Source organism: Pirellulaceae bacterium (genome assembly GCA_029243025.1).
Lineage (GTDB): Bacteria > Planctomycetota > Planctomycetia > Pirellulales > Pirellulaceae.
Genome location: JAQWSU010000017.1, coordinates 115,343 through 173,013, shown reverse-complemented (window position 1 = coordinate 173,013; position 57,671 = coordinate 115,343). Strand labels below are relative to the sequence as shown.

General features: G+C 52.1%; 41 protein-coding genes (2 of these 41 running past the window's edge). 13 read left to right on the top strand and 28 right to left on the bottom strand.

All coding sequences use genetic code 11. From position 1 onward, the window contains the following. Window positions 1-1,257: the 3' portion of a hypothetical protein gene (locus tag P8N76_07635; protein ID MDG2381529.1), read on the top strand. 777 nt of this gene lie to the left of the window's left edge; only the last 1,257 of its 2,034 coding nucleotides appear in the window; its start codon lies beyond the left edge, outside the window; it ends in the stop codon at window positions 1,255-1,257. A gap of 126 nt (window positions 1,258-1,383) precedes the next feature. Continuing rightward, window positions 1,384-2,547 (top strand): SAM-dependent methyltransferase, encoded by a 1,164-nt coding sequence (locus P8N76_07630; protein ID MDG2381528.1) that lies wholly within the window; start codon window positions 1,384-1,386, stop codon window positions 2,545-2,547. On the opposite strand, the gene P8N76_07625 is transcribed toward P8N76_07630, so the two are convergent. The 10 genes from P8N76_07625 to P8N76_07580 all read right to left on the bottom strand — a co-directional run bounded on the left by P8N76_07625 (window position 2,544) and on the right by P8N76_07580 (window position 13,165). Then, window positions 2,544-3,404, bottom strand: a complete 861-nt coding sequence (locus tag P8N76_07625) for a hypothetical protein (GenBank protein MDG2381527.1) — start codon at window positions 3,402-3,404, stop codon at window positions 2,544-2,546. The two genes, P8N76_07630 and P8N76_07625, sit on opposite strands and share 4 nt — an antisense overlap. A gap of 158 nt (window positions 3,405-3,562) precedes the next feature. Continuing rightward, complete coding sequence (locus tag P8N76_07620; protein MDG2381526.1) at window positions 3,563-5,500, bottom strand: ABC transporter ATP-binding protein; 1,938 nt, start codon at window positions 5,498-5,500, stop codon at window positions 3,563-3,565. A 52-nt stretch (window positions 5,501-5,552) separates the two neighbouring features. After that, window positions 5,553-6,197, bottom strand: a complete 645-nt coding sequence (locus tag P8N76_07615; GenBank protein MDG2381525.1) for an acetyltransferase — start codon at window positions 6,195-6,197, stop codon at window positions 5,553-5,555. A 54-nt stretch (window positions 6,198-6,251) separates the two neighbouring features. After that, entirely contained in the window at window positions 6,252-6,851 is a 600-nt protein-coding gene (locus P8N76_07610) for a hypothetical protein (GenBank protein MDG2381524.1), read from the bottom strand. Between the two features lie 28 nt (window positions 6,852-6,879). Further along, window positions 6,880-8,229, bottom strand: a complete 1,350-nt coding sequence (locus P8N76_07605) for a glycosyltransferase family 4 protein (GenBank protein MDG2381523.1) — start codon at window positions 8,227-8,229, stop codon at window positions 6,880-6,882. Beyond that, a complete protein-coding gene (locus tag P8N76_07600; GenBank protein ID MDG2381522.1) occupies window positions 8,226-9,260 on the bottom strand; it encodes a glycosyltransferase family 4 protein in 1,035 nt (344 codons plus the stop codon). Before P8N76_07600 ends, P8N76_07605 begins: the two co-directional genes overlap by 4 nt. Beyond that, the gene (locus P8N76_07595; protein ID MDG2381521.1) at window positions 9,257-10,297 is read right to left on the bottom strand and encodes a glycosyltransferase family 4 protein; all 1,041 of its coding nucleotides are present in this window, start codon (window positions 10,295-10,297) and stop codon (window positions 9,257-9,259) included. The genes P8N76_07600 and P8N76_07595 overlap by 4 nt, the downstream gene beginning before the upstream one ends. Before the next feature lie 32 nt (window positions 10,298-10,329). Beyond that, window positions 10,330-11,478, bottom strand: a complete 1,149-nt coding sequence (locus P8N76_07590) for a DegT/DnrJ/EryC1/StrS family aminotransferase (protein MDG2381520.1) — start codon at window positions 11,476-11,478, stop codon at window positions 10,330-10,332. Between the two features lie 88 nt (window positions 11,479-11,566). Next, window positions 11,567-12,577 (bottom strand): GDP-mannose 4,6-dehydratase, encoded by a 1,011-nt coding sequence (gene gmd / locus P8N76_07585; protein ID MDG2381519.1) that lies wholly within the window; start codon window positions 12,575-12,577, stop codon window positions 11,567-11,569. Window positions 12,578-12,742: 165 nt separating this feature from the next. Then, window positions 12,743-13,165: a hypothetical protein gene (locus tag P8N76_07580; protein ID MDG2381518.1), complete on the bottom strand. Its 423-nt coding sequence runs from the start codon at window positions 13,163-13,165 to the stop codon at window positions 12,743-12,745. A 215-nt stretch (window positions 13,166-13,380) separates the two neighbouring features. On the opposite strand from P8N76_07580, the gene P8N76_07575 reads away from it, so the two are divergent. Next, entirely contained in the window at window positions 13,381-15,321 is a 1,941-nt protein-coding gene (locus P8N76_07575; protein ID MDG2381517.1) for a chloride channel protein, read from the top strand. 7 nt (window positions 15,322-15,328) lie between these two features. Here P8N76_07575 and P8N76_07570 read toward each other — a convergent pair whose 3' ends face one another. Both P8N76_07570 and P8N76_07565 read right to left on the bottom strand, forming a co-directional pair. Then, on the bottom strand, window positions 15,329-16,507 hold the full coding sequence (locus tag P8N76_07570; protein ID MDG2381516.1) for a protein-L-isoaspartate(D-aspartate) O-methyltransferase: 1,179 nt from the start codon (window positions 16,505-16,507) through the stop codon (window positions 15,329-15,331). 143 nt (window positions 16,508-16,650) lie between these two features. Then, window positions 16,651-17,976: a PQQ-like beta-propeller repeat protein gene (locus tag P8N76_07565; protein MDG2381515.1), complete on the bottom strand. Its 1,326-nt coding sequence runs from the start codon at window positions 17,974-17,976 to the stop codon at window positions 16,651-16,653. Window positions 17,977-18,128: 152 nt separating this feature from the next. On the opposite strand from P8N76_07565, the gene hrpA reads away from it, so the two are divergent. Continuing rightward, window positions 18,129-22,025, top strand: coding sequence for an ATP-dependent RNA helicase HrpA (gene hrpA, locus P8N76_07560; protein ID MDG2381514.1), 3,897 nt, complete (start codon window positions 18,129-18,131; stop codon window positions 22,023-22,025). 494 nt (window positions 22,026-22,519) lie between these two features. On the opposite strand, the gene P8N76_07555 is transcribed toward hrpA, so the two are convergent. After that, window positions 22,520-23,422 carry an SMP-30/gluconolactonase/LRE family protein gene (locus tag P8N76_07555; GenBank protein ID MDG2381513.1) on the bottom strand — a complete coding sequence of 301 codons (903 nt, stop codon included), beginning with the start codon at window positions 23,420-23,422 and terminating at the stop codon, window positions 22,520-22,522. A gap of 100 nt (window positions 23,423-23,522) precedes the next feature. Between P8N76_07555 and P8N76_07550 the strand changes: the two genes are divergently transcribed. After that, window positions 23,523-25,343, top strand: coding sequence for a cytochrome c peroxidase (locus tag P8N76_07550; protein ID MDG2381512.1), 1,821 nt, complete (start codon window positions 23,523-23,525; stop codon window positions 25,341-25,343). Between the two features lie 49 nt (window positions 25,344-25,392). Here the strand turns inward: P8N76_07550 and P8N76_07545 are convergent, their stop codons facing one another. The 4 genes from P8N76_07545 to P8N76_07530 all read right to left on the bottom strand — a co-directional run bounded on the left by P8N76_07545 (window position 25,393) and on the right by P8N76_07530 (window position 35,152). Next, the gene (locus tag P8N76_07545) at window positions 25,393-26,730 is read right to left on the bottom strand and encodes a DUF1501 domain-containing protein (GenBank protein ID MDG2381511.1); all 1,338 of its coding nucleotides are present in this window, start codon (window positions 26,728-26,730) and stop codon (window positions 25,393-25,395) included. Window positions 26,731-27,028: 298 nt separating this feature from the next. Continuing rightward, complete coding sequence (locus P8N76_07540; GenBank protein ID MDG2381510.1) at window positions 27,029-29,452, bottom strand: pentapeptide repeat-containing protein; 2,424 nt, start codon at window positions 29,450-29,452, stop codon at window positions 27,029-27,031. 847 nt (window positions 29,453-30,299) lie between these two features. Then, window positions 30,300-32,711 (bottom strand): non-ribosomal peptide synthetase, encoded by a 2,412-nt coding sequence (locus tag P8N76_07535; GenBank protein MDG2381509.1) that lies wholly within the window; start codon window positions 32,709-32,711, stop codon window positions 30,300-30,302. Between the two features lie 926 nt (window positions 32,712-33,637). Next, complete coding sequence (locus P8N76_07530) at window positions 33,638-35,152, bottom strand: peptidase S10 (GenBank protein MDG2381508.1); 1,515 nt, start codon at window positions 35,150-35,152, stop codon at window positions 33,638-33,640. A 359-nt stretch (window positions 35,153-35,511) separates the two neighbouring features. On the opposite strand from P8N76_07530, the gene P8N76_07525 reads away from it, so the two are divergent. Next, on the top strand, window positions 35,512-36,429 hold the full coding sequence (locus P8N76_07525) for an alpha/beta hydrolase (protein ID MDG2381507.1): 918 nt from the start codon (window positions 35,512-35,514) through the stop codon (window positions 36,427-36,429). 15 nt (window positions 36,430-36,444) lie between these two features. Here P8N76_07525 and P8N76_07520 read toward each other — a convergent pair whose 3' ends face one another. Then, window positions 36,445-37,707, bottom strand: a complete 1,263-nt coding sequence (locus P8N76_07520; protein MDG2381506.1) for a hypothetical protein — start codon at window positions 37,705-37,707, stop codon at window positions 36,445-36,447. 341 nt (window positions 37,708-38,048) lie between these two features. Between P8N76_07520 and P8N76_07515 the strand changes: the two genes are divergently transcribed. The 3 genes from P8N76_07515 to P8N76_07505 are packed head-to-tail and all read left to right on the top strand — an operon-like array spanning window position 38,049 to window position 42,202. Continuing rightward, the gene (locus P8N76_07515; GenBank protein ID MDG2381505.1) at window positions 38,049-39,902 is read left to right on the top strand and encodes a hypothetical protein; all 1,854 of its coding nucleotides are present in this window, start codon (window positions 38,049-38,051) and stop codon (window positions 39,900-39,902) included. Window positions 39,903-39,956: 54 nt separating this feature from the next. Next, window positions 39,957-41,234 (top strand): CNNM domain-containing protein, encoded by a 1,278-nt coding sequence (locus P8N76_07510; GenBank protein MDG2381504.1) that lies wholly within the window; start codon window positions 39,957-39,959, stop codon window positions 41,232-41,234. Then, window positions 41,231-42,202 carry a CNNM domain-containing protein gene (locus tag P8N76_07505; GenBank protein MDG2381503.1) on the top strand — a complete coding sequence of 324 codons (972 nt, stop codon included), beginning with the start codon at window positions 41,231-41,233 and terminating at the stop codon, window positions 42,200-42,202. Before P8N76_07510 ends, P8N76_07505 begins: the two co-directional genes overlap by 4 nt. A 40-nt stretch (window positions 42,203-42,242) precedes the next feature. On the opposite strand, the gene P8N76_07500 is transcribed toward P8N76_07505, so the two are convergent. Then, window positions 42,243-42,503, bottom strand: coding sequence for a hypothetical protein (locus P8N76_07500; GenBank protein MDG2381502.1), 261 nt, complete (start codon window positions 42,501-42,503; stop codon window positions 42,243-42,245). Window positions 42,504-42,652: 149 nt separating this feature from the next. After that, entirely contained in the window at window positions 42,653-43,585 is a 933-nt protein-coding gene (locus P8N76_07495; GenBank protein ID MDG2381501.1) for a tetratricopeptide repeat protein, read from the bottom strand. A 322-nt stretch (window positions 43,586-43,907) separates the two neighbouring features. Here P8N76_07495 and P8N76_07490 point away from each other — a divergent pair, with 322 nt between their 5' ends. Beyond that, window positions 43,908-44,354: a hypothetical protein gene (locus tag P8N76_07490; protein ID MDG2381500.1), complete on the top strand. Its 447-nt coding sequence runs from the start codon at window positions 43,908-43,910 to the stop codon at window positions 44,352-44,354. 200 nt (window positions 44,355-44,554) lie between these two features. Further along, on the top strand, window positions 44,555-44,809 hold the full coding sequence (locus tag P8N76_07485; GenBank protein ID MDG2381499.1) for a winged helix-turn-helix domain-containing protein: 255 nt from the start codon (window positions 44,555-44,557) through the stop codon (window positions 44,807-44,809). Here the strand turns inward: P8N76_07485 and P8N76_07480 are convergent. From P8N76_07480 to P8N76_07465, 4 genes are all read right to left on the bottom strand, one after another. Continuing rightward, window positions 44,782-45,426: a hypothetical protein gene (locus P8N76_07480; GenBank protein ID MDG2381498.1), complete on the bottom strand. Its 645-nt coding sequence runs from the start codon at window positions 45,424-45,426 to the stop codon at window positions 44,782-44,784. The genes P8N76_07485 and P8N76_07480 overlap by 28 nt on opposite strands. A 14-nt stretch (window positions 45,427-45,440) precedes the next feature. Continuing rightward, complete coding sequence (locus P8N76_07475; GenBank protein ID MDG2381497.1) at window positions 45,441-46,793, bottom strand: hypothetical protein; 1,353 nt, start codon at window positions 46,791-46,793, stop codon at window positions 45,441-45,443. After that, window positions 46,786-47,874, bottom strand: coding sequence for a glycosyltransferase family 2 protein (locus P8N76_07470; protein MDG2381496.1), 1,089 nt, complete (start codon window positions 47,872-47,874; stop codon window positions 46,786-46,788). Before P8N76_07470 ends, P8N76_07475 begins: the two co-directional genes overlap by 8 nt. 120 nt (window positions 47,875-47,994) lie before the next feature. Beyond that, window positions 47,995-48,936, bottom strand: coding sequence for a lysylphosphatidylglycerol synthase domain-containing protein (locus tag P8N76_07465; protein ID MDG2381495.1), 942 nt, complete (start codon window positions 48,934-48,936; stop codon window positions 47,995-47,997). A gap of 236 nt (window positions 48,937-49,172) precedes the next feature. Between P8N76_07465 and P8N76_07460 the strand changes: the two genes are divergently transcribed. Both P8N76_07460 and P8N76_07455 read left to right on the top strand, forming a co-directional pair. After that, on the top strand, window positions 49,173-50,759 hold the full coding sequence (locus tag P8N76_07460) for an AI-2E family transporter (GenBank protein MDG2381494.1): 1,587 nt from the start codon (window positions 49,173-49,175) through the stop codon (window positions 50,757-50,759). 197 nt (window positions 50,760-50,956) lie between these two features. Continuing rightward, complete coding sequence (locus P8N76_07455; protein ID MDG2381493.1) at window positions 50,957-52,015, top strand: hypothetical protein; 1,059 nt, start codon at window positions 50,957-50,959, stop codon at window positions 52,013-52,015. Window positions 52,016-52,438: 423 nt separating this feature from the next. Here P8N76_07455 and P8N76_07450 read toward each other — a convergent pair whose 3' ends face one another. The 4 genes from P8N76_07450 to P8N76_07435 all read right to left on the bottom strand — a co-directional run. Next, on the bottom strand, window positions 52,439-52,801 hold the full coding sequence (locus tag P8N76_07450) for a hypothetical protein (protein ID MDG2381492.1): 363 nt from the start codon (window positions 52,799-52,801) through the stop codon (window positions 52,439-52,441). A 246-nt stretch (window positions 52,802-53,047) separates the two neighbouring features. Then, complete coding sequence (locus P8N76_07445; GenBank protein ID MDG2381491.1) at window positions 53,048-53,530, bottom strand: PEP-CTERM sorting domain-containing protein; 483 nt, start codon at window positions 53,528-53,530, stop codon at window positions 53,048-53,050. 1,546 nt (window positions 53,531-55,076) lie between these two features. Further along, entirely contained in the window at window positions 55,077-56,126 is a 1,050-nt protein-coding gene (locus P8N76_07440; GenBank protein MDG2381490.1) for a hypothetical protein, read from the bottom strand. A gap of 116 nt (window positions 56,127-56,242) precedes the next feature. After that, window positions 56,243-57,671: the 3' portion of a matrixin family metalloprotease gene (locus P8N76_07435; protein MDG2381489.1), read on the bottom strand. 1,493 nt of this gene lie beyond the right edge of the window; only the last 1,429 of its 2,922 coding nucleotides appear in the window; its start codon lies beyond the right edge, outside the window — the gene reads right to left on this strand; it ends in the stop codon at window positions 56,243-56,245.

Sequence of the window (57,671 nt, the reverse complement as noted above, 5' to 3'; positions counted from 1 at the left end):
AAAGTAAATGCAGATTATGTGATGCAGTTGGAGTCGCAGATGGCGTTGACGAACGACCTTTCCGGAAAGGTCTCAGCCGCTTTGACCGACCTGAGTCGTTTCGAGCAGAAAGCTGCGGACGCATGTGACTTGAAAGCAGAACGAGAACGATTAATCAACGAGCTTGAGTTCAGCCAGAATGAAATGATTCGATTGACCGCAGAGCTTGATTCGACGCGAACCGTCAATCAACAAGCTCAGGCCGAAATAGAGCGTCTCGGGGTTAGGAGTCAGGAAGTGGAGCAAGAATTTGCGATGCTTAATGCTTGTCAGCAAAATTCGGATGCGAAACTGAACGAGCAGGATCGGCGACGTGAATCTTTGGAGCGAGCCTTGGCCGCGGCGAGTGAAGAGTTGGCTCAGTTGCAAGTAGAGCGCGAACGTTTGGAAGGTGTTGAGGATGAGATTGTTGAATTGGACGCGAAATTACGGCAGGCCTTAGCCGATCTGAAGCTCGCTCGCACCGAACGCGAAGAAGCATTGATTGCGGAATCCTCCACGCGAGAAATTGTTGTGACGTTACGTGATGAGCTTGGCGATCGACTCGAATCCCTGCAAGCGTTAGAGGAGGAAAAGGATTTGGCGTTGGCAACGCTCGAAGTGGAAATGGAAAATCGCCAACAGATCGGTGACGAGCTGCAGCTTCGGAACTCGGACTGCGACCGATTGGCGGATGAAGTGGAATTGATCAAGCAGCGAGAAATTGATCGAGCAGAAGAAGCGACTCACGTTTCTCAAAATCTCGACCAGTTGCAGGCTCGCTACGAACAGGCGATTGCGGAAGTGAAATTGTACAAACAGCGCCTCAGCGATGTTGAGACAATCCGAAATGCTGGCCGTGAACAACCCAAACGCCCCTCTCTTTTTGGGCAAGCAACGACTGCCAAGGCAGCCTTTTCTTTCCGGCAGGTGCGGCGCAAAGAGGATGTGGTTCGAGCTGAAGACAAAACGAAGGTGCGTCATGATAGTCGGTTGGGAACCGTGTTCGTCGAGCGTCCGTTTCGATCAGACGATCTCACTCAAATACGCGGTATTTCCGAAAAACTCAATCAAGAATTGAACGCTTTAGGAATCTTTACCTTCAAACAGGTTATGGAATGGGATGGGGTCGTGACGGCCGAATTCGCTCGACGGTTGGAATGTGATCGGATTGTCGAACAGGACTGGGGCGGTCAGGCACGCCGCTTGTATCATCTTCAGTATCGTGCTGCTGCCTAGCCGGTCACTCACCGATTTCTGCTAAAGGGGGCTGTCGGACGCGAACGATGCATCGCTATGATACGAGGCTGACCGGCAGCGGCCGCGTCGCTGATCGAATCTGGCCCCAATGTCGATGTCTCGCCTATGACTGCCGAATCTGTCCGTTCGCCGATGCCGTTTCTATTTGTCTGCTGCCAGGCGGGCGCGGAGGCAACGGTTAAATCCGATCTAGTACGAGAATCGTCCCAGTGGCGACTGGCGTTTTCGCGTCCGGGCTTTGTTACGTTCAAATTGCCACCCAACGAATTCCACAATAATCCACAATTGAAGTCCGCGTTTGCGCGAACCTACGGCTGGTCGATTGGCCGCACGGAAGCCGGGGATATTTCAGCTGCTTGTGACTTGTTGCTGGGGCAACGTGTCCATCATATTCACGTCTGGCCACGTGACATCTGTTTGCCCGGAGATCGTGGCTTTCAGCCGGGGCCAACCGAAGAGTGCAATGAAATTGGCGCTCGGTTGTTGGCGGCGGCTAGAAGTCGAGGTATTGCCAACGCCAAAGTCACTGTGAATCGACAGGCAAAAATTGGCCAAACGGTTCTCGACTGTGTGGTTGTCGATCAAAATCAATGGTGGATTGGACATCATACGGTGTCTTGTTTTGGTCAGCAGTGGCCTGGTGGTGTGCCGGCCATTAACAGGCCTGAATCAATCGTGTCGAGAGCCTACATGAAGATGGATGAGGCCTTACAATGGTCGCGGCTCCCGATTCAAAAAGGAGACGCGGTTGTTGAAATCGGTAGTGCTCCTGGAGGAGCTTGTCAGCGATTGCTCGAAGCTGGACTTAGAGTCACGGGTGTCGACCCTTCTGAAATGGACGCTTCGATTCTAAAACACCCTAATTTTACCCATTTTAGGAAACGGGGAAGCGATGTTCGTCGCCGTGACTACCGCGACTTTAAATGGCTGATGGCCGACTCCAATGTGGCGCCGAATCACACGCTTGATACGGTCGAGGCGATTGTTACTCACGAGCTAACGAACTTACGAGGGTTTTTGCTGACGCTCAAGCTGCTTGAATGGAAGCTCGTGGATGAAGTCCCCGAATTCTTGCAGCGGGTGCGATCCTGGGGTTACGAATACGTCCGCTGCCGTCAATTGGCATTTCAACGACAAGAAATTTGCGTGGCGGCACTGAAGACGCGATCAATGCGACGTCCACGTCGTACAAGCGTTGTGAGGCAAAAGCGAAAAACGGATAGTTCTGCTTTGCATCGATCGCGGGATGAGTCGGATGCGCCCAGTTAGGCAGCTCGTTGGGTGTCGCTGTCCGATTCGTCTTTCTTCGGGAAATTCCACTCGGTGGCAACCCGCCCGGGAATTGCGTCCACGACGCGAAGCATACGGGCCGCCACATGATCGAGAGTCCGATGCTTACGACCATAGATCGTTATTTGACTCGGATTCAAGTAAGTTCGTCGATATCCTCGGTCACGCATTTGACGGTGGAAAGTCACGTGCTCCACGTCAGTCCCGTCATAGCGTCCTTCCAGATAAGCTGGCATTCGGTAGATGCCCAATCCGCCAAAGCAGGAGGTAACCGCCTGGAGCGGATCTCCGCGGCGAAACAGGATTGAATTGACTTCTTTCGTGGTCATCGGGGTGTATGCTTCGTCGACTCGATAAGCCCAGGCATCGTAGTGGGTGACGCAGTTTGGCGCGAGCAACTGTCGGCGAAAAATGATGCCAAAAGCACCGACGAAATCCCAGTCCGAATGACCAAACGTGTTAGCGATCCCATCAGCGCTCCATCCTCCCTCCAAGTCCATGTCAACGAGGATGACATTGTCGAAATGCGAGTACTGCTGCGTTATTTGTTGTTGGCACTGAGTTCGATAGTAGGCCATTCGCGCGGCCCGAGAAAGACAGCGTTCCGCTTGATTGACAGGATCATTTCGGACTTCACTACAGATGGTCACACGTGGATTGGAACTCGCCCACGCCTGGAGCAGCTCTAAGGTGTGATCGGCGGAATCATTTTCGTACACAATTACGTGATATTCTTCGAACAACTTACCCAAGGCCTCGATCCGACTGATGGTCAACGGCAAGATTGCGTCCAAGTCGCGAGCGAGCCCTGCGATCACGACTCGACGAGACTTCATCAGTGAATATCCGTGATTTACCAACTTTCGATAATGGTGACGTGATGCCAGAGGTGGGTTGAAAACCGGACCCATGAGTGCTTTTCTGATCGGTACTATAAAGTGACTGTCACTTGAAGGTTGATTGCTCATTCTTCTCATTACCCCACGAGACTGCCTTATGCCGACCTACGAAATTGGGTTTGGCAAAGAGATTGATAGACGATGCATCGCTGTATCAATTCATCATGAGTTCCAATGTCTACGATTTGCCCCAGATCCATCACCATGATTCGATCTGCCAATTCCAAGGTTGACATGCGATGTGTGATAATCACCGTGGTACGATTGCAAACAAATGAACGAAGAGATTCTCGGATTAATCGTTCGCTGTTAGGGTCGATTTGACTTGCTGCTTCGTCGAGGATCAAAACGTCCGGATCTCGAATGATCGCTCGTGCAAGGGTGAGTCGTTGTTGCTGTCCACCGGACAGCCGCTTTCCTCCATCCCCGCAGTTAGTTTCATACTCTTTGACGAGTTGTTTTTGGATGAACTGGTGCGCGTGCGCTTTCTTCGCTGCGGCGACGACTTGTGCGGGTGTAGCGGAACGGGTCCCGTAGCGGATATTATCCCGGACCGATTCGTTGAATAGAATTGGCTTTTGTGTCACCAGCGAAATTCGTCGGCGGAAATCTTTGGTGCGAATCTTGTTTAGATCAGTCGCACCAAGCAAAATTCGACCTTCTGAAGGATGCACGAAACCGAGTAACAGATTTACCAGGGTTGATTTACCACAGCCATTTGGACCGACAATCGCCAGTGTTTCCCCGCATTGGATCTGAAATGACACACCTCGGAGCACGGGTTTCTGTTCGGAGTAATAAAAGTGTACGTTTTCGAAGGTGATGGGTTTTCGTGCATCGCTGATCCTGATCGAATTGGTTTCGCCCAGTTGGATTTGACTTGATTCAATAAAAGGCATGATTCGATCAGCCGCGGCGGCACCGCCTTGAAGGCTACCATAGACGTCGGCAATCTTTCGAAGTGGATCGGTGCAGCCAATCAAGAAAGCAAAGAACAGCATGATCTGTCCGAAGTCGGGCGGCCGTGTTGCAAGAGGTATTCCCATTAAGGAGGTTTGTTTGTTTAGCACAAGCCAGCCGCCTGCGATGGCCGAAACGCAAAGAATGGCAATGCCGAGGATTTCATTGTTAGCGCGAAGTAGCGCATTGAAGAACGAAATCTTTTGCTGTTCCCGATAGACTTGCAAAGTATGGTCCCTGAACCGGCGTCGTTCATGGTTTTCCATGTTGTAGGCTTTGACGATATGCAGACCTTGAAAGGTTTGCATCATATGCCCCATCAACCGTCGGGTTTGATCCCACGCTCGCAAGCTCGCGCCTCGGATCGATCGCGCCAGCGTAAGTAACAGAATGATTGCGAATGGAGTGGTTAAGAGTGAGAAAGCCAATAATCGCCAGTTCAGCACTGCTGCGCCAGTTAGACAAGCGACCATCTTTAAGGGTTCTTGAATACTTCGGCCGAACAGGATTTGCACCGCCGTTCCAATGGAATTCATGTCACCGCCAATACGAACGGCCGCGTCACTGGTTGAATCACACGAGTTTACCTGATCGGAGAGCAGCGTCTTTAAAAAAGCCCCGCGCAAATCGGCGGTCGTTCTGCCGGCCACCCGCGATATCAGAACTTGACTCGCGATGCGAAAGAGGCATTTGATAATTGTGCCGACTAATAGAAAAACTACGATACAGATCAGTGTCTGGAATGCGTCTCGCGGCGCGTATTGATCTGCGTACTTTTTTAAGGTGTGTAATCGATTGAGCTGTTTCTCGATGACGACACGATTCACCGGTGCGACCGTGGGATTGGCTGCATCGGATCCAATTGTCGGCTCGCTCAGTTTTTCGAGTTCCGATCGTGCCGTTTCGATTTCTTCATCGACCCAACTGTGTAGGGTTTGATCTTGGAAAACAATTTGTACGAAGGGATAGACAGCGGTGATGTTGGCGCCCCAAAAGATTGCCACCATCGCCGAACAAGCGATCGATGCGATCAGCGAATATTTGTAGCGGAGGGCCAAACGAATGGCTCGCATGAGATTATTCATGGAATGATGCGGCTTTCATCGGTACCCGGCAAAAGTATTTCTATGGTTCATCATTGTTAGAAACGGTTTGTTGGTGGTGTGCTGGCACACCAAAAGTCGTTGTTCTGTCTGGTACGTTTCGGATCACAACGGAACCGGCTCCCACGACGGAATGATCGCCAATGCTGATGTAGGGAATCACGGATACACCGGTGCCGAGAAAAGTTTCTATTCCGACGGTCACTCCTCCCGCCAAAGCCGATCCCGGGGCGATGTGGCAAAACGGTTTGAGGATGCAATCGTGATCGATCGTGGCATTAGAATTGACGATCGAGCCGGAGTGAACTTCCGCATCGGTACCGATCAGAGCACCCGGCATAATTACGGCCCCTTCTGCAATGGTGGAAGAGGTTGCCACGATTGCTTGGGGACTAATCACGCAGGCGAGGTGGAACCCCATCTGTTTTACCTGCTTGACCAATTGCGCGCGTAAGCGATTATTTCCAATTGCCACGAATGCGTAGTCGATACCTTGATTTAACAGTTCTGGAAGGCAGCGATCATCACCGACGACTGGTACGCCGAGTATCTCCGTTGGACCCTGCGAAGAAACGCAAGCGGCGAGTTCGTAGTTATGCTGTTGTCGCATGACTTCGATGACGACCTTCGAGTGGCCTCCCGCGCCGAGAATGACGGTTTTCTTCATCGTGATGCTCGTTCCGGCAAACTAACTGACGGTTTCGGGTGATTTTCGCACGCACTATGCGGCGCGACCAAAAATAGAGTTCCAGGCTTTCAATGCCTTGTGCGATAATGGTTTTTTGAAACACATTCCCGGCGAGTAACGATGACGTCGTTTGGCAAAAGCCAGGCCGCGAATTGCAATGCCGAGCGTCCTGTGGTCGTCGCTTTGTGGGTCAATATCACAGGGCGTAAAGGTGTTGGTCACAATTCTAAGGGACAAGCCGTCAGTGGGAGTTGACTCTGGGTGACTCAAGCGAAGAGTTGAACGCCCTTGGAGCTTCTTTTGTTTTGTCAACAACATGCCATCCAGATAGACGTCAACGTGCGAGCCGGTCGGCGACGTTCCTGCGACTTCGAGCCAAATATGGCGAATGCTGGTCATGACATAAAAGTCGCAGCGGATGGTTGATTCCGCACCACTCCAGGCCAAATATTGCTCTTTGACGAGTTCTGGTTCGTGGAATCCCTGGAATTTATAGGTTGCCAGACGACGTTGCTCCGGATACCGCTTCAGCGAAGCGAAGACCGGAATCGATTGCACCTCAAATTCATCTTTGAAATTGTTTCCCGTCCGGCTGATTTGGGAACGAATTCGTCGGCTGGGTATGAAATCCATGATTCACCTACGTCAATTTAGGATCGGTTCAGGCTGCGTCGGGGAGCCGCTCAGGAGTGGAAAAAAGGTCGCGCATTCCCTGGTCAACTCGCGAAATGAGTGGTGAATCGGGTTGGATATTCCAACGATTCAGTTGATCTGCGATATGGTCAGTAACACGGAGTGCGGTCTGGTTGTAGAGCACGTTATCGATGAAAGTGAGCAAGGAATTTGCGTAAGCGTGAGGAGCATGATTTGTTTCTGCCCAAAGATTCGCTTGATTGGCTCGCGCTTTCGCTTTCTCGTAATTGTTAACGACACTTTCCAGGTGAGCTACCAAATCTTGCTGCTCTTTCTCGGGGTTGACCTTCAATACCAACTCGTGTGGAATCTCAGCGTAACAGCCCGTGTCGGAAACAATGACGGGGCGACGGGAGCGGAGTCCCTCGATCACGCTTGCTGATGCGCCTTCGAAAGTGGGAGAACGAAGGCAACTGATGATATGTGCATTGGAGACTTCTCGCTCTAATGTGGCACGATCGACTCGTCCGGTAAAAGTCACGTCCAGGTTGGCGGAAAGACTATCGATCGTTTGTTGAATCTTTTCGACTTGTCCTTCTTCTGCTCCTCCGACAATGCGATAACGACAACGGTCCCTCAGCAAAGGGGATGAGTGAATTGCACGTATCACTGCGTCGTACCGCTTGTTGGGATTGAGCGATCCGATGGTGACGATCGTAAAGAGTTCCCCATTGCCCGGCTTGGGCGGTGGGTCGGCTTGGGTGATTGCGTCGTAGGCCAGCGGAATGGTGGAAGTGGGGCAGCCGATGTGTTCAGCAACGAGCGAACGATAATGGTTCGCGTGAGTGACGGTGCCCAGCGTCTCGGCCATTGCCCAACGCAAAAGTGGAAATCGAGCAATTTCTTGGTTCCACCATTCGTCTTGTTTGCCTTGCGCATATTTGTCATCCATGACGGACAACGCCTCACCACCCCGTTCGGAGAACAAGTATCCTCGATAGTTGCTGCCCTGGTCTTCCGTCCTCAGGACAAATCCATTCAAGGCGTTGTGGATAATATAGTCGTGCAGGATGGTAATTCCGGGAACACGCTTCTGGTGATAAACGGAATAGGCGTGGTAGTCAAACTGATCGCCCAGGTTGTAAATCACGACGTCGAAAGGTTGGAGTTTCTTGGCCGTATTTCGGTTCAAGTCCTCTGCCCAGATTGTGGGCACGGCGTCTTCCAAGGAGGGCAGTGCGCGGATTTCCGGAGTGCGCCGTTCACAGCGCACGACGGTCACATCTGCCTCGCGCTCTCGCAGTGCTGCCACAGCCAGTTGGCTGAAGTGTCCGATGGCAGAATGTTCTGAAAACGGCGTGTACCAAGCGATTTTCATGCGACGAGCCTCTGTACCGTGGAAGGCCAATTGATATTTCGATCGTGGATGTCGTCTCGAGCTGCCTCTCCAAGGGATTGAGTTGATTGCCGATTCTCGGCGAATTCGTCGATCATAGAGGCCAACGATTCGGGCGTTGGGTCGGCAATGCGTCCGGTCAATTGGTCGGTCACAAAGTCTAATACGCCGCCCGAATCATGGGTGGTGATGACTGGTTTGCCTGCGTAGAAGGCTTCGAGTGTGACATAACCATAGTCTTCGTCGTAGGGAATATACGCACAGGCGAGCGAGTGATTGACCAAACCCACCAACCGTTCCCGTTTTAAGAATCCAAGTTCGAGTGTGACTCGATCATGCAGCTTGTGCTTTTCGACAATTCTTTCGAGTTGTTTGCCGTCTTCAGGGCTGTCCGGAGGACCGGCCACCACAAGTTTGATCTTGGACTTTGTATATCGCATCGCTTGCACGAGCAAGTTTTGGCGTTTGAAACTATTGATGCGGCCACCGCAGAAAATATAGTTTTCGCTCGCTATCGGTTTGAAGTCCTCTGCATCATCAACCGGTGGATGCAACACGTGGCTCGGCACGTTGTTGAATCGTAGCATTCGGTCACTGACAACTCGGGAAATGGTAGAGATTCTTTGAGACTCGCCCAAGCATTCATTGTCTGCTGCCGTGATGCTGCGGCATAGATCTTGGCCGGTTGGGTCGTTTCCCAAGTGGGAATGCCCTGATTCCAACAGATCATAGGCTTGGCGGAATTGATGAACGACCCAGAGTGTCTTGTGTGGATGCGGGATCAAGTAGGCGGGAAACTTTAAGCCGATGATCCGATCGACGTTGTTGACACGTAGCATTCGACAAGCAAGCATTTCGTCGAGGATCCGATTTGCGGGTTCCCAGCGGAAAGGGACACGCAACAGATCGGCGTCGTGGCCATATCGGCGTAAGTGACGCACCAAGTTGGTGGCCAGGCTTTCCGCCCCACCTCGAAGAAAGGGGACCATGTTGTTAACGATCAGTATTTTCATGCGGCCATCAACCTGTCGATCACGTGATTCCATTCAATGCCGAGCTCAGCGATGCGACCGGGTCCGGCTTCGCCAAGCTGTTTGGCCAGACCTGGATTATCGATTGCTCGGTCAATTGCCTCTGCGATTGCCTCTGGATCTGGATCCGTGATCAATCCGTTTTGACCATCGATGACGAGTTCCAGGACACCACCACTGTCGGTGGTGGATAAGACTCCCTTGCGGGCGTGTTGAGCCTCTAAGGACGGATATCCGTACGAGTCTTCATCGAAGGGCAAGTAGGCAGCTAAGCTACAACTCGCTAGTAGTTGACTCTTTTCATCTTCCGAGATCCATCGATCCATAATTTGAACTTTATTCTGCAAGCGATGCTTGAGGACCGCGAGTTTCAGCTTGCGCGGATAGCTGGGGGAATGGCTTTTTCCCGCCAAAATCAACCTCGCTTTGCTGCGGGTGTAACGCATTGCTTCCACCAACAAATGTTGACGTTTGTGCTTTTCCATCCGGCAGATGCAAACTACGGTTGGTTCGTAGGACTCGCAATAAAATCTTTCCGGTTGAAGGACCGGTGGATACAAAACTTCGCTGTCGATTTGATTGAATCGCTGGAGCCGATCCGAAACGATTTGAGAGTTTGTGAAGATGTGTTTGGATTCCCTCAGCCCAACGGCATCCGTATCCATCAATCGGGCTCGAAATGCGTGGTTTTCAGCCGTTCGTTCGTGACCCGAATAGCCCGACTCCCACAAATCGTAGAAAGCGCGAAAATGATGAATAAACCAGAGGATCTTATGGGGATGTTTCAACAGGTAGGCAGGCGGGCGAAAAGCGATCATCCGATCAGCCGATTCGGTCATGTCGAGTAGGCGATAGCTAAGCATTTGATCGAACATGTTGTCCATCGATTCGACGAATGGCAACAGGACCGTTTCCACTTCGTGGCCGTGTTCGATCAGTTTCGTTTCCAACCATTCCACGATGGCCGTACCACCACCTTTGATGAATGGAACGTAGCTCGATGTAATCAGGATTTTCACGTTTATCGTCTCAAAGGGGGCATGTGTGAGGTTCAAGCGGCTTGGCGTTTGGGACCCGCGAATTCGTGAAGCTCGGATTTGACAACCTCGATCAATTGATCGCAAACCTGTTTGACTTGTTCTTCCCGCAGCCGCCCGTGCGTCGGCAGGCTAATACCATTTGGTGCGAGTTCTTCTGCGACTGGAAAATGTCCGCTCGCATCCTGGTAAGGCGGCATCCAATGAACGGGATAAAAAATTGGGCGAGTCTCAATGCCATGTTGATTCAATCGTTGGATTACATTATCCCGTGAGATATTCAGATTTTGACGTAACAAAATCGTGAACATCCAATAGGAATGATGAGTATCCGTTTGCGGAACTGGTAAGTCGAAGAGGTCGCCAGCGGACTGCAGGTGCTGGTGATACCAGCAGGCAACGTCTTGTCGCCGTTGTAGATGCGTGTCGATATTCTCCATTTGTGCACAACCGATTGCCGCTGCGATATTTGTCATGCGATAATTAAAACCAACATCCGTGTGCCAGTAGCTGCGATGGGGTGAAACAGCTTGGCCACGGAGAAATCTCAATCGTTCGGCAAGAGTTCGATTGCGCGTCACCACCATGCCACCTTCGCCTGTGGTGATGATCTTGTTTCCGAAGAAGCTGAAGGTCGCGCAACTGCCCAATGATCCGACGCGTTCTTCGTGATAGCGAGCGCCCAAAGCTTCGGCCGCATCATCAACCACGAATAGACCGTGTTTGTTCGCCAATCGGATCAACGGGGTATAGTCCACCGGTTGACCATAAAGTGAGACAGCGACAATACCACGCGTCCGAGGTGTGATCTTTTCCTCGATTTGCTCCACGTTCATGGTCAGCGATGGATAAGTTGAATCCACAAATACAGGACGAGCGCCGCAATAGCGGATCGCATTGACCGATGCGATGTAAGTCAACGTCGGTACGATCACTTCGTCTTCAGGGCCCAGATTGTGGGCCGCGAGAGCCAAGTGGAGCGCGGTGGTGCCGTTATTCGTGGCGATGGCGTGAGGAACGCCGCAAAACTCCGCGAGTTTTGCTTCGAATTGTTCGATGTACTTTCCACGAGACGAAATCCAGCTGCTCTCTAGGCAGTCCATCACGTAACGGCACTCATTACCGTCTAATACGGGCTCCGCGACTCGAATCGAAGGGGCCATCCTGTTCCTCGCATTTTAAAGCGTACTCGTGTGGGAAACCGTGATTCTTGTCGAGACAAGTTCGAGTCGGAGCTGTTGGCGATGAATTTTACGCCGCTCGCTGGTTATGTCTGGAACGGATCTGGGGCATTGCCAATTCTTGCTGAGTCAACTCCAAGTCGTGGTCGACCATCATTTCAACCAGCTCACGAAGTTGCGTTTTGGGTTCCCAATTTAAGTTTTCCTTCGCTTTGGAAGGGTTGGCCAGTAGGAGATTTACCTCCGCGGGACGATAGAATTTTGGATCGATCACTACGTATTGTTCGGGATCCAGATCAAGGTAATCAAAGGCTTGATTCACAAAATCGCCGACGCGCGTTGTCTTACCTGTACCGATCACATAATCGTCAGCAGTCTCTTGCTGCAGCATTCGCCACATCGCTTCCACGTAGTCGCCGGCAAAGCCCCAGTCACGACACGCATCGAGGTTCCCAAGTCGTAATTCATCTTGCAAGCCAAGTTTGATGCGGGCCGCCGCGTGGGTAATCTTCCGCGTGACAAAGTCCAGACCTCGACGCGGTGATTCATGGTTAAACAAAATACCGCTACAGGCATACATGTCATAGCTTTCGCGATAGTTGACCGTCATATGGTGGGCAAATACTTTCGCGACCGCGTAGGGGCTTCGTGGATAGAAACGGGTGATTTCACTTTGAGGAGTCTCGACGACGTGACCATACATCTCACTACTGCTGGCTTGATAGAAGCGAATACTAGGATCAACGCTCCGAATTGCTTCGAGTGCCCTTAACGCACCCAAGCCGGTTACTTCAGCAGTTAACGTGGGCTGCTGCCAGCTGACCGGTACAAAGCTCATGGCCGCCAAGTTATAGAATTCAGTGGGTCGGATGTGGTTAATCAGATTGGCCAATGACCGTTCATCGAGTAAGTCTGCGGTATGCAGACCGATTCGATCTTGCAAATGTTCGATCCGATCAAAATTGCCGACGCTCGTGTGTCGAACGATTCCGTGAACTTCATAGTCTTTGTCGAGTAGGTATTCGGCCAAGTATGATCCATCTTGGCCAGTGATACCCGTGATCAGTGCAACCTTCGTCATGAAACGAGTCCCTTCGAGTCTAGTCAACAGGCTTGTTGAGGTGTCGACCATCTGAGGCTGTGCACTTTTCTAAAATGTTAAAATACTCTGATTAAATTGATTTTTGGGCCGATGTCGCAGCACCGCTGTCACGATGGGGGTGCTGCAGCCGAGCAAAAATGGCAGCTAGCGTTTCTTGCTTGTTCGCTTCGGTCTTTCTAGTTTTTTCAGCGTGCGTCTTTGGTCGGTTCGAAGCAGTTTGGACAGATCTTTTTTGAGTTGGGACTCCAACTTGTCTATTTGTCGTTGCAGATTGGCCTGTTGTTGCCCGCATTTTGCTTGGAGCGCCCGGATCTTGGCGCGTTGTTGTGGGTCCAGATCGAGTTGGCCAAAGAATCTTGGCAATCGTTTGACCCTGTCAGAGGCGGAACGTGGCGTTGATCGTTTTTGAGTCGAAGAGGCGTCTGGCGCCGTTGTCTTGGAGGACGCCGTCTTGGAGGACGCCGTCTTGGAGGGCAGCGTCTTTTTGGCCGCAGCGGCGACGTTGGGCCCGATTTGTGGCGAAAAAGCGAGAGTCGACAGGACCGCCAACATGGTTGTTCCAAACATGATTTGCTCCTCAAGGGGACTAAAAAGTAAAACGTGCACTCGTTTATTCGTTTCACCACGTGATGCGAGCGATGCGAAACGTAATCCTCTGCATTCATTCGTGTCAAACTCTCGTGGCGATTGGTTGATAGCGGGGGTTGTGCAAAACGGGTAACACGTTTACGGTGACGGTTTAACCCTAGGGAGCCTTCCAGCGGTTCAGAATCGATTCTCCGATGTTGTTTCAATCTGTGGCCGACAAGCTTTGTTCGGCACTTTCCGGGTTAATCTCGCGGGTTCCACGAGGTTCGGTCCCGGCACTTCCGTTGACCATTGTTCTTGCCGGAGTGATTGGACTGCTTGCTGGCTTGGGGGCGACAGCATTCACTCTGTTGATCGAATTCGTCGCGGCTAACACGATTGAACGGTTCGTTTTTCTTGCGGAAGGCAATTCTCGCTACTGGTTTCTTGTTTGTGTGACACCTGCTGTCGGTTTGTTGGTGGTCTCGTGGTGGACACGTCGCTTCGCACCTGAAGCGCAGGGGCACGGAGTACCCGAGGTAATTACGGCAGTAGCTCGGCACGACGGGGTGATTCGACCACGTGTGTCATTTGTGAAGATCATCGCCAGCGCGTTGTGTATCGGGACAGGAGGATCGGTGGGACGTGAGGGACCGATCGTCCAAATAGGATCTTCGCTGGGAAGCGTTTTCGGCCAATGGTTCAAGCTATCGGCACCCAATATCAAAGTGCTGGTGGCATCGGGTGCTGCGGCCGGCATCAGCGCTACTTTCAACGCTCCTATTGCGGGTGTGATCTTTGCGAGCGAGATCATCTTGGGTAGTTTTGCCGTTGAGAGCATGACGCCGATTGTGATTTCTAGCGTGCTGGCAAATGTTGTACAGAAGCATGTGGGTGAGTACGAATTGAATGCAGCGTTTCCACATGTTTATTATCGCTATGTAGGTTCTTGGGCTCAGCTACCCTCCTATTTAGTCTTGGGACTTTGCTGCGGTTTGGCGGCTGTGTTTTTTGTCAAGTTGTTGTATTGGATCGAAGACCAAAGCGCTTTACGGTTTCCCAACTACAAGGTTCGTGCATTGGTGATGGGGTTGATTGTAGGACTAGTCGGGTTGCTTTATCCGATGCATCCTCCCAGCGCCGATGTGACGGGTCAAAGTCCACATGCCGTTCCGCCTTTGTTCGGCGTTGGTTATTCCGTTGTCGAGCATGCTTTACATCTTGACCGCCCAAGTACGGATCCGCAGGCTACGAGCATTTTCGAAGAAACGAGTTCCGCTGGCTCTCCACCGGTGGATCGAGGTATTTATCTGAACCGGAGCCAAATGGTCAGTGAACTGTTTTGGCTGCTCCCGTTGGCTTTTTTGAAACCCATTTTGACAAGCATCACGCTTGGGGGTGGAGGTTCAGGGGGTGTGTTCGCGCCATCGTTATTTCTGGGAGCGACGCTAGGTGCATCCTTTGGCCTGCTTTGCAATCTGCTGGTGCCTGGCATGTCCGCCAGTCCGGGGGTTTATGCGATTGTCGGTATGGGGGCTGTGGTAGCCGGCACGACACAGGGGATATTGAGCGCGATCCTGATCGTCTATGAATTGACCAACGACTATCACATTATCCTGCCGATTATGGCAGCTGCGGGAATTGCCAGTATCTTGGCGCAAACCATTGATCCTGAAAGCATCTATCAGAAAAAGCTCAGTCGTCGCGGTGAATTGATTGCGCGGGGGCACGATATGCATCGGGTTGAACACATTATGGTTCGGGACGTGATGATCAGGAGTTTTCCCACGCTTAAGAATACCGACAATTTGATCAAAATAGTCCAAGTCGCCCGTTTGCATTCTCACATTGAAAGTCTGCCGGTGATGGATGATCAGGGCGTGCTGGTTGGGATCATTCGACCGGAGGATTTGCACCGAATTTTGGATACAGATACTCAACCGCATTTAGTGAACGCGGACGATATTGCGCTCAGAACCACGACGGCTGTTTCTCCGCAAAACAACCTGCTTGAGGCATTACGTGAATTTGGATCACGTGATATCGAAACGTTACCTGTGGAAGAAGAAGATCAGGGGCAGCGCAAATTGGTGGGCTTATTGGCTCGAGCGGATGTGATGCGTCGTTATCGGGTGGAAATGTTAAAGCGACGTTGAGCCGTTGTTAATTTTTGACGGCTCGAATCGAAATAGAATCCACAGATAATTCACCCGTGGCACCAAACAACCCGATGCCGATGACTGCCAATCGAGCTGCGGGTGGGATCTTAACCACTTGGCTGACATGTCGCCATGCGAACGTTCCGGTCCAGGGACCCAGGGAAACGTGGCCCACAGGGGCCCGATTGGTTCCATAAAATTCGATGACTGCATGGGCTCGTTCAAGACGGCCTTGGCCCGATTTGATGTTGTTTCCTCGAGTCCAGACGTTGATGGCCAGTTTGTTCACCAGCAAACCGTCGGCACCGAAGGCTTGCAACGCATGAGCACTGCGCCCTTCGTCATCATTTCGGAATTGCAGGACGTGTTTTCCATGAGGAGCGGTTGGATCCGTCTCGACTCGAGCCTGCCGCAAGTAATACCATCCAGTCGGTTTTTCTGGTGATTCGTTCTTTGCTTCGAAGCTGCCGTGCATCAAACGCGGACGAGTGGGATCGTCGATCACCTCCCGATTCTCTTCCGCTTGGCCGGTCATCGGAACGAAGAATGTTCCCTCCAGATTCTCCCGTTGTAGTTGGTTGCCCTTTTTGGTGAAACGACAGAGCGTTTGTTGGAAGCGCTCGCCAACCGGAATCACAATCTGGCCGCCCTCCGCAAGTTGATCAATCAAGGGCTGCGGAATGTTTTCGGGAGAACAAGTAACAATGATTTTGTCGAACGGAGCGTGCTCTTCCCATCCGGCGAAACCGTCACCAATCTTGGTGTGAACATTGTCATACCCCAGTCGCTTCAACACCTTTGCGGCGCGACGGCCCAGAGGTTCGACAATTTCAATTGTATAAACGTCTCGCACGAGGGGGCTGAGAACGGCTGCCTGGTAGCCGCTGCCCGTTCCAATCTCCAAGATCCGATCAGTCGATTTCGGATCAAGTTGATCAGTCATGTAGGCGACGATGTAGGGTGGCGATATGGTTTGACCGTAATCGATCGGGATGGCCATATCGTAATAGGCAAGTCGCCGTTTGTCCGGTTTGACAAATTCATGACGCGGCGTACTTCGCATCGATCGGAGAACACGACGGTCGTTAATGCCGGCGTTGGCGATGTGTTCATCGACCATTTGGTTCCGCAAGTCCTCGTTGCGATCGCCTTGAGCAGGATCCGGCAGCAGAAGCAAAAACACCAACAAGATTCCGCTGCTCCGGAAAATTGATTTGAAAAGGGGAACGGACCGAAGAGAGTAGACGATCATTTCAATTGTCCGAAGGTTGCGCGGTGGATGATGGATTGGGGTCGTCGTGATGAGAATGGTGGAGGATAAGAGCGTCATTCATCTCGGGCAGAGAGGGAGATACAGATCAATTCTTTGTCGTTCCTCGCGAAAATACAGCGGTTGGCGAAGGCCGGGTGGCTCCACCAAACTTTGCGGCCAAAGCCATCGCCCGTTGGTTCCAAGATTTTGGCACGGTCAAGTTCTTTGAAAGCCTCGGGGGTGAGACGGGCAATAATGAGATCGCCGGAATCGGTGCAGAGAAAGAAGCGGTCCTCGTGCTTGATCAGAAATAGGGTTCCGGAATGGGCACGCCGGTCGTCTGGCATGAGTTCAAACGTATCCCAGAGTATTTCCCCTGTGCTCATTTTGACACAGGAAAGCTGGCCGTCACGTGTGACTCCGTAAAGAAACCCATTCTCGATGTAAGGTGTGGCATTGACTGGATCGATTCCTTTTCCTTTTTGGCCGTACCACTCAACGAATGCGGTGGGTGCATTGGTATCCAAGCGTAGGAGCATCGATTTGTCACGAATGGCGCCCACGAACAGCAGATTGTCGTGAACTCGTGGCGTCATGATGGCCATGCCGTAATTTGGTTCCAGCGGTTCGGACCAGTAAACGTCACCTGTTTCCGGGTTAAGACTGTTGAGTGCTTCCGCGTGCCAGATCAATAGTTGACGTTTGCCGCCGGCATCAATGAGTGTGGGGGCGCTATAGCCCGGGCCGCTCGCATCCAACGCTTGCCAGATCAATTTGCCGCTTTTCTTATCGAGTGCGATGGCGAGTGCTTCGGGGCCGCCAGCGATACAAATCAACTTGTCTCCGTCGACCAATGGATGGCCGCAGAAACCCCAGAGGGGTGTTTCTGCCTCGAAATCTTGTTTGAAATTCACTTTCCAGACGAGTCGGCCGCTTTCGATGTCGAGGCAACGTAAATCTCCCTCCGCGCCTAAAGTGTAGACTCGATTTTCGTCGACCGTTGGTGTACAGCGAGGTCCCGCGGGATAAGAGATTTGGTAGGGGCAGTCGTATTCGTGCTTCCAAAGCTGTTTGCCGGTGTTCGCGTCGAAGCAGAGCACTCGTTCGGTGCCGGCCAGCTGATTCCGTTTATTGGGGTCAGGGCTCTGATCCCCACTCGTTACATAATCCATCAAAAAAACGCGATCATCCGCGACTGCCGGTCCCGAGTATCCACCTGCAATCGGGACTCGCCACTTGACGACAGGCCCCCCCTCGGGAAACTGTCTAAGGATACCTTGCTCGCGCCAATGACTTTCGCGACCTGGCCCGAGCCATTGGGGCCAGTCATCCGCTCGTATTTCCTGGTAGCACAACAGGCTTGTGAGGCAGGTGAGCGCGAGTATAAGTGTTCGTGTCATCGTGAAATCCAGCGCAAAGAGGATTGCTCATGGAGCGACGGTGGCGGTTTCTATCACAAACTTAACGGAGAGCTGATGACGATGCCAGAGCGGCGACCAAGATCGACCGTGTTCGTGCCGCTGAATCGTTGGCTTTTTTTGCTTTAAATCCCATGAATCTGCCCGGTGATATTGACCAACGCTTGCACGAAGCGATGCTTCGTGACCGTTTTCGCCTGCGCCAACGCTTGCGAAAACTGCGTCATGAAGCAGGGAATAAGCCTGACGCGGTGCAACGCTGGATGCAAGACTTCGAATCGTCGATCGAAATCAAGAAACAGCGAGGACGGGATTTGCCAGCCCTCGTGTTTGATAGCGAATTGCCGATCGAGACAAAACGCGAAGAAATTCAACAGTTACTCGCGGAACGGCAGGTCTTGGTGGTTGCCGGTGAAACGGGTTCCGGCAAGTCGACTCAATTGCCAAAGATCGCACTTGCTGCCGGATTCGGAGTGGCCGGGATGGTTGGTCACACCCAGCCCCGACGAATTGCGGCTCGCAGCATTGCAGCTCGCGTGGCCGATGAGATGCAGGTTCCACTGGGTGAGCAGGTAGGGTTCAAGATTCGCTTCAACGATCGTTCCAATCCCAAGACCTATGTCAAGTTAATGACCGATGGGATTCTCTTGGCCGAGAGTCAAAGTGATCGCTTTTTCGAACAATACGAGGTGATCATTCTTGATGAAGCGCACGAACGTTCGTTGAACATAGATTTCTTGATGGGGTATCTGCGCGGCATCTTACCGAAGCGCCCGGATCTGAAGCTGATTATCACTTCGGCGACGATTGATGCCGAGCGATTCAGCGAACATTTTTCGGATGATCAGGGGCCGGCGCCCGTCGTGCAGGTGTCGGGGCGTTCATACCCTGTGGAATTGCGGTACCGACCTCTATCGGATGAGGAGGGAGAGGAACGCGAAGTCACCGAAGGAATTGTGGCAGCAGCCCATGAACTTGCGGCGATTGACCGGGGCAATATGTTAATCTTTCTACCAACCGAACGCGACATTCGGGAGGTTGCTCAACGCTTGCGAGGTGAGCAGTTTGCTGGTGACGGATCCCGCAAAACAGAGGTTTTGCCGCTTTACGCTCGGCTTTCGACAGCAGAACAGAATCGAATTTTTCAACCTTCCGACTATCGCCGCATTGTCTTGGCAACCAACGTGGCCGAGTCCTCATTGACGGTTCCAGATATTCGTTATGTCATCGATACGGGAACGGCGCGTATCAGCCGCTATTCTCCACGTTCGAAAGTACAGCGACTGCCGGTCGAGGCAGTGTCACGTGCTTCGGCAGATCAGCGGAAGGGGCGATGTGGGCGCGTTGCACCAGGCATTTGTCTTCGACTTTTTGATGTCGAAGACTTTGAACGACGTGACGAATATACGACTCCGGAAATTCGGCGAACCAATCTTGCGGCCGTCATATTACAGGCGAAGTCGTTGAGATTGGGTGATGTTGAGCAAATCCCTTTTCTCGATCCGCCGAGACCAGAAGCGATTCGAGATGGTTACAAAACACTTTTTGAGATTGGTGCGGTGGATGCCCATCGGAATTTGACTCCCATCGGACGTGAATTGTCCAAGATGCCGGTTGATCCGCGAATTGGTCGAATGATCTTGGCCGGTAAAGAGGAAGGCTGTCTGGCTGAGTTACTGATTATTGCGGCCGCCTTGGAGGTCCAGGATCCGCGTGAGCGGCCTCATGATCGGCGTAATCAAGCGGATGAGCAGCACGAGAAGTTTCTGGATAAGGAATCCGACTTTCTCAGCTATTTGCGAATCTGGGATTTTTACCACCAACTGAGAGAAACCGTTTCGCGAAGTCAGTTGCGCAAGGCTTGTAAACATAACTTTTTGTCGTTCAATCGTATGCGGGAGTGGACGGAAATCCATCGACAATTGTTGGAAATGGTCGGTCGTCGACATTTGAATCGAGATCAGCGACGAGATGAGTTCGCGGCGATCCACCGCGCTTTATTGACCGGTTTGCTCTCCGGCGTGTGTTGGCAAACAGATGATCGAGAATACACAGGTGCAGGTGGTCTCAAGCTTCAACTATGGCCAGGTTCGGGACTTTTCAAGGCTCGGCATAAGTGGATCGTTGCCGCCGAATTGGTCGAGACATCACGCCGCTACGCACGCGTGCTGGCGAGGATCAGTCCTGCGTGGGTTGAACCGATTGCTGCGCACCTTGTGAAACGTGGATACAGTGATCCTCATTGGCACCGCAAGTCACGATCGGTGATGGCTTACGAAAAAGTATCATTGTTTGGACTACCGGTGGTTGCGAAACGGAGAGTTCACTACGGACGCATTGACCCGAAGCTGTCCCGGAAGATTTTTATTGAAAGCGCTTTGGTAGATCAACGAGCTGATTTGCGGGAAAAATTCTATCATCACAATCGAGAAATTCGTGACGAGATCGCTGGATTGGCAGCAAAGACAAGACGGCGAGATTATTTGTTGGATGACTTTACGATTTTCGCATTTTACAATCGTCGTCTACCCGAAGATGTTTTCGATGTAGCCTCGCTCAGGAGGTGGATGAAAACGAATCCTCAAAATGCAGTCAGCCTCCAAATGAGTTTAGAAGATCTCATTCAGGAAACGGAATGGGAACAGGATACAGAGGACTTTCCGGATCAGCTGCGTTTGGGGGCAATGGAATTACCAATTGCCTACAACTTTCAGATGGATGCAGACGATGATGGGGTGACGATTACCGTACCGATCAAGGCAATCGGGCAAGTCACAAACCAACGTATGGGATGGCTTGTTCCAGGGTTGTTGGAAGAAAAAGTGGTCGCCCTAATTCGGTCGTTGCCCAAAAGTTTGCGACGAAATTTTGTGCCCGTACCCGATACGGCCAAAGAGGTGCTGGGATCTCTCGAATTCGGTGAAGGTGACTTATTGGAGTCGCTTGCAGCGACGCTCTCGCGACGGTCGGAAGATCCGATTCGAGCTACTGATTTTGATCTCTCTAAATTGGCCCGCCATCTGCATCTCAACGTTCGTGTCGTCGACGATACGGGCGGGGTCCAACAATCCGGTCGCGATTTGGACGAATTGCTGCAGGAATTGAAGACGACGCGCACTGCCGAACCCGATGCCACTCTGATTAATGAGGAGTGGAGCCGTGACGGTTTGGTGACTTGGGATTTTGATCAATTACCCCCCGAGGTTTCAATCGACAATGGGGGAATTCAAATTGTCGCCTTCCCGGCGCTGATCGATAAGGCGGATTCCGTTCAGTTACGGCTGCTGGACACGCCAGAGAAAGCGTCAGCAGCTACACGGAATGCGATCGTCAGGCTACTTGCTATTGCAAATGGGAAATCTCTACGCGTGCAAATTCAGCATTTGCCGCGCTGGAACGAATGCTGTGTCTGGGCAGCGTCGGTCGTCGATTCCGATCAACTTAAGCTGCAAATCCAAGATCGAATTACGGAACGAGCTTTTTTGCCGAATCCTAAGCTTCCGAGGTCTCGAGCTGCGTTCGACGAGTTGGCGGCGGGAGCCGTTGAAAAAATTGCCGTTGCCACGCAAGAGATCACGCCACTGATTCCGGCAATTTTTGAAGCCTTGCACCGAGCACGGTTGTCGGTCGAAGGATTGACTGCCTCGCGTTGGAGCAATCCTCGTGAAGACTTGATCCAGCAGCTTGACCAAATGTTGAAGCAATCGTTTCTCCGAGACGTTCCTTGGTTTTGGCTACAACAGTTTCCACGCTATCTGAACGCTGTGGCTTATCGAATCGACAAGCTCACCAGCGGCGGTGAAGGGCGTGACCAACAAAATTGTGAAGCTGTAGCGGAATGCTGGGATCAGTATTGCGGACAATATGAGCGTAATTTAGAACTGGATCGCCTCGATCCAGAGCTGGATGAATATCGCTGGCTCTTGGAGGAATATCGAGTTTCACTGTTTGCTCAGCCTCTGGGGACGGCCGTAAAAGTTTCACCGCAACGGTTGGAAAAGCAATGGAAGAAAGTTGTGAAGTCCATTTGAACAGAGGCGGCATAAACGCAGGAACGCCTCCAAGCCAAGTGGGTGTTTTTGGCTGCAGGAGCTGTCGCTCGGGTGGCAGTCAACGATTTTGGTCGGAACGCATTGGCAGATGATCTTGGAAGGACATTCGGTCAAAAGCTGGCGAAAAGCAACGTGACCTTGTACGATGACCGGATATTAATAGGCATGGAAAGATTCCAATAACTTTGGGATGCGACATCCAAGCTGACGGCGCTGCGGGCCTGAAACCGGTTGGGGAAGCGTTGTTGAGGGTGTTTTTTTGAAGGTTTTCATGCCTGTGTGGCTCACTCGGTTGGCTGACGGTTGCCAGCCGCAACCGCTGGGGCAAGGCGGACACGTCGGGGAGATTGGTCGGATCGAGACGTTTGCCTTTTACCGGGGAGGGAGGCCATTTCGCGTGCCGATCGGTTAAGATTCCCAGAGTCGGTCAGTCATGCGCGGTTGCGGCGATAAGTCCCGCTGCCAAGATCGGATCACTTCACGCCTTGAACTCGCATCTTCACGCTGTAGAGGGATGGGCTGGCCGTGATGAACAAGGTGTCCCGTTCTCGACCGCCGAAACAGACATTTGCCGTCCAGTCTTCGGCGATGGGTATGTTTTGAATCTTGTTGCCTTGGGAATCGAAGACAGTCACTCCCTGGCCGGTCAGATAAATGTTTCCTTCAGAATCGATTGTCATCCCATCGGACCCCATGTCGCAGAAAACCTTTCTGTTCGTCAGGGTCCCATCTTGATTGATCTGGTAGGCGTACGTCTTTTTGCCTCGGATGTCAGCGACGTAAAGTGTTTTGTTATCAGCCGTGCCTACGATGCCGTTGGGTTTGATCAGATCCTCTTCGACTCGTTTCAAGATTTTGCGATCAGCGGAAAGGAAATAAACGTGTTCTCCGTCTTGTTCCATCGGACCTCTTTGCCAGTAATCTCGCTTGTATAGTGGATCGGTGAAATACATCGCTCCGTCGTCGCGAACCCAGACATCATTTGGCCCATTGAGTAACTTTTGATTGAATTCGCTGACAAGAACCGTGTGCTGACCATCCGGAGAAATCGACCACAATTGATTTTGTTCGTCCGCGCAGCTGATCAGGTTTCCGAGTCGGTCGAAGTACATTCCATTTGAGCGGCCGCTAGGCTGGAGAAAGGTGGTCAGCGTGCCATCGATGCTCCATTTTAGGATGCGGTCGTTTGGTTGATCGGTAAAGTAAACATTGCCTTCGCGATCCGGCGCTGGCCCCTCTGTGAATTGAAATGACTCGGCAAGCTTCTGTGGCGTTGCTCCGGGCGCAAGCAGGCTCCGATCCCCCGAGGCACGCAGGCAGCCGAGCGCCGCGAAGGTAATCAGTGGTAATAAGACTTGCAGGGCGAAATCATTCATGCGTAATGCTCCGGCTCGATTGTAGTAAGATAATCATAAGAATCGGTGCCGCAGCTGGCGGCCGCCGCAGACTTGTAAGGATCATTGTTTGGGTGAGACCATGCGATTTCTTCTAGTAGGCTTCATTATTGCGATGACTGCCCGTATTGCCTATGCGGAAGATGGAGCGGTTGGCCAGCAAGCGGTTCGCGGGCCCATCGCGCTTGAATTTGTCAATGAAGACCAAATCGCTTGCGTCGTGAATCAAAAGTCGGGTTCCCTGAGTTTGATAGATCTGCAAAGCCGTTCTGTTATTTCCGAGGAAACGATTGGTGGTACTCCGCAAGATTTGGCGGTTTGTTTGAAGCAGGAAACAGTGTTAGTTGTTGATTCGGCGAATCACCAGATCGTAGCGGCGTCTTTCCAGGGACATCGTTTGAAGGTACGGGGAAAGTTGTCAGTTGAACAACATCCTGTTCGTATCATTGTCAGCGCTGATGGGCGGCAGGCGTTTGTGAGTTGTCTCTGGTCTCGTAGGGTTGTGCAAGTGGAACTCGAATTCGTCGGCGATCAGCTTCGTTTTGGGACTCGGCGGACAATTGATCTGCCATTCGCACCACGAGAAATGCTTTTGTTGCCTTCCAGTCGCACGTTGGTTGTGGCCGATGCGTTTGCTGGTGCGATCGGGGTGGTCGATACCCGCTCAGGTGTCATCGAATCGGTCCGAATGATTCCGGGGCACAATTTACGTGGCCTGGTTCTCAGTCCATCTGGGGATCGGCTCATCGTTGCTCAACAGGTTCTTAATCCACTCGCACCAACTACACGCGATAATATTATTTGGAGCGTGTTGATGACGAATTGCCTGCGAAGTATTTCGATCACTCGACTGCTTGATCCGGGAGCTGATTTGATGGAAGGAAGCCGCTTCATACCGCTCGGTACGGTGAGGCGCGGAGCTGGCGATCCTGGGGATTTCGCCGTTGATGAATCTGGCAGACTGTTTGTCTGCCTCTCCGGTGTACATCAGGTGGCCCTGCTTTCAACAGACGGGCGCCAAGAAGAACGTTTTGTGACGGGACAGCGACCGGTGGCGATTGCAGTGGAGCCGACAGGCAAAGGGTTTTTGATTGCCAATCAGTTTTCGGATTCACTTACCTGGATACCGTCATCGGTGGAGGTCGAATCAAGTCGACTGCAGGAACAGAAAGCTTATGCGGGTGATGATTACGCCACACGAAATCCTTCGGAGGCGCGTAACGATTTAAGCGAAATCTCGTTGGGGATCCAACCAGAACTTACGCTCGCGCAGCAGGGGGAACGAATTTTTTATGATGCCACCTTGTCACACGACCATTGGATGAGTTGCCACAGTTGTCACACGGACGGTCATACCAACGGCGGACTTGCTGATACGTTGGGTGACGGCAACTACGGTGCCCCGAAACAGATTCCCACTCTCATGGGTACGGCGAAAAGTGGCCCATGGGCCTGGGACGGTTCTGTTCATCAACTCAGGGAGCAGATTCGGAAGTCAATGGTGGCGTCGATGCAAGGCCCGGGTCCTTCGAAGCAACAACTGGATGCGTTGCAAGCGTTTTTGGCGACTCTTTCGCCTGCTCCACCGGTTCAAGTGGTGGCTGATTCATCTCGCATGATACTCGGCCGACGACTCTTCGAACGGTACGGTTGTGCTGACTGTCACGAAGGCGATCGATTCACATCGGGTGGGACGTTTGATGTGGGATTAATCGATGAGATGGGAAAAAAACAGTTTAACCCGCCGTCGTTACTCGGCGTTAGTCAACGCGTACGTTGGTTTCATGACGGCCGAGCGGAGTCATTAAAGCAGGTGATTGATGATACATTTCCCCATCCGGCGAAGCTTGAGATCGTGGCCGAGGAGATTGAAATTCTACTCGATTATCTGAGGCGGCTTTAGTCGTGGGTCGCATCAAGGTGGTTCACTTCCCGATCGTTTTCGCAGCCCGTTAAACCATTTCTGCGGGAACCACCCCCCCCGGAGCCAAGAAGATAGGACGCCCTGAACGATCGCGAATGGTATTTTCCGGTCGTAATCCGAGCGAGTGGTAGATAATCGCGTTGAAGTCTGCTGGGCTAATTGGTCGTGAGGTGGGGTGTTCGGCTTTTGAGTTGGTGCTACCAATGACTTGGCCGTGGCGAAATCCGCCACCGGCAAAGAGAATGCTCTGGGCTTGGGGCCAGTGGTCCCGTCCAGCGTTTTTGTTGATGCGAGGCGTGCGGCCAAATTCTCCCGCCGTGATCACCAGGGTATCTTCCAGCATGCCGCGATCCGCCAAATCTTGAATCAAAACCCCGACGGCACGGTCATGACGCACGAGTTTGTCGTCGAGAGCACGCTTGATGTTGCCGTGATCGTCCCAGTATCCGGTGTTCAGTGAGACGAAACGAACGCCCGCTTCGATCAATCGTCGAGCCAGCAAGGCTTGTTCCCCCCAGCCGGGGCCGTATGCTTCTCGCATTTTTGGATCCTCGCGATCCAAATTAAATGCTTCCCGGGCCCGTCCCGAAAGTAACATGTCCTGGGCCTGTAGACTCATGTCGTCCATGTGGTCGAATGTTCCTGATGCATCCACATCACGCCTCAGGCGATCAAACTGTTTCATGAGCGAAAGGCGGTTGACCAAGCGATCTTTCGAAAGTCCATCAGTCAACTGAAAGCTCTTGTCGCTACCGGTTGGCAATCGACCGGCCTCGTTTCCATAGCTGAATTCACCCGTGCGGAACGGATTATGAGCCACTCCTAAATGGGCCGCCCCGTGAAACCCAAAACCGCCATCATTCATGTTCACCGTCGCCGGCACGCCTCGCCGCCGCGGGCCAAGTAGATGGGAGGAAATAGCTCCCATTGAGGGATTGCGCGGAACTCGGTCGGCTCCCGTGGCACCCAGGTAACCGGTCAGCATCCAGTGAGCTGCCGCCCAATGGTCCCCATTGCCATGGGTGAACGATCGGATCACCGAGCACTTATCCATGATCTGGGCATGGTAAGGCATCAATTCGCAAATCTGTAATCCCGGTAGAGTCGTGGAGATTGGCTGGTAGGGGCCACGGACTTCTTCAACCACGTTAGGCTTCATGTCGAACGTGTCGAGCTGGGAAGGGCCACCATGTTGCCAGATCAAGATTACCGATCTTTTGGATCTTTTGGAGGGTTGAGACGTTTCGGCGCGCAGAAGGTCCGCCAGAGTCAGACCAAACATCGACAGCGAACCAATCTGCATGAATCGACGACGGCTGACTCCGTCGCAGAGTTGGGCGTTCGACGATCCTTGAATGGTGAGCATTTGGGCTCTCCCGGCTGTGTGGGGTTTCGACCAGAAGAAGGAATGAACACACAGTCTATCCTGTCCTGGGGGCCAGTTTCAATTCCGATCACTAAACAGCGTGAACTCTTTGGGTGAAAAATGTCAAAATCCGGCCGCAAATCCACTCCAATCGATAGGCTGACCGCGTTTTTAAGGGTGAAATATCCCTTCAGGTGGGAGTGCAGGGGAAGGCAAATAGCGGCAAACAAGCACCCTGATTGCGGGAAAACAGCGCGTTAGATGAGCTCTTTGAGTCGCCCAAAATGGTAGTTGCTGCTTACCGATTTGATTTTTGACGACGTCGGCGCGTGAGCAGTCCCAGGACGACTGCGATGCCCAACGAAAGAGCACTGCTCGGTTCCGGAACTATCGGGGCTGCGCCTCGCGGACCTTGGCTGAAGCCACCATCTTGAAAGGCGATAATCATGTCACCCGTATCGAATTCTCCATCACCATTCCAGTCACCGCTTGCCCAGCTTGAATTGTGAGAAAGATGGTCCTCATATTCACCCGCTTGGAATACCATCACCAGATCGGTGCTGTCAAACTCGCCGTCGACGTTTGAATCGCCAAACCAGGTGTGGGCAACGTCATGTACCCAAGCCTCGAGATCTCGATGGTCAACAGTGCTGTCAAAATTGATGTCGAACAGTTCTTCCGCAGAGAAACTTTTGCTCGGATGTACGCCGCGGATTTTTTGAATCAGCATATTCGCGTCCTCGGCGTTGAGAAAGCCACCGGCGTCCAGATCACCAGCCGGCGATTCTTCAAACGTCATGCCGGTCTCCATCGGATCGTAACCGGAGGGAAACACGGTCCATTGGTTGTAAGTCGTCCATTTATCAACGATGGCGTAATCCATTTCGACGCCGAGTAACGATGCATTCTTTAGATTTGTTCCCGAGAGATTCGTGCCAAAAGTAGGAGAGAGCAAGGCGCCTCGTAGATTGGAGTCACTGAAGTTAACGTTTCGCAAAGTTGAAAGAAACAGGTCGGCATCGATCAGATTCTGCTCGCTCAAATCCCAGTTGCGAAGTTCATTGGCTTGAAGTCGGATGCCCTGTAGGTTTCGTTGCTTGTAACTAGCCGTCGAGTAAAGTTGGTCTTTCGTGAATCCCTTGGAGGTTGTGTTTTCGAAAGAACCGTTTTGTACGGATGAGTCAGAGAAGTCGGTTTCACTGAGATTGGCACTAGCGAAGCTGGCCCCGAAAAGATCTTGTTCACGAAAGCTCCAGCCAGCCAGGTTGTTTCCCCGGAGCGATACGCCATTCAGCTTTTTGGCGCGGTAATTGGCTGTCTGATAGAATTGAGCTTTCGTCAAGCCGTTGTTTGTCGTTAAGGCAAAGTCCGCACCCGAGATATTGGCAAAGTTCATATCTGCATTGCTGAGTGTCGTTTCGACAAAAGAGGCACCGGCGAGGTTTTGTGTGGCCAAATCGATTCCGCGTAAGTCATTGCCGTTGAACTGAATTCCTTGGAGGTCTCGGTGTTGGTAACTACGAGTGGAATAAACCTGTTCTTTCGTAAGGCCTGTATGCTCGAAGTTTGCGCCGCGGATGTTCGCTTGTGAGAGATTCGCTCTTTTTAGTGAGGAATAGCCCAGATAGGCATCGTCGAGATTCTGTCGGGAAAAATTCCACCCTGATAGATTGTTTGAACTGAAGTAAACGCCACGAAGATTCTTGTCCCGATAACTGGCTGTCGCGTAGACTTGGTCTCGTGTTGTTCCGGCACCAAGCGTTGTGTGTTGGATGATCGCATCGGTGAAATCAGCGTTCTTCACATCGGATCGGAAAAGATCGGCGTTCGTCAGGTCTTGACCACGAAAATTCCAGCCTCGCAGATCATTTTGGCTCAGTTGAGTGCCACGCAATGTTTGGGACTGGAAACTGGCTGTCGAATAGAGCTGCTCTTTGGTGAATCCACTTGACGTTACGTCGACGAGGTGGGCCCCAACGACGTCCGCCTGATCAAAACTGGCATTCGTGAGCGTGGCACGATGAAACTTCGCGTCGTGTAGGTTTTGCCCGGAAAAGTTCCAGTTGCTAAGATCGTTTTCCCAAAGTCGAATGCCACTCAGGTCATGGTTTCGATAACTGGCCGTCGAGTACAACTGTTCTTTGGTCATGCCAAGGGAAGTGGTGGCGCGAAAGTCAGTGTAACCAACGATTGCATTCGTCAGATTCGCGCCGCGTAACGTGGCGAATTGGAACGACATTTTCGTCAAATCGGCGTCTCGGAAATTTGTGTTCACCAATTCCGATGACTCGACGTTGCCACCGGTTAAATTCTGGTAGCTAAGGTCCCAACCCGTCAGATCGTTTTTGCGCAGTTTGATGCCGCGTAGGTCACCTGATCGGTAGCTGGCGGTGGAATAGAGTTGATCGCTTGTGAAACCTCGTGTTGAGCCAAGGTTTGCCCGAGAGACGTTCGCGCCTGTCAAATCGGCCCCGTTCAAAATCGATTGATATAAGGTCGCTTCCGTCAAATTGGCATTTGATAGTTTCGCGTTGGTCAGGTTCCGAAGTCGGAGCCCGGCCGATGCCAAATCAAATCCATGTAAATCGACGCCTCGGGTTGGCTTGATGCCAAGCGTGCCGGGAATCAATTGATTGCTGGTTTGGTGGAAAATATCTGCCGCACCAGGGCTGCAAAATATGACTGTTGCGAGAGCCACCATAAGAATTTGCCGAGTGTACATCGATCTTCCACTGACTCTCTAAATCGTGAGTACTGTTGGTTTTTCCGCCGTTGACGGGCAGGCGATTAAAGCTCAGAACGGAACCATGCTGATGAGATGCACCGTTATGGAATGAATACGGCGGTTGAATGAGGTCCAACGATTAGTCTAGCTGGGACGTTTAAGGATGCAATCCTAAAGCCACGGATCACCCGGGAATTGGCCAATCTAAACCGATAAACCCGTTTGGCGTGATGCTTCCCTGGGGGATACGTAAATCACTCCCAGAGCGAAACTGTCTGCCGTGATTCTGCTTCGGATTGTTTTCATTGCTGCCTCGGTTCGTTGAAAAATCTTAACAGGATTGTGAAGGACTGTTAACAGAAGCGGATTCACGCACTGACAGCGAAAGCGTGGTTGGCAAGAATGTCAGTCAGCCTGTTGGTTGGATTCGACTACGTGGATGCGGTCGTTTTGCGGCTGAAAGCCGATTTAAGTCGTTGAATCTTCAATCGAGGGCCTGGGTCGGAGCCGTTCGATCAACTGCAGGATCGGTCATCGGAAAGGAAATCGATTGGCAACCGGAAGTTCCTCGTTCGCATCGTAGCCGAATGATGAGGGAGAGCGAGCAGCCGAATGGCGAAAGAGGCTGCCGGACGACGAACGCAGTAAAACGGAGGGACGCCTGTCGAATTCTGAAACCTTAATCAAGAAATATTCTCTCGAGGAATTTCTTGCTTTGCGAGTCAAGAAATTTCAGGCATCTCACAGGTTTGGCCTGAGAAGGGCGTATTGGGGCACGACCGCTGGATTGGAGTGGATCGATCTTAAGAGTTTTGGTCGTTCGTGAACCCAACTAGCGACGGGGTCATTCGGACCAAGTCGCGTTGAATCGACTCGGCCCCATTTCGATGTCGAGATGGCCAGGAAGGAATGAAATTGTTCTTGACTTGCGGTGAACGAGCGGAGGATCGGTTTGCGTTAGCCGTAAGTTGACGAGAATAAATCGGTGCAGACTTGTTTGTTTTGGTGTCACGCAGAATAGTTTATAGCTGATGCCTGACGGACTGAGTGATGCTCGCACGATGCCGGCTGCCAAAAAACCGACCGCGTTAGCAGCTTCAGGATGTCCTGATAGAAATCGAAGATCGACGGTGAGGTAAAAATCACCACTCGTCGCGTTGGTTAATTCTCGCAGAAGGTCCGCTAAGACCTCAAGTTGAGTTCGTCCCTGACGATCACGGGTCGGATATATTTTTCTCATAACGACCGGATCAATGATACGACGACGGACGGAAAGCAATGGCGTTTTTGCATCATCCAACATTGGTGAAGCGATGTTCTTCAACCGACGATAAATGGCAGTGGGGGTGCGTTTCAGCGGTTCATGGGAGACGATGCGCCGTAGGTCACGTTGCAGGATACCAATCGACTGTTGGTCGCCAATGTGGTGGTGAAGCCAGAAAATTGCCTGTGGCTTTCCTGCGGTCGTTTTGTCGATTCGAATCTTGAAAAGTGGCCCAGAATAGATGTTCTTTATAAGGTCGTAAACGATGCGCCGTGGTTTCTCTTTGGGAGAAACTATAACGTCATCGACTCCATAGATGCCAAGTTGCAGTGTGTCTGCGTTCTGGTGCATGCTTGCTGTGAGAATGGGATGCGTCTCGAGTAGAATGCGGACCCATTCTCGTGGGGTGAACTCGGTTTGGTTAACGGGTTCAAGATCGAATGGCTCCGTCGTTATGATCAGTCCTTTGAAAAGGTTGATCCCACAACGGGCCATTCGCATGACTGTTCTGATGACGTAGGGGTGAAGTGTGGGGCGTTGGCTGGAATTTCTGTTGAGACTAAAGTCGCTGATCCACGGGATCCGTCCATTCGGATCGTGTTTGATCGGTTCGGCTGACGCCTTTACAGCCAACAGTTTTTTGACTGTTGGGTTGGTTAGAATGGTGGGAATGGTGTAGCCGGTTTGCTGGGCGAGTAACATGGCGGTGAGTGAGTTTCCACCGAGCGAGTGCCAGTCATCGTGGGTGCCGACTCGCTCGACGTCGAGGATTTCTTGCCATAAATCACACATTGTTGATTCTGCTTGTGTGATTGGAGCGACGTAATCGGTTTGGATTTTTATTTCGGGGAGCGAACTAGTGTCGACCTTTCCATTGGTCATCAAGGGATGTGCGGAGACTGGTTGTATGACGGACGGGATCATGTAGTGAGGCAAGGACTTCGCCAGTGTTGTCCGGAGGCGACCCACATCGAGTTCATCGGGTGTGACGTAGGCAACCAGCTTGTCATCTTTCAGAAGCACCGTCGCTGCATCGCTTCCGATCGATGTCAGCTTGGCTTCGATTTCGGCTAGGTCGACTCGGAATCCTCGGATTTTGCAGGTCCGATTTGAACGCCCCAGCAGTTGGAAGCGGGGTGGGTCGAGGGACGTCCACGCTGCTAAATCTCCTGTATCGAAAGGTAACGCGATGGGCGAAAGGCTGTCGATCTGTTTCGATGCTAACCATTTTCCTGATTTCGCAACGAGGTGACCCATCACGCCCGTGTCGTTGACTTCCAGATCTGAATTACATTCGTAGATGGAAAGCTTGTAGTCGGGTTCTGGAGTCCAATCTCCTTGCGGAGTTTGGATTGCCATCCAGGCACCTGGACCTTCGGTTTGTCCATAGAGATTCGTCGCGTTCAAGCTTTTGACGAGATCCAGATTGGCCACTTCGCCGTAGAGGTAGGTCTTGACTTCTTTCAGCCAGGGCTCGTCATTCTGCGCGATAATACTTGCGTAGGACGGGGTGCAGAAAACCAGCTCGGCATCCCATTTTCGAATGATTTCCAACATCTTTTGGTTATCCATCCATGCGTCGTTCGCGACACAGGTAACACGTTTGCCGTGAGAGAGGGAAACCACATGGTAGGAGGATTGGGAATGCGAAATCGATGACCAATGCAACACGTTCATCAAGGGGATCTGATTCAGCGTTTGATCTGCCAACAGGATGCCGGCATGGATAGACCATCCTGTGGGCTGGTCGGTTGTCCCACTCGTAAAGAGGACGATTACTTCGTCAGTGTCGTCCCAATCATGCGGTGGAGCGTTTCTCGCTTCGCCACGCACGGGTAAGTTGCTCACTTCCCCTGCATCGGCATATTTTAAGAGGAAACTACGTCGCTCCGCGGGAAAACTCCTGTCGATTGGAATCGCCGATTTTCCTTCAAACCAGGCAGCAAGCAACCAGATAAAGAAGTCAACCGATGACCCTCCAACGATAGCCAATCGCTTTCCCGGGTGTTCTTGGTGAATTAGATAGCGACACCGCGCGATTGCCCTTGAAATTTCGATGGGGGTGAGGCTCTGTTTCGAATCTACAAGGATTGCTCGCGAATCCGAATTAAATCCAAGTATCCGGTTTAAGAGACCGTTCATGAGTTTATTTGACAGGCTCGTTTTGTGTTCGATAAACGGTTCAGTCATCGTTAGGTGTAGCCGATGAAACAGTTTTCTATTTGCGAACCCCAAGAGACGTGTTCTGTCGAAAATGTAGGTCGAATAGAGCGGACTCATGTGTCGTCGTTGGCGGGAAACCGCTCTTTTGGTGGAGCATGTGTTTGAAAAACGGTTTCCGGGGGATTGTAGTGATTTAATTAGTTTCCGTAGGAGAATGCGAAATGCGTTACCTGTCTGTTTCGGCCGTACTCAAGCCCAGGAAGAATGCTTGTTCGCATTTGTGGTCCCTGATTTTTACTCGAGATTGAAAGGGACGCTTTAGGGGGAAGTTGGAGCAGAAAGGTGAACTCCTTAGCCCCAATGCAGTGGCTGCTTTTACACCGGAAAGAGGTGCGCTGAAACGCTTTTCTCAACGGCTGTTGGTCTCGAACTGCCAGCGGCATTTGTGAGGCAATGCTGCACATGGTTGAGGTTTAATATCGAGGCGACGTAAATGATCATACGTCGGCGATTTGGCACGCTGAGAACACGGCAGAGACCGATCCCAGGATAGGATTGACGTGGGATAGGATTGACGTGGGATAGGTGAGGGCCAGCAGCGCGATTTTAGGTTGTCAATTCGTGATGGGAGCTTTTGGAGCCGGGTAATGCCGATGAGGTGACAAGTTGGCTCTGCTCGCTTTTGGTCGGTTGTAAAAGAGAACGCAGATTCTCTTTCGACCATCCCGATGCATTCTCAGAGCGGCGAGAAACTGTTATTTCGCGTACCATTTGAGTAAGTCAGCTCTCAGCTGTTTCATGGAAGGCTCATGGACGTACATCATGTGACCCGCTGGGTAATAGGTCTGTGTTATATTGCCCGTTCGAACGGGTGAAAGCCCCAGATGGTTGATGGTATAGTCCATCGCGAAAAAAGGTGTGGCCAGGTCGTAATATCCGCAGGCGGCGAACAGCTTGAGATGCGGATTTGCGATCATCGCCTGTCTTAGCATTTCTGATGCGTCGACGTAGCGGTTCTCGAAACTGTTGTAGCTCCAGGGGAAAACATTCCCAGTCAAGATTTCATACACTCGGTCGTCTTCGTACTCTAACTCACTGCGGAGATAGTCGTTCATGACGGCTGTGAACGGTCCAAAAAAGGCCGCTCCACTTGCGTCGTATTCGTAGCGTTCACCTGCGTCGTCACGGTCGATTCCTGTGTAACGACTATCAAAGCGACCGATGGTAAGTCCGCGGTCACGGAGCAGTTCCTTTCCAAATCGGCTCATCGAAACACGGAGATTCGATCGTTCGACGTATTCACTTGATAAACCGGACAGTCGCGAAAATTGTTCGATCAGGGAATTGCGTTCAGCCTCGGCTACTGCGTCTCCCTGCAGCAGACCGGATGCGTAAGGGCCAATGGCAAACGCTTCGGATTGTTTGAGGAGTTCATCGAGCGACAGCTTTTGCAGATCTGCTGGTAGTGCCTTGTGGTACCATGCGGTTGCAGTGTACGAGGGCAGGAACAGGATGTATGGCAAATCGTTGTTCGTACTAAAACGCAAAGTTGAGAAATCGACAACGGCCGAAATGAGTACGACTCCATTCAGTTCCATGTTGTAACGATCCCGTAGCTGTCCGGCTAAGCCTGCAGCTCGTAACCCACCGTAACTCTCACCGATAAGATATTTGGGGGAGCTCCAACGTTGGAAGCGAGTCGTGTAATCATGGATAAACTGTCCAACACTTCGGAGGTCTTCGTGGAAACCATGGAATTGATTCTTTTTTTCATCGTTCGCCGGTCGGCTGTAGCCCGTGCTGACCGGGTCAATGAATACTAGGTCGGTCGCATCGAGGAGTGAGTACGGATTGTCCTCTGCCCGGTAGGGAGGTTTGAGGGGAGTTGCATCCGCCGGAAACTTCACAGTTCGAGGTCCGAGCATTCCCATGTGGAGCCAGACGGAGGAGGATCCCGGGCCGCCGTTGAAGCAAAATGAAATGGGACGTTCAGCCAGATTGGATGTGCCATTACGTGTGTAAGCGACAAAGAACACATTGGCTTTGGCCTTGCCGTCATCCGATTTCATGACTAGTTGACCAGCGGTCGCTGTGTATTTGATCTCTTTGCCGGCGATCTTGACCGTGTGCTCCGTCGTTTTTAGTTTTTCTTTCGGCGCTTCTTTGGCCGGGGGCTTGTTGGAGGAAGATTTCGCTTCTTGCTGACCGTAAGCGATCAGATTGAGGCTAGAAAAAAGTAAAGTGATGCCGATTGCGAAACGCGATAACATGCTGGATTCCTAGTGGGTCGAAAGTAGCTCGTTCAATGACGCCGGGGTGGTTTTCTCGTTGGTGATTAACGACTGGTTGGATCGCAGAGGTGGCGCCGTAAGTTGAGGGGCCACGCCTGCTTCGACTCATTCTCACTTGTCCGACGTGAGAGCCGAATCGAAAGCCGAGGCGATTCATCGACTGCGGTGGATCGCACGCGGCTGGTGCTCAAGTTTAGCATGCTACTTTCTGCGAAAAACCATCAGTTGGCCGCGGAGCGAGCTCGGGAAACCGGGCTGTCGTAAGGTAAAACCTGCTAGAATTGGGTCTGACGCGTCATTCAACGTCATGGGGTCAGGTTCGTCCGGGAGAACGTACTGTGAAAAACCGTTTCCGAATTGTTGTGGCCATGATGCTTGTCTTTCAAATCGCCGAAATGTGCGGCGGACAAGAAGCCGGTGAAGCTTTGTCGGATCGTGATTTCAAGACCCATCTCGATCGGGTCTACGCGACCTCGCCGAGCCGTAATCTTCGCCTGGATTTGTACGTTCCCGACGCCGAATTACCTGTCCCGATAATTGTTTGGGTTCATGGGGGCGCTTGGCGGCAGGGAAGCAAACGGTTGTCTAAGGCTCGCGTGCGGGAGGTGGTCAAGCACGGTTATGCTCTGGCGAGCGTCGAGTATCGGCTTTCACAGGAAGCCTTGTTTCCGGCACAAATTCAAGACTGTAAAGCCGCGATCCGATGGTTGCGTGCTCACGCGAGGCAGTATGGTTTGGATCCTGATCGGATCGGTGTTTGGGGGAGTTCGGCGGGTGGACATCTTGTGGCCTTATTGGGAACGTCGGATGGGGTGAAATCCCTGGAAGTTGCTGGTGATCACCTTGATCAATCAAGTCGTGTCCAAGCTGTCTGTGATTGGTTTGGTCCGACTGACTTTCTGCAGATGAACGCCCACGCACCTGTCCCCAACCGTCTTGATCATGACGCCGCAAATTCCCCGGAGTCGCAGCTTGTGGGAGGTGCGATTCAGGATCATCCCGACCGGGTTCACGCCGCGAGTCCCATTACCTATGTGACATCCGACGACCCCCCTTTTCTCATCATGCACGGTGACCGTGATCCGTTGGTGCCGTTCCATCAGAGTCAATTACTTCATCGTTCACTTCAGGCCGCCGGTGTCGAGTCGAAGCTGCGACGAATCAAAGGTGCAGGGCACGGTGGACCCGGATTCCATACCGCTGGAAATCGCCATGCCCTGTGGGCGTTTTTTGATGAGCACTTGAGCAGGCCCTGACGAACTGATCAGCTGTTAATCGGCTGATTCCAATTCGGCATTCAGAGCCTGGATGCCATCCGCAACTTCCGGTTCTCCGAGGATCCAGGCCAGACGTCCCAGGAGTTGTGCGTAGATGGCCGCGTAGATGGAAAAGCAGACGGCGAATGTCAGGCGACCTAGTAGTGGATGCAACAGCCAAACAGAAGCAATTGCAAAAGCGAAAATGGCCCCGAGTCCGCATGACCGCAGATAGAACTGGCGACAGCCGCGACGATGGGTTGCAAACTGTTTTTTGACGTTTGCCGAGTAGGGGATGAATGCTGAATTAGCTTCCATCATCGACAAAACGATAAAAGGAAAAAGGAACAGAAACGGCAAAAGACCTGCCCAGAGCGGAATTCCTAAGGGAGCCAGAAATGTGGCGAGGAGCATGCCAGGCGCAGCCGCCATGGCGGTGGCATTGACCGCGAACATGACCGCCCATGCGCGGTCGGGTAAATCCTGGCTGGGCCAATACGGAATTCGATCGTACCCCTGGGAAGTAAATGAAATGATTGAAATGAGCTGGGGGATGGCAATGCTGGCAATGATCAAGGCCACCGACCCGGTCAAGATCATCGTGAAGATGGCAATGATGGATGCGAGTGAAATGTTCGTCATTAGAGAATTGGTGATGTCGACCAAGCCCCACAAGCCAAGGATGCCTGCTGAAAGCCCGATCCAAAACGGTACGATCCGCATGCGAAATACGAATGGCAGCAGCTTGGTCTCGACCGGTGAATTCGGTTGAGGGTGGCTGGATTGTTTTTCTTCTTCCTGTTCTCGGGCCTCTGCCATAAGCCGATCCGCAATCTGTTTTTGCTTCGATTGGATCGGCGGCGGGGCTGATTCAAGAGTCAGCTCGCTTGCGTTGGGCATTTGGAAGTCAGGTTTTTTGACAGGCGGCCGTTTGATCAGATTGGCCGTATCGCAATCTGGGCATTTGACCCGTTTGCCAACGTGTTCGACACGAACCGACATTTTTGTTTCGCAGACCCGACAAACAACCTTGGTGTAGCTGTGGGTATCTTGGTTGCCGGTCTGGCTTTCGCTAGCTTGCAATTGATATTCATCGCCTGAATACTTCGGTTCAGGCGTTGCGACGGGTTGAGGTGGCTGTTTCGCCAATGTCTTTGTATGGCAGTCAGGGCATCGGATTTGATGGCCAATTTGACTTTCGGCGACATGCATTCGCGTACCGCAGAGTGAGCAAACGACGGGGATGTTGGAATCAGATCCGTGAGCAGAATTGCTCATTAGGTTACCTTTGAGGGCCTCTCGGGATTCAGCTAGAAGAAACCTTACGTCGTTTTAGGACGATGATTTGGTTCCCCCCCGGTCTCTTCTGTCCTACGGTGACGCTACGAACTATCGCGACATAGCGCTCGTGTTTCATCGTAGCGATTTGCCATTGACGACGCAAATCTTGTTTCATCTGACGCGGTTTTGAGATCACCTATTCAGCGAATCTTACCGACGACCTATAATGAAGCTGCCGGTCGAATGGGACGGGCACGCTGAGATGGGCGCTCTGAACTGAGAACGCTCGATTCGGCATTTGCAAGTTTTGTTCACTTCTGCTTCGAATCGGTGTTGTCTTGCTAGTTGGCCCTGTCTTCACTCGCGAACTTGTCACGTCGCCGCGGCGAGCGCGGCTGTTTCTGTCCCGATCAGTTTACGCCGGCGTGCTCTTTGGTGTCATGTGTACAGCGTGGCTGATATTGACCGGCACGCAAACAATCACGACCGTGGGCGATATGGCAAGATTCGGCGGCATCTTGATGCAAATTCTGGCTCCCTTGCAACTGGCGATGATCGTTTTTCTGGCGGCCTTTTCGACGGCGAGTGCCGTGGCTCAGGAGAAGGATCGCAAAACACTCATCCTTTTGCTTTTGACGCGATTGAACAGCAGTGAATTGGTATTGGGCAAGTTGTTTGCAAGCCTATTGCATGTTTTTTCGATGTTGTTGGCCGGATTGCCCGTATTTGCGTTGGCCGTTTTATTTGGTGGGATTTCCTTCACGCAAGTGGGTCGTGTCTTTACGGTCACTCTTGTGGCGGCTTTTGCTGCGGGGAGTCTGGGGTCGACCTTGGCTCTTTGGCGAGAAAAAACCTTTCAAACCCTTGCGTTGACTGCGTTGTTGCTCGTTTTCTGGTTGATTATCTGTGAGGTAATTGGTGCTGGTATTGCGGGAGAGGCGATCGGCGGTGTTGATGTGTCGGTGATTTCGACGTGGCTGAGTCCCCTCCGAGCGGTGATGGCGGCGGCTCGGCCAGGCGCTGATCTTGGCATCGAAAACCTACTCGACAATCCCGTGATGGTGTTTGTTGGGTGCGCGTTTTCGGTTGGCCTCGGTTTGAACGGCCTGGCTATTTGGCGCGTTCGGGTTTGGAATCCTTCTCGCGAAATTCGTCAGCGAACTGCCTCTGATGATCCTCAAGAAAGCATTTGGGGCGCGGAGCACGATATTGCTCAAGGAGAAAGGGAAGTGAAAGCGGATCAGGCACGAACACGTCATGTCGATTCGCAACTGCGAGAACGCGGAAAGCAGCCCTATCGGGCAGTCTGGACGAATCCGATCTTGTGGCGAGAAATCTGCACTTGGGCCTACGGCCGTAAAGTGATTGTGATTCGTATCGCCTACGCGATCTTGTTCGTACTCGCAGCGACAAGTCTGTTTTGGATCGATTCGCAGCCGATCGGTGGTGGATTTTCGGATGCCAAACAATCGGTGTTCCCGGCCGTTGTGCGTCCCCTTGTTCCCTTCTTTGTTGTCAGTCTGGTTGTGATCAATGCTTTGGCGGTAACGTCGATTACCAATGAGCGTGATGGGCGATCACTCGATCTGTTGTTGGTGACAGATTTGGCTCCTGCTGAATTCTTGCTTGGTAAGCTTGGAGGCATATTCTGGGTCACGAAAGAAATGGTTTTACTGCCAATGGCTCTGTGTGGCTATCTGCTTTGGACGGGGACGCTCACTGCCGAGAATTTCTGTTACGTGGTGGGTGGCCTGATCGTGATGGATCTATTCGTCGCGGTGCTGGGAATTCATTGTGGAATGACCTACGCCAATTCGCGGGCGGCGATTGGGGTCAGCTTGGGAACCGTGTTCTTTTTGTTTCTGGGGATAAACACGTGTATCTTGATGATGATCTCCTTTAGCGGGTCGTTTCATGTGCAATTGGCACCGTTCCTGGCATTTATTTTGGGAGGTGGCGTGGGGCTTTACGTCTCTTTGGGGGCACGGAATCCATCTCCTGCGATCTTGGCGGCATCTCTCTTGTTGCCGTTCGCTACGTTCTATGCGATAACGAGTTACCTGTTGGATTTGACGCTGGCGGTTTTTCTCGTGATGGCTGTCGCTTATATGTTTACAACCGCGGCGATGATGATTCCGGCGTTGTCGGAGTTTGATTTTGCGATGGGCCGTAATGGTGTCGCCGACGATTAGCTGACTTTAGTGAATGGAATTCCTAGTGCAGCCTTTGCCTAGCGTAAAAACGTCGTGACGTTCTTAAGTGCCTTGCTGGAATCTGCTCCGCTGCTCTTTGCGATGACGGTGTTGATAGGTTTTTCGGCCTTTTTCTCCGCCAGTGAAGCAGCTTTGTTTTCGTTGCGAGCACCTGAACGCTCCGCTCTGAAAAATGGCAATCGAGCTCAGCGATTGGCTGCCGATTTGTTGGAGGATCCGGATCGTCTGCTGACTGCCGTTCTGTTCTGGAATCTGTTGGTCAACATTGTCTATTTTGCACTTGCCTCACTCGTCGGGTTTCGTTTGGACAAGGTTGGAGTCGGGAAGTCGGCGTTGCTGATGTTTACCGTCGGCGCTCTGCTGTCGATGATCTTCCTGAGTGAAATGTTGCCGAAGAGTTTCGCGGTGCTGAAAGCACGAGCGATTTCTGCATTAATCAGCGTGCCTCTCTCTGCAGCAGTCAAGGTAGTTGATCCTTTAATGCCGACGTTACGGGTGATTAATCTGCTTTCGCGTCGCCTAATTTGGCCAACGTTCGAGGCCGAGCCTTATTTGGAGGTCACCGATTTGGCACGCGCGATTGAGATTTCTACCGACAATGCGGAATTGATTGAACAAGAACGGAATGTGCTACGCAATGTTGTCTCGTTATCTGACCTCCGTGCTGACGAATGCATGCGGCCTCGCTCGCTGCTCGTGACATTTCGTCCGCCTGTCAGCTTGGCTAGTGTTCGGAAGAAGTTGCCACCAAGTGGTTATCTTTTTATCACCGAAATGGACAGCGATGAGATCGTTTCAGCGTTAGAGTTGAGATCGATGTTTGAGGTTCACGAGGAACACTTAGAACGTTACGCTCAACCGGCGGTCTATGTGCCTTGGTGTACAACGGTTGCCGATGTGCTACAGCGAATGGAAACGAGTCAGTGTGATGTTGCCGTGATCGTGAATGAATTAGGTGAGACGATCGGTGTCATGACGCGACGCGACATTCTTGACGTGGCTTTCACAACTCGTTCCAGTCGGAGCGAGCGGATATTGAAGCGTCAGCCAATCGAGAAAATTGCTGAAGCTTTGTGGCAAGTGTCGGGACTTACGAATCTTCGCGCGCTGGAAGAATTTTTCCAAGTGGAGCTTCCGGATACTTCTTTTGTCACTGTCGCAGGTGTCGTGCAAGAATCATTACAACGAATGCCCGAGGCCGGTGATCAATGTGAATGGGGGCCATTCTCTTTTCAGGTCGTGCAAATTCAAGTGGATGGTCAAATAGCTGTTGAGTTGACTCGCGTCGATGAGCAGGAGGGGCAGGCATGATTTTCGCTGTCGTGCTGTTTTTGGTGGGGGTTTTTCTCAGCGCATTTTTCAGTGGATCTGAAACAGGGTTCTATCGGGCGACTCGTGTTCGGCTGACGATGGATGCGATGAGCGGCGATTTGACGGCAAGAAGTTTGCTATGGCTGACAAATAATCCGTCGTTGTTCGTCGCGACCACGCTGATCGGAAACAATCTGGCCAACTATTTAACCTCCTTGGCAATCGTATTAGCCAGCACTCGCTACTTCGGAGAATCAGATTGGGTGGCGGTGGTGGCGCCGATTGTCTTTTCTCCGCTTGTATTTGTGTATGGCGAGTTGCTCCCGAAGAACCTGTTTTTCCAAGCTCCCAACCGTTTGCTCTCCTTGACGGGCCCACTGTTCGTTTTTTGTGCCGTCCTTTTTATGCCGGTTTCAGCGGTACTTTGGTTGTTGGGGCGCGCTTTAACTTATGTGTTAGGCGAGTCGGCTGAACGGTTGCAACTCTCGCTCGCTCGTAAGGAGTTACAACGCGTCTTCGACGAAGGCCATCAAGTTGGCATCCTCCGTCCGGCTCAGCGACAATTAGCCCAAGCGATGATGTCAATGGCTATGCAACCGCTTCAGCGTTTTTCCACGGCGGCAACCCGATTTCCCTCGGTGCATATCGGATCTGCCAAACGCGAGGCCTATCGGTTGGCAAACCGGCAAAGGACTCCCACGATCCTGGTCACCGAAGCCCGTGGACGTCGTGTAATTGGCTACGTTGATATCCTCGATCTGAAATTGGATCCAGGAGAGGCGATTGAGAGCGTACAAGAGCTGCTTGAGATTCCGAATACCGAGACGCCCATTTCAGCTTTAACTCGGTTGCAGGATGCGGATCAGCTGCTTGCGCGGTTGGTGGACGATGAAGGTCGCACCACCGGCTTGCTTAACGCAAAATCGCTGGTGGAGATCTTGTTGCGCGAAGTCAGTCCCACGCGATAAGTGGGACTGATTGTGTGAAACGATCGATCGTTTCGACTGTTTAGCAACTTCCGACGACCGATTGAGACTTTTGGTATCCAAGTTCCTCAATGATGGCAAGCATTTCTTCGTAGGTGATGAAGCGGCGTCGATGGTGAAGTTTGTACTCGTCAATGGCTTGTGCCAATTCACGGGCTCTTGGCGACAAATCCGAATGACTGTTGGTGAACTGGCGTCGCTCGACAACCGGGGCAACTGTTTTGGAGCCGTAGTTTCGTCGGTCTACGAAGCCTGGAGTCGATGGAATCGTCGCATCTGCCATAGCTTTATCCCTTGCAAGTAATCCTAGAGGTGCTGTGTACGAAAACCTACGTTTTCATTCGCTGAGAGTCAAAAAAAGATCAACGTGATCATCGGCTGGCGATCACAATCGTTAGGAGGGTGGGTTCATCAGTGGTCAAAGGAAGCCCCTTAACGCACACGATTCCCTCCTGCATGCTCATTCGCAGCAATTTTTGTCATCAGTCGCTGCAATAATGCGGTTTGTTCTGGTCCTACCACTGGCAACGCGTGACGAATTGTCTGACGGGCTTGCTGGTACTGGCCAGCTTCAAACTGAGTTTCTGCCAGACTGGCAAGCAGTTCGGGGGATGGTTCACCGGCCTCAATCGCGGCAAGAAGTGCGTCGCTTGCCTCTTCATAACGGCTCAGGCCGTGCAAGGCATGCCCCTTCAGTGTCAGCATGCGTTGCCTGTGTTGAACCGGCACGACTCGTTGCTCAAGGCGGTCCAGGGTCGACAGCGTCCGACCAGGCCTTTGAAGATCGGCATAGATTTCCGCCACCGCCAGCTGTGTCTCTGCGTCGTTGGGTTGATAGGACAAGGCGCGTTGGTAACTTGCGAGGGCTTGCGGCCAGTCGCTTCGTTTATGTTTGATTGCTCCGTCCAGTTGCCAAGCAGCCGGGGCTTCCGGGGATGCTTGTAATGCCCGGTGGACGAGTTTTTGCGCCTCGGCGTTTTCTCCCACATCGAACTTCATTTGCCCGAGTCGAATCAAGATTTGGGTATCGTCATGCTCTGAGATGGCCAAAGCATCAGACAATTGTTCGATCGCATTCAGGCTCTCTCCTCGTTTCCAGAGACAATCGGCCAAGTGACAGCGAGCATTGATGTTGGCAGGGCAACGATCCAGCGCTTCGGAAAAATGATCTTCGGCTTGTTTAATCTGACCTCGGTCCAGTGCATCAAGCCCTTGTTGAGATAGCTGCCTGGCCAGCAGGACATCCCGCTCGACTGGCGACCGCGGGCGCAGGCTGGCACACCCCATCAATAGCAGAAGACCTAGCCAGCAAGCCGCGCTGCGGAATAGCCAACTTGTCAGGCGATGATTCCAGGTCGAGTTCATGAATCGTGCGTTTTTCCGCCGAAGATGTTGACTGTTTTCTCGATTCTCGAAAATGAAAAAAGGATGAAAATCGTCGTGTCGGCGACTCGCCTTTTGTCCGTTCGTTCTATCATCGGATCGTTCGAACCGGATCTGGATCGTGGCTTGATGAATTTACGAAACACTCAAAATTCACCGAAACGTGGCGAACGATAGCAGCACAACGGGAAAACGGCAATGGCGCATGGGACGACTATCGCTCACAGCACCGGTGCCTCCTTCTCCTGATTGGAAGCCCGGGATACCATACAGAAAATGAATTGCTTGCTGCGAGGTGCTGACAATGACAGCTGAATTTAGTGAGATGGGAATTCAATTCGCCTACCCGGATAACTGGGAGGTTTCAGGGGACAAGGAGCCCGAGCTGCCTCGCTCCGTGTCAGTGCACAGTCCCGACGGTGCTTTTTGGTCGGTGAGCGAAGATCGACGGGATCCGACTCAAATGGCGGCCGAAGTGCTCGAAACGATGCGGGCTGAATATGAAGAGTTCGAGGCGGAGCCCATCGAACGGATTGTCGAGGGAAGAACGCTCACCGGCTATGAAATCCATTTTTGCTGTCTGGATCTGTTGATTGCTGCCCAAATTCTCGCGGCAGAAGGGGGAGATACCTCTCAAGTCCTCCTCTATCAGGCAGAAAGTCGGGATTTTGATCAATTGCGGGCCGTTTTTGACGCAATTTCGCTCAGTTTCTTGCGAGGTCGATACGGCGACGTAGATTGGGAGAGTTAGGCGCCCGATTGAGCTTGCCTCATGGGCTCCGTCCTGGATACACTTCGGGTCGTTGTCGAGCGGATCTTTTCGCTGTGGCAGTCGACTCGGGTTGCGACGTCGATGATCGTTTTCTGGCTTCAAATCTGGGGAGTGATTTTAGGCGACGCATGGATTGTTGAATCGTTATGATCCAAGGAATCGCGAGGAGTCAGTTTTCCATGTCTACGGTAACTTCCGATTCAGTTTCGTTGCAGGATTCTTGCACGGTCATTGACCAAATTGGTGAAACGGCCGGCGTTGTTTGGAACGTGTTGCACAGCGAAGGTCCGATGTCATTAGCGAAACTTGTGCGTACTGTCGGGGCACCCCGAGACTTAGTGCAGCAAGCGGTAGGTTGGTTGGCGCGTGAAGAAAAAGTTTGCATTGAGGAGGGGCGTCGCAGCCGTCAAGTTTCGCTCAAAAACGGCTGCTGATCTGTTTCGTGACCGTTCGATGTTTGCGTCTGCGCCGAGAAACCGAAGAAAAGCAGTACGTAATAAATGATCGTCATGAATGTAAACAGGATGATGCTGAGGAAGATTCCTTGAAGCACGGTGCATAGACCGACTGCGATTGGTTCCATTCCGACGACACTGCTAACCGACTGGGTGTTGTTGCCATACCCGGGAAATATATTGATCCCTCTCAGCGTTTGGGACGCATAGCTAACAATTGTGACGCTGATTAGTCCTGTCCACACATCGGCCATGACGCCGATGGGAAACAGGGCTGAAGCTGTGAGTCGCACGCCAAAGCTTGTCAGCATCGCTCGTCGAAAGGCTGGATTGCTGGTTCTCCAGGATCGAAACAGACGAAGATCGAGGTAGGTGTAGGCAAGTGCAAACAGCAAGATGCCGACGAGCATTGCGCCGATGGCAGTCGATGTCTCGCAGAAATTTATCCCGAGTAAAAAGCTTGGAATAGAACTCACTCCGCAAATGATGTTCCAACGCAGCAATGTCTTTCCCACGCCGTGGTGACTCATCTTTGCCGAAACTGTCTGGAGCGAGACCTCCGTTTCTTGGGGTGTCTGGTAAGGATTGATCGTCATGTTTTATTTTTGCTCTAGTTCGAAACCCAGCCAATTGCTGTCAGGTATTGATAGATCCAAGGATGTGACCAAGGGTTGCCAGCTGCGAACTGTGCCGAAAGGGTTGAGATAGCCAGCAGTCCCATGGCGAGCCAACGCCCCTTACGACGATCAGCTAACCAGTCAGCAGTGGGAATCATTGTGATTAACCACAGGGGAATGAACCAAAACATCCAGCGAAATCCACTGGACACACCGCCATAGTTGCGGTCGATTTCTGGCCGCAAAATATAAAAGGTCAGACAAACAACCATTAGCAACACAGTTCCAGCCGCGACTCCCCGCTTCATGAGGTCATCGCGTTGTAGGATCCAATTGCAAATGCCGATCAAGCTCAGAATCCAGATCGGGGTTAACGAAAAAATGCCGTGATGTCCGACTAGTATGTGAAAGGCATAGATTGCTCGGGAAGATTCACCGCGGTCAACGCCTTCGCGAGGAGTCATCCAGTAGCTGCCGGGGTAATCGTACCAATTGTCGCCCGGGTTACGGTGTGCGTAGGGAGGGCGGATGCTTTGATGAGCGACGTAGTTCGTAGCAAAAAAAGCGATCGCGACCAGGGCCACTGCAGGAAGGAATGCGAGGAGAGTTTTCTTAGGGGAGAGCCAGAACAAGCCGGCTCCGAAAACGGCTAAAAAGGAGAGTGCCGGTAATTCGTTGGCTGCGGCAAACGCGGCTGCAAATCCGCTGACCACGAAATAGATTGGATGAGCCGCTTCGCTGCGCCAGATGGAAAACAGGCAGAACACGCAGATCATCACGCAGATGGCTGCAGGCAAATGGTTGTTAAGCGTGATGCAAAACGTGGTCAGGAAGGTGCCCCAGCAAGCACAAGTGACGACAAAGATTCGTCCAAAATCAGTGCGCCCCTCCAACTCGACGCAGCGAATGATCAGTAGCAGCATGACCAAGATCGGAATGACGTTGGTTAGGACGAGCATGATGCGAGCGATATAAAAGGTGTCCTCTTGTAGGTTTGCGCCGAAAATGTTGCGGATCAGGAAGTATTCCCCAGCAAGTAAGGTTGGGAAAAGAGGCGGCTTACTGGAGTAGTAATGTTCTTTGCCATCGGCTCCTGGGTGTCGAACCATGTCGATTGATTTCCAACCGGGACGCTTGCGAACTTCGTCGATTTCAAAGGTGCCATGATCGACGATCGCACTTATTGTTGACCAGCGACTGCGGTCATTTGCGCTGAAAAATGGAGTCAGGCGATCGGGTGCGCAGGCGGAAAGAATGCGGGCCGTTGTTGTCGAAATCGTAATGACAATCAGCAGAGCGTAGATGGCATAACGAAGCGAATTGTGTTCCTCAAATTCGTCACTCATTTTTTTGCTGCGACGATTCGCTCTGCTTTCTCAGAGGGATGTGCGGCCCACCTGCCAAATCTCGAGTGGGAGGCGTACTTGGTTCAATTGCACGTCTGGCTCGATCATCACTCAATCGCCAGCTCGATTCGCCACCAACACGGTCAGATACCGAATAGGTGTCGACCTCGCGGCCGTGAAAAGCGGTCATCAGTTCAGCCAAAAATCCGATCGACATCAACTGGCCACCCAGGATTGCGGAGCCAAGCGAATAGAAGAAAATCGCTCGATCCGTCAGGTGGACGTCGTTCTCACTTCCCGGGATAAGCCGCGTCACGATCCAGGCTAAAGTCAACGTGACAATACCGAGCGATCCCAAGAAGAAAAAGCCAAGCCCTAAGGTACCCAGCATGTGCTGAGGGCGTTGGCCAAATCCCGTCAGGAATTTGACGGTCAAAAGATCCAAGAATCCTTTGGGGATCCGCAGCAGTCCGTACTTCGAATAGCCGTGTTGTCGCCGGCGATGATTGACTTCAATTTCCCCAATACGCCATCCGCGTGCAGCAGCCAGCACAGGAACGAACCGGTGTAGCTCGCCGTAGAGTCGCAATTCTCGAAAGACATCGCGACGATAACATTTGAAGCCGCAATTGTGGTCGTGCAGCACAACGCCCGTCATTCGACTTACCATCCAATTGAAGACACGAGATGGTATGACCTTGTGCCACGGATCATGTCGCGTGCGTTTCCAGCCCGTGACAACGTCAAAGCCGTCACCGATCTTTTTCAGCATGCGAGGTATTTCACGGGGATCGTCTTGCAAGTCAGCGTCCATCGACATGACCAAGTCTGCTCGGGCCGCCGAGAATCCTACGCTGAGAGCAGCAGCTTTGCCAAAGTTTCTGCGAAAGCGAATGCCGCGAACCTGTCGGTCACTTGTCGCAAGCTGGTTGATGACTTGCCAGGAATTGTCGGTCGAACCATCATCGATGAAGATGATATCGAGTTCGTATCCATGCTGTCTCGCGACATCCAATAATTCGGCATGCAGGCGAACTAAACTCTCGTCTTCATTCAGGACGGGAATCACGATCGATAGCATGACAACGGGCCTCACTGATTCATCAATTTGTTAATGGCCAGTCGGTGGGAAAAGCATTGGCCACGGAAAAAGAAAGGGGGGATCGGCGCTGCACCTTTACGAATGAAATCAAGCAGTTCGTCAGTTTGAGCGTAATTTCATCCATAGATACAGGATACTCGATATCAAGACCTCCGTCATCAGCCAGACTAAACGAAGCAAAACAGCTGAAACAATCGCCGCCAAACGGCCGAATGGCTCGACCATCAACTCGTCAAGTACGATTTCTCGAACACCAATGCCTCCCGGCAAGAGTGACAAAAAGCCCGCTACAACCGCTAAACAGATCGCAGCCGTTAAGCGGAACCAAATTTCCGGTAACGATTCAAGGGGTGGATCCAGCGGGATGGCCTGCAGGACTGCCCAGAGGCTTAGCGCCAGAACGAACCAGCCAATTCCGTTTGCCAGCCAGCCAAACAGCGTGAGGCGTACGGTGTACCCTTCCAACGCCGCTTCGAGTTCTGGTTCAATCTTTGTTACTCGAAGTCGCTTGACCAGCCAGCGGAAAACGGGTGGCCAGGTCGGCACACCTGACAAGGTCATCAAGGCGATGGCCAAGACGATTAACCATCGCTGATCCAAAAAGCTTACTGTTAGAATCGCCGCCGCCAAGAATGCGCCGACGGCCATCATGGTGAGCGTTTCGGCAAAAACACTGACTGCAGCAACGGTTGCATTCACTTTGGCTTTTTTCAGGCAACCGGTTCGAATTACAACCACCATGGCTTTGCCCGGAACGTACTTTCCGAGATGCCCGAGATAGAAGGCTGAAAGCGTTTGCATCAAAGTGGGTGATTGCCCGAAAGCGTGCAGCATCCGATGCCAGTAGATCGCCATCGGTATCAAGCCAACGAAATAGAATAGGCCGGCAGCCGCTAACCAATGCAGGCGAATCTCACTCAACGAAAAACCGTCTTCAGTCGTCAGCTTTTGACATGCGTCCTGGACCGCCCGGTAAAGAAAGAATAGGACAATCGCGGCAACGGTGAAACGAAATGCAGCGATTAAGTTGCGTTTATTCAAACCGATTTGCTGCCTTGATTTCTGAGTATGCAGAAATGCCGGGATGGATTCTTTTCTTGTTTGCCAACCGGCGTATTGTGGCCTCTTTGAGTTATACCGACAAGATGATCTTCAGGTTGTGAGATCTTTCCGACTTTTCCATACTAGGCTGGTGCGGTTGAATCCTGCTTGCTACGTTCATCGCCAAAGATGTTGTCCGCAGCCACCCGGCCCCTTTGCCTATGAGATCAGTACAAATGTCACGCTGGATATCTTTGATTATTTTGCTCGTCATCATCATCGTGACGGGCTGGCTTCTTTACCGTGTCATGGCTGGCTTCCTGTTACCGTTGTTTTTGGCCGCCGTGTTAGCGGTGATTTTTCGCCCCGTCCACACGTGGGTCTTTTATCGGTTTAAAGGACGCCCGTATTTGTCAGCTGGGCTGACCACCACCGCCATATTGCTCGTTGTGCTCGTGCCTTTTTGTGGCGTGTTAGCGCTGGCTGTTCATGAAGGGTTGGATGCCGTTAGCGGAGATGTGTTGGAAAAAACCGGAGCTCAATTATCACAGCTTCGGCGGCGTGTCGGGCTCAGTATTCCATTTGCACAATTCAGTGGACGGCCAAACGATACGACGTATGCGTTGCAGGAAGTCACTCGGCAAGTCAAAGCTTTGCCGGATCGCTTGTCGTCGCCCGCAGAAACCTCTGGCTCAGAGGTCGACCAAGTGCGATTTGTTCGCGATGCACTTCAAGCCTTGCAAGCGCAGTTGGGAAAAATTGCCGCCCAGCTGTCGGAGCATGCGTCGCCGGAGGACTCCGTTGAGATGCAAAGGGTTCGGCGATTAATGCAACAAGCACCGGACGATCCATTTCGACCACTGAATGAGATGGTCCAAACGTTGGAAGAGTCGGTTGCTTATTTGGAGGAGAGGCCGATCTCGTCAAAGCTGGATCAAGAAAAGGATGCAGGGGGGCAGGCCGATCTCGATGCACAGCAGGCTGGAATAAATCAGGTGGCCGGCTTGCGAACCCAGTACATGAAACTCAAAGCGAGCTACGATTCCTTTCGAATTGATTTGCTGGGAGGTACTTTTTGGGGCGGTTTGACGGAACTCGCCAACCCCAATGCAAGACAGATTGAAACATTGCGGGCGTCCTTTGAGAAGCAGCTGCGAGGCTCTATTACCTCAGTGGCCGGACAAGCAACCGCAATTGTCGGCTCCTTTGCGCTCGGCTTGGCAATCATGACGATCTCGATCTTTTATTTTCTTAAGGATGGTCCGGGCATGATCCGTACACTCATGCGTTTGTCACCCCTTGATGATCGCTATGAATTACAGCTGATTACCGAATTTGATTCGGTGAGTCGTGCGGTCGTTCTCGCAACCTTACTGTCTGCTGTTGCTCAGGGGTTTCTGGCCGGTTTGGGCTATTTCTTTGCCGGCCTTGATTCCGTTGTCTTGCTGACGATGCTGACAATGTTGTTTGCGCTCGTTCCGTTTGTCGGCGCCGCTGCGATCTGGGTGCCCGCCGCATTTTGGCTCGCCTTTGTTGAGCAGCGGTTTCCTGCCGCAATCGTCCTGTTTATCTACGGAGCCACCATCGTTTCGATGGCCGACAATATCGTTAAGCCGTACGTCCTGCATGGACAATCGAAACTACATCCCTTGTTAGCTTTGTTGAGTGTGCTGGGGGGCGTGCAGGCGCTGGGGCCGATTGGCATTCTTGTGGGGCCGATGGTTGTTTCATTCTTACAGGCCTTGTTGAATATTCTCAATCAGGAGTTAACCGCGCTCACGCCTGCAACCGCTGAATTAAGTGAAAATGCCAAGAATGGTTGAGCTGCATCGGCTTCTAAAGTGCCCGCTAGATTCCCAAATGGGAAGCCTATTTAGAGGCCGCTAGCGAAAATCTGTATTTACAGAGGACGCTATCAAAGAATACCATCTGGGAAGCCAGTCAGGATTGTTCGGAATCGATGTCGTTGGGCCGGGCTTATTTCAAATGCCGGGACAGCGAAATGCTAGGAGCGATGTGCATGGCCGGGATGGCACTGCTGCTGATTTGTACCGTGGCCGCTGAGGGTAGCGGCTGGCAATCGACTCAGATATCTGGTCCGGTGGTGACGCGACAGTTACCGTCGGCACCGGCGGCTCAACCTGTTTACCAGGCTCCGCCGGTCACCCAGGGTTTGCCAACCGTTTCGGTTGCTCAGGATCCGAAGCCCGGTTTTCCTGTAAACCCAACAGCGCCCGGTGTGATGGCGACCAATCCAATTACCGGTGTTCCAGCGGCAGTTCCGGTCAATACAGACTGGTCTGATATTGAAAACGCCTTGCGTTCACCGCCCGGTACGCCTTCCAGATCACATGCCGGCTTTCCAGCCTTGCGGAGCGCTGATGGGCTCGATCTGCCTCCGCCTCCGCCGACTAAATATCTTGCTGGGCCTGCAGCAGCCCTTTCAGGAAGGAATCCTGCAGGAATCGTCTCGCCTTCTGCCTCGGTGGCGAACGAGCCGCTTCGTCGTGGATCGGTCAATTCGATTTCTGGTGGACTGCCCGCGAATCCGTCAGTGGGAGCTGGTCCACCCCAGGGTTTGGGGCCCGCTCCGCCGTTGAATGTGGCCCCGCAATCGAGGGCGACGGTGACGAGGAGTGAGGTAGGTTTTGAAAGCAGAGTGACGCAGGGTTCGTTCTCGGGTCAGCAGTATATTTCGCCGCCTCCAAACGAGATACCCGCCGTTGTTCCGGTCAAAAACCCGGATCCAGCCGCTGCAAATCGAAGTGGTGATTCCCAACCGTTGCCTGGGACGCAAGAAACAACAACTGAAAACGAACTCGCGGCCAAAGTGGACGTCGTAACTTCGGTGACGGAGGAGAGCAGTGATCGCTGGTGGCCGCTATTGTTGACCATGTTGGGACTGTTTGCCTCAATTGGTTTCAACGTCTATTTAGGCTGGATTGCTTTTGATATCCATGGCCGATACCACGATATTGCCGATGAGATTCAGGAGCTTGAGCAAAAGCTCGAGGAAAATGGCGTGCGTTCTGATTCGTCAGAGCGGCGTCGCGAATCAGCAAAGCATCTCGTTGGCTGAAGAGGTCCATTCGTGAGGAGCCTCAGTCGTTAAAGCTCCTCGGAAGGGTTTCGAGTAAGAGTTGCCAAGCTGGCGGTTTGTTTTAAGCGTGAATGGCCGGTATTGCCGCTCGTTTCTGGCTTCTCTTCACTGTCCTCAGCCCGGATTTCTGGTCGCAGTCACCTTTGATTGCCGTGTTGGGCAGGGATGTCTTTCGCCCGCTTGTCTCTGGTTCCTTAGCTGGCAGCGATTCGATTGCTGAAATGGTTGGCGCCCATCGGAATGCAGTGGGTCTTTCCCGTTTGTCAGTTCTGGTCGTAATTTCAAACGCCGTTGAAGAATGCGTCGATTCAGAACGTAATGACAGATGCGGTCAGATTCCCTGTTAACGTTAGTAATCGTTTTTCGGGAAATCGCTGTCGCTCCGGGCAGACGGCGGCATTTTTAAGAATACTGGCGTCGGAAACAGGATAACGCGAGCAGTTCCAGACCGCAGAAAAGGGCAGTGCCTGGTTTGGGTACCAGCATGCTGACCATGCCTTTCGACGGGTCTGACCGGTCGCCAGCGAGCCTGCCGCCGTATTTCAGCGAGTCATAAATGGACATGTCATCCTGCAGCTCCTCGAGTTTCAGGCCAGGAGTTCCGACATTTTCGAAGTTGATTTCGTTAAACTCGCCTGTTTTTAGCACGAACAGCTTGTTGGCTGTGGGCGCACCGAGCGGAGGTAGGGGTACGCCAGGGGTTTGATTGTCAGGAATAAAGTATCCACCAGCCGACTTGATTTGAAGCGGGATGAGATTCTCCACTTGGTTTGCCGCGATCAGAGTTCCAGCAGGTTGATCATTTCGGGCAACGGGAAACGAATTGACTTAAGTTTCTGAGTTGCAGTTGCTGGAAAGCAGAGGTAAATGACTGGGAGTCGATACATCGTGGTTGCCTAGCAACCGCGGATGTTAAAAGAGTTGCTGAGTGGCAATAAAAAAACGCCCAACCGGTTCGGGTTGGGCGTTTTTCGTCTTGCATTACTCTAGGCTTCCATGTTTGCAGCGATCTTATCGCTTGCGTCGGAAGCTGAGTAGACCGAGAAGACCAAAGCCGATCAAGGCAATGCTACCGGGCTCTGGAACGACAACGATATCAAGACCTTCCGAGGGGCCAGGACCGTCACCAGCGAGACCGCCACCTTGCTTGAGCGAACCGTCAATCGACATGTCCGCACCGAGTTGGTCGAGGTTTAAACCGGGCGTTACAACGTTACCAAAGTTGATGTCGTTGAAACCATCTGTTTTCAACACGAACAACTTGTTAGCTGTGATCGTGTCGAACGGAGGCAGAATTATGCCACCGGTTACATTAGCAGGAATGAAGTTTCCACCCGCCGATTTGATCTCGAGCGTGGTGATACCTTCAACGGCGTTTGCAGCATTTAGATTGCCGTCGCCTGGGTCGTAAGTGATAACAGTTGTTGCACTGGCGGCGGATGTTAACGCAACACAGGCTACTAACGTCAGGGCGAGTACTTGGATCTTTCGCATTGCAATCTTCCTTCTCGGCTAGAAAAAAAATCTTTACCATTTGATTTACTAAAAAAACGCTTAAGTTCCTGCAGCAGCGCAGGCAAAATTCCCAAACATATGAAGGATCGATTCAGGCGCCACAACAATACAAGTTGAAATGCAACGTGGAGGGTCGCGAGAAAAAGATCTTGTCTAAGGCGAGGTACGCAAGGCACCTCATGTCATTCACAGCGGTGTCAAAAAACAACACACGCTTGGGAATAGAGGTTCATCCGCTTCAGGAACGTTTTTGCTCGGTGGATGAACTCAAACCAAAATAAGAATCATTGGCGTTCCGATGTAAGACATTAAAACCCGTCAACTTCAACCAATCTATGTAATCGGTGCCGGCATTGCAAGCCTTTTTTTGAACTGTTCCGAGAAATCTTGGAATTCCCCCCGGTTACGCAGCCTTTGATGGGCGTAAGTCCAATATTTGAAACGATTTAAGATTTTTTTTGGATTGGAGGTCAAAACAAGGAAACGTCGGAGGGACAGCCGCTTTTTGAATGATTTCTTGTTTGAAAACGGTGCCGTATTGAGTTTTTGAGGCGAGATTTGGGCGGTTGGGGAGAACTTTTCGGGCTGCTTCGCGTGACCCGTGCTCGGTTAATTGCCTAGATCGCAAAAGTGTGGACCGTTTCCGCTTTTTCCCCAGTTTTCGACCGAAAAGCTAAGAAGCTTCTGTCTGTGTGCACTCGCGCAATATCCTCTCCGGCCAGTTCGTTGACTTGCTTCACCGGTAGCCAAACGTCATGGGGTGTTTCTCTTTTGCTTTTTGAGGAGCAGGCAAGCCACCCCCGGCGGCGTGACCGTCTCTGTTGAAGTGGAAGTGTTGCATCATGATCCTCTCAAGTAATCCGAGTGACAAATAAATGTCATCGTTGCCTCGGTAAAGCACCGATCCCGATCGGCATTGAGGCTGGAAACGGAGACCTGCGGGGAGGAAGCGGTTGACTTTTCAAGCGGATCGAAACAGCAACGTCATAAGAGGGCAAAACCAAAAACTCTCAGTTAGAAAACGGGATTTACCGCTGCTGCTAAAGAGCCGTTGGGGGTCGGACGAGACGAGCCTGTTCAGAAATTGCAACTCGATCGATCGATTGCGCATCGAAATCGCCCACCGGGCGTTGTTGTTTTGTCATGAGGGAGAAGCCACTCACGCTGTCTTCAAAGCCTTTGGGCCGGATTGCCTCGCGGAAGCGGAAGCGATCAGTAGAGAGGCGGTTAGATGGGTGGAAACGTGATTTACGCCTACTGCTACATCGCCGTATGGGGTCGGACGAGACGAGCGTGTTCAGAAATTGCAACTCGATCGATCGATTGCGCATCGAAGTCGCCCACCGGGTGTTGTCGCGTTGCGATCCTCGGGTTCAGCTTCTGCCGCTTGCCCTTTCAGAAACGATTGGCGGGCTGGAACGCGCGAGTGATTGCATTCTGCGGATAGGCCGAAGTTACGAGCCGTTATGAACAAGCTGAGGCGACTCAAAAATGGTGTGGGGGAAAGTGTCGCTTAACCAGGGACTTACTGGCGTCGAATTCGTGTCCAGATTAGTAGGCTTACGGGGAGCAGCAGGGTCACGCAACTCGGTTCGGGTACCAGGGCGCCTTTGTTAGCTTGATTCGACCAACCGCCGCCTTGAAACGCGACAACGAGGTCGCTGGAATTAAACTCTGCGTCTCCATTCCAATCGCCGTCGGCCCAGCCAGAGTTTAAGGGCACTTCGTCTTCGTACTGGCCGCGTTGAAAAACGACTACAAAGTCGACTGAGTTGAATTGGCCATCGAGATTAGCGTCGCCAAAAGAGGTTTGTAAACGATCTTGAACAAGGTAGACGCGGTCCGCCTCATCGACGATTCCGTTACGAGTCAGGTCGTAGATCGAGTCGTCATTTTCGTCGCTAATCGCAGTCGCAATTAGGTCGATGTCGCCGGCATCTAGGATCCTGTTCTCGTTGAAATCGCCTTGTAAGTAGGTGGCAAGCACGCTTCCCTGAACATCGATTTGAACCGGAATGCCCCCTGCTGCTTCTGATGCGTCGAATGACAAGTCGAGGTTGGCATTTGTGCTAATTATGTCGGGGGTCGTCAGGATTTCGATGTCATTCAAATCGGCAAAGATTGGGCCGAAATCTTCGATGTTGTAAACTTCGTCGTTCAGTAAGATTTCGCCTTCCAAGATGAATTCGTTTTCAATTTGGCTGAACTGATTACTCGTCACTGGGGTGGAAAAACCGGGTTCCAGCATTCGGACTTTTGCAGCACCTGGCTCGATCGTTCCTGAAAAAGTACCAAAAAGCAGCGATAAATCGATTTTGTCGTCGAGTTCCAACTCCATGTCGACGATTGTCGCTTGGCTGATCTCACCATCCTCCCAGATCAGGTCGATGGTGGCTCGTCCTGAGAGGGCAGAGTCGTCAGAGTCTCTGGAGATGAGTGCGGACAGTTTAACGCCAACAGAAGATGACTCGGGGAAATCGCCGGGCTGGACAGTAAATTCTTCGGCGACAGCCCGCTTGGCAGCAAGGCTGAAGGCGATTAATGCGATCAAACCAATCGCGAAACGAAGTGTCATTTTTGGCACCCTCCCAATGACAAGTAACTGGACCCGAGATTCCACTATAACGCGCTGATCGAAATTATCGACTTAATTCAGACGCTTGTGGTCTCAGGTTTTGATGGGTGGGATTTCTAGGAAGCGTTGCGTCGTCGATGAGCGTGTCGCCGGCAGCCCAAGACGAGAAGAAAGCCGATCCACAGGCCGCTACTGGGCTCCGGAACGGCGATGGCGAAAGCCGGATCACTTTCGTAACGACCCGTTTGAAGTGCGAGCACGAGGTCCTCGGTGGTGAATTCCATGTCGCCCGACCAATCGCCTTCGGTCCAATCTGAGTTTTGGCTGATATCATCCTCGTATTCAGCCGCTTGGAAAATCTGGATGAAGTCCGACGAATTGAACTTCCCGTCGCCGTCTGCATCTCCGTGGAAGGCTCGATAGCTGATCAGAGAAACCTCGGTATTGCTTTGTTGTAGGCTTCTAAATAGTCCAGCTTGCTGGTGTCCGACAAGCGGTTGGTCGTTGTAAAGCAGGGTATCGAATTTCCCCTCAATATTATCGGCCGTTATCAGGATGATTTGATCTGACTCACCTGCCGTGTCGGGTTCTGTGTAGCTGCCTCCGTTTTCATTGACGGCGACCGATAGAGTTCCCGCGAGTTGTATCAATCCGTTGACAATCAGTGAATCGTGCTGGTCAAGCGTCTTGCCATCGACGTTGACTTCTAGCGTCGCTTCGTTCTTCATGACGTAGGCGCCAATGACGGTGAGTTGCCCGGGTTGCGAACCGTTAGAGCTGGGCTGGCTGGGGGAGAAGGTGCCCGCCTGATGACGAAATGTGGCTTCAATCAATTCGGCGTCGAGGATCTGCCCTTCGTAAAAATCTACACTGTCAACGGAGATTTTCCCGCCAATTTGCCGCCAAGACAGTTCGGGGAGCACAAGTAGATCGGAGCTATCGGAGTTGACGTTCAGTCCTTGGATTGCCAAGACATTGGTGCCACTCTGCAGCATGTCCACATGTTCGCTCAAATCGAACTCTTGCCAATGGATGTTGTTATCGTCATCGGTGGAGCGAGTCGCTCGGGAATTCCAACGCAGATTGTTGGGGCCATTCGCCTCGGCGATTCGCTTGCCATTGAGGAATGCGACAAAGCCATCGTCAAATCGCATTTTGAGCATCAGCTCGTTCACGTCACTTGCATTCGCGATCTCGAATTCGGTTCTCGTGTAGAACGAGCTATTTTCATCCTGGGTTTCGGACTCAATGTTGGTGTCGAGGAAGCGGTCATAGTCCGCGTCCTCGTCGTAGCCGATGCCGAAAGGTCCTGCATCCCAATTTCCGTCATCGAACTCTGTTTCAGCCCAATCGAGACCGAGGTCGCCATTTTGGGGAATCCAATATTTTGTCTCGCTACGCTGGCTGATGAGAACTGCGGGGGTTGTATTTCCCTCGACTCGCACGGTGCCGCCACGAAGCTCTAAGTTGGATTGCCCCTCACCGCTCGTCAGGTCTCCAGCCACCCGAAGTAAACCGTCATTCACAACTAGGTTGCCACGGCTT

What these genes read in the sequence shown, in the direction of transcription:
- P8N76_07630 (MDG2381528.1), top strand. Translation starts at nt 1,384, where the DNA reads ATGACTGCCGAATCTGTCCGTTCGCCGATGCCGTTTCTATTTGTCTGC.
- P8N76_07625 (MDG2381527.1), bottom strand. Translation starts at nt 3,404, where the DNA reads ATGAAGTCTCGTCGAGTCGTGATCGCAGGGCTCGCTCGCGACTTGGAC.
- P8N76_07620 (MDG2381526.1), bottom strand. Translation starts at nt 5,500, where the DNA reads ATGCGAGCCATTCGTTTGGCCCTCCGCTACAAATATTCGCTGATCGCA.
- P8N76_07615 (MDG2381525.1), bottom strand. Translation starts at nt 6,197, where the DNA reads ATGAAGAAAACCGTCATTCTCGGCGCGGGAGGCCACTCGAAGGTCGTC.
- P8N76_07610 (MDG2381524.1), bottom strand. Translation starts at nt 6,851, where the DNA reads ATGGATTTCATACCCAGCCGACGAATTCGTTCCCAAATCAGCCGGACG.
- P8N76_07605 (MDG2381523.1), bottom strand. Translation starts at nt 8,229, where the DNA reads ATGAAAATCGCTTGGTACACGCCGTTTTCAGAACATTCTGCCATCGGA.
- P8N76_07600 (MDG2381522.1), bottom strand. Translation starts at nt 9,260, where the DNA reads ATGAAAATACTGATCGTTAACAACATGGTCCCCTTTCTTCGAGGTGGG.
- P8N76_07590 (MDG2381520.1), bottom strand. Translation starts at nt 11,478, where the DNA reads ATGGCCCCTTCGATTCGAGTCGCGGAGCCCGTATTAGACGGTAATGAG.
- gmd (MDG2381519.1), bottom strand. Translation starts at nt 12,577, where the DNA reads ATGACGAAGGTTGCACTGATCACGGGTATCACTGGCCAAGATGGATCA.
- P8N76_07580 (MDG2381518.1), bottom strand. Translation starts at nt 13,165, where the DNA reads ATGTTTGGAACAACCATGTTGGCGGTCCTGTCGACTCTCGCTTTTTCG.
- P8N76_07575 (MDG2381517.1), top strand. Translation starts at nt 13,381, where the DNA reads ATGTTGTTTCAATCTGTGGCCGACAAGCTTTGTTCGGCACTTTCCGGG.
- P8N76_07565 (MDG2381515.1), bottom strand. Translation starts at nt 17,976, where the DNA reads ATGACACGAACACTTATACTCGCGCTCACCTGCCTCACAAGCCTGTTG.
- hrpA (MDG2381514.1), top strand. Translation starts at nt 18,129, where the DNA reads ATGAATCTGCCCGGTGATATTGACCAACGCTTGCACGAAGCGATGCTT.
- P8N76_07555 (MDG2381513.1), bottom strand. Translation starts at nt 23,422, where the DNA reads ATGAATGATTTCGCCCTGCAAGTCTTATTACCACTGATTACCTTCGCG.
- P8N76_07550 (MDG2381512.1), top strand. Translation starts at nt 23,523, where the DNA reads ATGCGATTTCTTCTAGTAGGCTTCATTATTGCGATGACTGCCCGTATT.
- P8N76_07545 (MDG2381511.1), bottom strand. Translation starts at nt 26,730, where the DNA reads ATGCTCACCATTCAAGGATCGTCGAACGCCCAACTCTGCGACGGAGTC.
- P8N76_07540 (MDG2381510.1), bottom strand. Translation starts at nt 29,452, where the DNA reads ATGTACACTCGGCAAATTCTTATGGTGGCTCTCGCAACAGTCATATTT.
- P8N76_07530 (MDG2381508.1), bottom strand. Translation starts at nt 35,152, where the DNA reads ATGTTATCGCGTTTCGCAATCGGCATCACTTTACTTTTTTCTAGCCTC.
- P8N76_07520 (MDG2381506.1), bottom strand. Translation starts at nt 37,707, where the DNA reads ATGAGCAATTCTGCTCACGGATCTGATTCCAACATCCCCGTCGTTTGC.
- P8N76_07505 (MDG2381503.1), top strand. Translation starts at nt 41,231, where the DNA reads ATGATTTTCGCTGTCGTGCTGTTTTTGGTGGGGGTTTTTCTCAGCGCA.
- P8N76_07500 (MDG2381502.1), bottom strand. Translation starts at nt 42,503, where the DNA reads ATGGCAGATGCGACGATTCCATCGACTCCAGGCTTCGTAGACCGACGA.
- P8N76_07495 (MDG2381501.1), bottom strand. Translation starts at nt 43,585, where the DNA reads ATGAACTCGACCTGGAATCATCGCCTGACAAGTTGGCTATTCCGCAGC.
- P8N76_07490 (MDG2381500.1), top strand. Translation starts at nt 43,908, where the DNA reads ATGACAGCTGAATTTAGTGAGATGGGAATTCAATTCGCCTACCCGGAT.
- P8N76_07485 (MDG2381499.1), top strand. Translation starts at nt 44,555, where the DNA reads ATGTCTACGGTAACTTCCGATTCAGTTTCGTTGCAGGATTCTTGCACG.
- P8N76_07480 (MDG2381498.1), bottom strand. Translation starts at nt 45,426, where the DNA reads ATGACGATCAATCCTTACCAGACACCCCAAGAAACGGAGGTCTCGCTC.
- P8N76_07475 (MDG2381497.1), bottom strand. Translation starts at nt 46,793, where the DNA reads ATGAGTGACGAATTTGAGGAACACAATTCGCTTCGTTATGCCATCTAC.
- P8N76_07470 (MDG2381496.1), bottom strand. Translation starts at nt 47,874, where the DNA reads ATGCTATCGATCGTGATTCCCGTCCTGAATGAAGACGAGAGTTTAGTT.
- P8N76_07460 (MDG2381494.1), top strand. Translation starts at nt 49,173, where the DNA reads ATGTCACGCTGGATATCTTTGATTATTTTGCTCGTCATCATCATCGTG.
- P8N76_07455 (MDG2381493.1), top strand. Translation starts at nt 50,957, where the DNA reads ATGGCCGGGATGGCACTGCTGCTGATTTGTACCGTGGCCGCTGAGGGT.
- P8N76_07445 (MDG2381491.1), bottom strand. Translation starts at nt 53,530, where the DNA reads ATGCGAAAGATCCAAGTACTCGCCCTGACGTTAGTAGCCTGTGTTGCG.
- P8N76_07440 (MDG2381490.1), bottom strand. Translation starts at nt 56,126, where the DNA reads ATGACACTTCGTTTCGCGATTGGTTTGATCGCATTAATCGCCTTCAGC.